Below are 57671 nucleotides of genomic sequence, written 5' to 3' on the forward strand. Positions count from 1 at the left end.
CCGGCGTTGATCGCGGCGGCGGGGCGCTATGCCGACCGCCTCAGCGTCAATATCGAGTTGCCGACGCAGGACAGCGTGCAAAAGCTGGCGCCCGAGAAGAACGTCCACACGATCAAGCTGGCGATGGGCTCCATCCGCCGCAAGCTCGATGAAAAAGCCGGGGAGCCGAAGGCGCCGCGCTTTGCGCCTGCGGGGCAGAGCACGCAGATGATCGTGGGCGCGGACGCGAGCGACGATCAGCAGATACTTTCTACCGCGCAGACGCTGTACGGCAGCTATAAGCTCAAGCGCGTGTATTACTCGGCTTTCAGCCCGATTCCGCAAAGCCCGAAAAGCGTGCCTTTGGCGCCGCCGCCGATGTTGCGCGAGCATCGGCTGTACCAGGCGGATTTCCTGATGCGCGGCTACGGCTTTCAGGCGCAGGAGCTGCTGCCCGACAGCGGCGGCAACCTGGCGCTGGATATCGACCCCAAGCTGGCGTGGGCATTGCAGCACCGCGAGCATTTTCCATTGGACCTGAATCGTGCGGAACCGCACATGATTGCGCGCGTGCCTGGCATAGGATTGCGTAATGCGCAGCGCATCGTCGAGCTGCGGCGTTTGCGGCAGGTGCGCTATGCGGACCTGTCGCGGCTGAGGTGCAGCATGAAAAAGATTTCGCCGTTCATCATCACCGCGGATTACTTCCCCGCGCGGGACGCCAGTCCGTCCGAGCATTTGCGCCGGGCGATGGCCGATGCGCCGCGCCAGATGAGCCTGTGGCCGGAGTTGCAGGCGGCATGATGCGCAAGGTGGTGCGCTCGTTCGACGAGTGGCGCGACGCGGCGCGCGCATTGATCGCGCAAGGCGTGGCGCCGGAATACGTGGAATGGGCCGCCAGCGAGGACGATGGCGATCTGTTTTCCGCCACCGGCACGTCAGCCGGCACATCAGCCGGCGCTCAGCCGGCGGTGCAGCCTGCGCATGATGGCGGCGCGGCCCCGGCGAAGGAACTGCGCCTGCCGCGTGAACTGATGGAGATGCTGGCCAGCGCCGCATGCTTCAGCGCCGCCGACCGCTGGGCTTTCCTGTACAAGGTAATCTGGCGCTGGCAACTGGGCGAGCGCGATGTGATATCGGCCGCCGATGCGGACGGCGCCCGGCTGTACGCCATGGTCAAAGCAGTCCGCCGCGAGGAGCACGACATGCATGCCTATGTACGATTCCGCGAACGCAAGGAGGAAGATGGCGCGCCGCGCTTCGTCGCCTGGTTCGAGCCTACGCATGAGGTGTTGCCGCAAGTGGCGCGCCATTTCGCCCGCCGCATGGGCAATGCCACCTGGATGATCGCCACGCCCGGCGCCGCCGTGCTGTGGGACGGCGAGCATCTGCACGACGCGCCGGCGCTGATGCGCAGCGCCGCCGATATCGAAGACGTCGGCGAGGCGCTGTGGCTCACCTATTACCGCAGCATCTTCAATCCGGCCCGCCTCAACGCGGACCTGTTGCGCAGCCATATTCCATCGCGCTTCTGGAAGAATCTGCCGGAAGGCGCCATCGTGCCGGCCATGATTAGCAGCGCCGCCAATGGCGAGCGCCGCACCGGCCAGACCGGCGCCGTGGGCCGGCGCGGCGGCGCCACCACCATCGCCGTCACGGCCGAACGCGCGCAACCGCGGCGCGAGCAGCCGGCCACGCTGGACCAGTGCCGCCGCTGCGAACTATGGCGCAACGCCACCCAGGCCGTGCCGGGCGTCGGGCCGGACAAGGCGCGCATCATGCTGGTCGGCGAGCAGCCGGGCGACCAGGAGGATTTGCAAGGGCTGCCGTTTGTCGGCCCGGCAGGCGCGGTGCTCGACCGCGCGCTGGCCGAGGCGGGCGTCGAACGCGATCAGGTGTACCTGACCAACGCTGTGAAGCACTTCAAATGGGAGCTGCGCGGCAAGCGCCGCCTGCACAAGACGCCGGCGCAGCGCGAGGTGGCGGCATGCCATGTATGGCTGGAGGAGGAACTGGCGCGGGTGCGGCCGGAGGTGGTGGTGGCGCTGGGCGCGACGGCGTTGAAATCGGTGCTGAGGGACGGCAGCGCGACGATGAGTTCTGTGATGGATGCGCCGTTCGTGCACGAAGGGCGCTGGGTGGTGGCCGTCTATCATCCGTCCTTTGTGTTGCGGGCGCGCGATGAAGACAGCCGGCAGCAAGCCTACGAGGTGATCGTCGCAGGCTTGCGCCATGCCCTTACACTGGGGCCGGTTCGTTCCGGTTGATGCGCGTGATGCCGATGATCAGGCGGTAGGCCTTCCACAGCCAGGCGCCGATCCAGATCAGCCAGGCGATCGGAATGCCGATGAAGGTCATGAAGAACACCGCGCCAACCACTACCCACACCACATACCACCAGAAGGAACGGATCATCCAGGTATGGTGGCTGTGAATGAAGCTGCCCTCGGTGCTGGGCCGTTGCAGATAGTTGAGTATCAGCGGAATGATCGAAAATGCGCCCAGCGAGAACACAAAGCTGACCGCATGAATCACATACAGCCACCACGCGGTGGTTTTGGCCGATTCCAGGCGGCCGTCCAGTACCAATTGTTGGGACATGATCTCTCCTTCAGTTGTTTGTAACAAGTATAGCTAGGCGGTGCCCGGCGTGGCGCACAGTGTCCGCTTGAGAAACCCGGTCACGTCGGCAAAGAATTCCGCCTGGATCGACTCGCGGTCGAAGCCTTCCGGGTCTTGCGACGGCTTGAAGTTCGGCCGCGTCATCTCGGGCGGGAACTTGCTCATGAAGGCGAAGTGGCCGGCGCCCGCAATGTCCTTGTGCTCGACCAGCGCCGGCCGGGCCACACCCTCGATGATCTTGTGCGCGTGTTCGATCGGCGTGATGTCGTCCTTTTCGCCGGTGCGCAGCAGTATCGGTAGGTCCACCGGCCGCAAGGAGCCGGCGATGAACCAGAACGTGGCGGGATTCAGCAGCACCAGCGATTTGATGCGCGGGTCGGGCGTGACCGTCACCGGCTCGGGCTGCGCGCTGGAGTTTTTGCGCTCGTACGGTCCGCTCCAGGCGATGCCGCCGGCCGCCGCCAGTGCCGTGTAGCCGCCGATGGAGTGGCCGATGACGGCGACGCCATCGCGCGCAATGTGCGGCGCCAGCGTTGCGTCGGCCAGCGCCGCGTCGATCACCAGCGTGAGGTGGCGCGGGCGGTTGGCCAGGTTGGCGGCGGTGCCGGCCAGTGTATTGTCCAGCCGCGTGTTGCCGGTATGGGCGGGCAGGGCGACCACGAAGCCCGACAGGGCAAGGTGTTTGGCCAGCTCGCGGTAGGCCCACGGCGTGCCGGAGTGGCCGTGCGAGACCACCACCAATGGATAGGCGCCGTCAGCCGGCGGCGCCTCCAGCGCCACGTCCAGCGAGTAGGGGCCGAAGTGTTCGGGCTTTTCCGCGCCGCTGGCGGGATAGAGGAAGGCCGTCGGCACCTGCGCGCCCTGTATTGCGTCGTCAATCTCCATCAGGCGGCAGCCGCAACTCGATGTCATTCCCACTCCTTCAACGGTAAAATGCAAGCGTGTTGATTATATAAGGAGTTTGGCCATGGCCAAGCCGGTATCGGTGCTGTTTGTCTGCATGGGGAATATCTGCCGTTCGCCGACGGCGGAGGGGGTGTTCCGGCATCGCGTTGCGGCGGCGGGCCTGGCGCAGCGCTTCCATGTCGATTCCGCCGGCACGCATGGCTATCACGTCGGCGAGCCGCCCGACGCGCGTTCGATGGAGTTTGCCGCCAGGCGGGGCTACGACCTGTCCGCGCAGCGCTCGCGCAAAGTCAGCGCGCAGGATTTCGAGGACTTCGACCACCTGCTGGCGATGGATCACGATAACCTGAAGTTGCTGCAAGCCGCCTGTCCGCCGCAGCATCGCCACAAGCTGAGGTTGATGATGGCGCACGCCACCCGCAGCGCCTCAGAGGTGGTGCCGGACCCATATTACGGCGGCGGCAAGGGCTTCGATCTGGTGCTCGACTATATCGAGGACGCGACAGATGGTTTAATCGCTACGCTCGGAGGCAAAAAGTTAGGGTAGTATTATGAAACGACTAAGCCCATGCGCATAGGAGACTACCTTGACAGAGCCCGGCATCCCCCGGAATGAGGCACTCCGGCTAGCAACGTTGAAGTCCCTGAATGTCCTCGATTCCCCCGCAGAGGAGCGCTTCGACCGCGTTACCCGCATGGCCAGGCGCATGTTCCGCGTGCCGATCGCGCTGGTCAGCATCGTGGATGAAGACCGCCAATGGTTCAAGTCCGCGCAGGGGCTGGACGCCTGCCAGACGCCGCGCAACGTCTCCTTCTGCGGTCACGCCATCCTGGGGGACGACATTTTCCTGATCCCCGACACGCTGCGGGATGGACGCTTCGCCGACAACCCGCTGGTAACCGGCCCCCGAATGTCCGTTTCTATGCCGGCTGTCCGCTGCGGGCGCCGAACGGCGTCAAGGTCGGCACGCTATGCATCATCGACAACGTTCCGCGCGAGTTCGACCAGGACGACGCCGCGGCCCTGCGCGACCTCGCCTCGATGGTGGAGGATGAACTGAGCGCCTTCCAGACCTCCACCACCGATGACCTGACGCGCATTTCCAACCGGCGCGGCTTCCTGCAACTGGCGCAATACGGGCTGAATTTCTGTATCCGTAACAACCAGCCGGCGGCGCTGGCGTTCATCGACCTCGATCGTTTCAAGCCGATCAACGACCAGTTCGGGCATGCGGAAGGCGATATCGCGCTGGCGGCGTTCGCGGAGGTGATGCAGGCCAGCTTCCGCAGCACGGATTTGTTTGCGCGGCTCGGCGGCGATGAGTTTGTGGTGCTGCTGACCGGCGCCGGCAAGAGCGACGCCGAGAGCGTGCTGCAAAAATTCGGCAAGCTGCTTGCCGACTACAACTCCCGCGCCGCGCGCGGCTATCACCTGGAGTTTTCCGCCGGCGTGGTGGAATTCAATCCGGCGGCGCCGCAGGGCGTCGATGAATTACTGGCCGCCGGCGATGCGCAAATGTACGCGATCAAGGCGGCCAAGAAGCAGCGGCATTAGGTCAGCAGCGGCAGGATGCCATCGAGGCCGACGAAGTTGAGCGCCACGTTGGCCTGCTCGCGCACTACCGGCTTGGCGCGGAAGGCCACCGACATGCCCGAGATGCTCATCATTTTCAGGTCGTTGGCGCCGTCGCCCATGACAATCGCCTGCGACGGCGAAATGCCCAGTTCTTCGCACACGCGTTCCACCGTGCGTTTCTTCTCTTCCGCGTCGACGATGCCGCCCACCACCTTGCCGGTCAGCTTGCCGCCGACGATTTCCAGCTCATTGGCGTTGGTGTAGTCCAGGCCCAGGCGCTTTTTCAGGCGCTCGGTGAAGAAGGTGAAGCCGCCCGACACCAGCAACGTTTTCAGGCCGGCCGCCTGCACCGCCTTCAGCATGGTTTCCGCGCCCGGCGACAGTTGCAGGCGCTCGTCGTACACGCGTTCCAGCGCCGACGCGTCCAGGCCTTCCAGCAGCGCCACGCGGCGCTTCAGGCTTTCGGCAAAATCCAGCTCGCCGCGCATGGCCGCCTCGGTGATTTCCGCCACCTGCGGCTTCAGGCCCTGCATATCGGCGATTTCGTCGATGCATTCGATGGTGATCAGCGTCGAATCCATGTCCATGGCCACCAGCTTGTAGTCGCTCATCTTGTGCAGGCCGATGGAGTAGGTGGTGTCCAGCTGCGCCGCCTGTGCCGCCACCTCGATGGTCTGGCTCAAGGCGGTCGAAAAGGCGATGCCCTCGCAGCGCACCGCGCTGTCGCCCAGCCAGGTCAGGTTGGCCGATGCGGTCAGCGCGGCGATGCGTTCAAGGCGCGCCTTGCAATTGCCGACGCCCTGCAGTACGAGGTTCATGGCGGTTTTTGCGTTAGTCATGTGCGTAGATAGTAGTTAAAGTATTGGTTCTGCCGTCTCAGGTCAGTTGCTTGATGGCGGCCTTGATCTGCGCTACGCGCGCGGTCAGGTCCGGCATGGCGGCGGTGATCTTCAGCTTGTCCTGCCCATTCAGCTTGATCTGGCGATTCTTCTGGATCAGCTCAATGATGCGCATCGGATCGATCGGCGGCTTCGGCATGAATTGCAGGTTGGCCGCTTCCGTGTGGGCGTCGATCTTGATGATGCCGACCGTCTTGGCGGCGATGCGCAGGCGGTGCGTTTCGATCAGCGCCTTGACGGCGTCCGGCAGCTTGCCGAAGCGGTCGATCAGCTCTTCCTGCATGTCGTCGATCTTGCCCTGCGTGTCGCAGTTGGCCATGCGCTTGTAGATCGACAGGCGTTCGTGCACATCGCCGCAGAAGTCGGCCGGCAGCAGCGCCGGCACGTGCAGGTTGATCTCGGTGGTGGTGGCCAGCGGCGCAGCCAGGTCCGGCTCCTTGCCGGCCTTGAGCGAGCGCACCGCCTCGTTCAGCATGTCCGAATACAGCTGGAAGCCGATTTCGGTCATCTCGCCGGACTGGCTGTCGCCCAGGACTTCGCCGGCGCCGCGGATTTCCAGGTCGTGCATGGCGAGGTAGAAGCCCGAACCCAGTTCCTCCATCTGCTGGATGGCGTCCAGGCGACGTTGCGCCTGCTTGGTCAGCGACTGCACGTCGTGCACCAGCAAGTAGGCATAGGCCTGGTGGTGCGAACGGCCGACGCGGCCGCGCAGCTGGTGCAGCTGCGCCAGGCCGAATTTGTCGGCACGGTGCATGATGATGGTGTTCGCGGTCGGCACGTCGATGCCGGTTTCGATGATCGTGGTGCACAGCAGGATGTTGTAGCGCTGCGAGACGAAGTCGCGCATCACTTTTTCCAGGTCGCGCTCGTGCATCTGGCCGTGGGCGACGGCGATGCGCGCTTCCGGCAGCAGTTCGGTCAGCATCGCCAGGCGGTTCTGGATGGTTTCCACTTCGTTGTGCAGGAAGTAGACCTGGCCGCCGCGCTTCAGCTCACGCAGGCACGCTTCGCGGATGATCGATTCGCCTTCACTGCGCACGAAGGTCTTGATGGCCAGGCGCTTTTGCGGCGCGGTGGCGATCACCGAGAAGTCGCGCAGGCCTTCCAGCGCCATGCCCAGCGTGCGCGGGATCGGCGTGGCGGTCAGCGTCAGCACGTCCACTTCGGCGCGCAGCGATTTCAGGGCTTCCTTCTGGCGCACGCCGAAACGGTGCTCCTCGTCGATGATGACCAGCCCAAGCCGCGTGAACTTGACGTCTTCCGACAGCAGCTTGTGGGTGCCGATGATGATGTCCAGCGTGCCGTCGGCCATGCCCTTGATCGCCTGGGCGATCTCTTTGCCGGTGCGGAAGCGCGACATTTCGGCGATGCGCACCGGCCAGTCGGCAAAGCGGTCGGCGAAGGTTTGCGCATGCTGTTCGGCCAGCAGCGTGGTCGGCGCGAGGATCGCCACCTGCTTGCCGCCCATGACGGCGATGAAGGCGGCGCGCAGCGCCACTTCGGTCTTGCCGAAGCCAACGTCGCCGCACACCAGCCGGTCCATCGGCTTACCGGAGGTCATGTCCTTGATGACGTTGTTGATGGCTTCCTGCTGGTCCGGCGTTTCATCGAAGCCGAAGCTGTCGGCGAAACGTTCATAGTCGTGCGCCGAGTATTCGAACGAGTGGCCCTGGCGCAGCGCGCGGCGGGCGTAGAGGTTGAGCAGTTCGGCGGCGGTGTCGCGCACCTGTTCGGCGGCCTTGCGCTTGGCTTTCTCCCATTGGCCCGAACCCAGCGTGTGCAACGGCGCGTCGTCCGGCGAGGCGCCTGAGTAGCGCGAGATCACGTGCAGCTGCGACACCGGCACATACAGCTTGGTCTCTTTCGCGTATTCCAGGTGCAGGAATTCGGCGTCGCCTTCGCCCAGATCCATCGTGGTCAGGCCCATGTAACGACCGATGCCGTGGTTGATGTGCACCACCGGATCGCCGATTTTCAGTTCCGACAGGTCGCGCACCATCGATTCGACCTGCGTGACGGCTTCCTGCTTCTTCTTGCCGACGCGGCGGCCGGAACCCGCATACAGCTCGGTTTCGGTGATGAAGATCAGCCGTTCCTTGCCGGCCGCCAGCTCGAAGCCGGCGTGCAGCGGCGCCACGCCCAGCGCCAGTTTGGCGTCCGAGTCGACGAAACCGTCGAAGCCTTCCACCGGCGCCAGCGCCAGGTCGTACTCGTTGAAGTACTGTTGCAGCGTTTCGCGGCGGCCGTTCGATTCGGCGCAGATCATCACGCGGCTGCCGGACTGCATCAGGTAGGCGCGCAGATTGGTCAGCGGATCGTCCAGGTGGCGATTGACGGCGATGTCCGGCACCGGCGCCGACAGCTCGGAAGCGCCGGCGTCCGGGTTGTGGCGGATGGCGACCTGCGGATAGGGCTTGGCCAGCACGAAGAACTGTTCGTCCGACAGGAACAGGTCTTCCGGCGCCATGATCGGGCGCTCGCGGTCGGCCTTGAGGAAACGGTAGCGCGAGTTGGTGTCGGTCCAGAAGCGCTTGATCGCCGCTTCGATGTCGCCGACGGTGGCCACCACCGCGCCCGCAGGCAGGTAGTTGAACAGCGTGGCCGTCTCGTCGAAGAACAGCGGCAGGTAGTATTCGATGCCGGCCGAGGCGATGCCGGAGCTCATGTCCTTGTAGATCACGGCGCGCGACGGGTCGCCCTCGAAATGTTCGCGCCAGCGGCTGCGGAAGGCGGTGCGCGCCGCTTCGTCCATCGGGAATTCGCGGCCCGGCAGCAAGCGCACCTGCTTGACCGGGTACAGCGAGCGCTGGGTGTCGGCGTCGAAGGTGCGGATGGTTTCGATGGTGTCGCCGAACAGGTCGAGACGGTAAGGCAGCGCGGAACCCATCGGGAACAGGTCGATCAAGCCGCCGCGCACCGAGTATTCGCCGGGCGACATCACCTGCGTCACGTGGGTATAGCCGGCCAGCGTCAGTTGCGACTTCAGCGCCGCCTCGTCCAGCGATTCGCCCTGCTGGAAGAAGAAGGTGTAGGCGGCCAGGAAGGACGGCGGCGCCATGCGTACCAGCGCGGTGGTGGCCGGCACCAGCATCACGTCGCACTGGCCGCTGGAGATTTCGTGCAGCGTTGCCAGGCGCTCGGACACCAGGTCCTGGTGCGGCGAGAAGGCGTCGTAGGGCAGCGTTTCCCAGTCCGGCAGCAGGTGGCAGCGCAGCTGCGCGCCGCCGAACCAGGGGATTTCGTCCAGCAGGCGCTGGGCGTCGCTGGCACTGGCGACGACCACCGCCAGCATCTGGCCGCGGGATTTAAGTTCAAGCGCGATTTGCGCCAGGGCGTAGGCGTCCGCAGAGCCGTGCAACGCGGGCAGGGCAAAGCGGTTACCGGGTTTTGGAATGGCTTTGGTTAAGGCTGACGACACAACATACATTCAACAGTTATCCAGACCCTTATTATACCAAGCGGTTGGCAATGCCGAAGGGGATGTGCACCATTGGAATGTTCCCCGCCGGCGAGCGCAAATGGCTGAGCTGGTCGTCGAAGAATAGATGCGGCTTGAAGATGCTGAGCACCCGCGCTTTTTCCATGCCGCCCAGGAAAAACGTCTCGTTGGCCGACACGCCCCAGCTTTTCAGCGTGGTCACCACGCGCTCGTGCGCCGGCGCGCTGCGGGCGGTAATGATGGCGATGCGCAGGATTTTCTTGTAGCCGGCGTCGGCGCGCTGGGCGTCTTCCTCCATCTGCTGCATCAGCGACAGCTTGCGGAACAGGTCGGCCAGCGGGCCGGGCTGGTGCGGGATGGCGACGCGCGCGGTTTCGTGGGCGTGGAATTCGTCGACGTTGTTGTTGCGCTTGAAGACCGTTTCGGATTCGTCGTCGGCGATCACGCCGTCAAAGTCGAAGGCGATGCGCAGTTCGCCGTCGGCCTCATCGTCCTCGGTGCGCGAGGGCAGCACCAGGCCGGCCGGGTGGTTGGCGTCCAGCGCGCGCCGCACGTCCTCTTCATTGGCTGATAAAAACAACGACGTGTTGAAGGCCGGCAAGTAGCGGTACGGCGATTCGCCGGTCAGGAAGCAGGCGCGCGAGATGTCCAGGCCGTAGTGGGCGATCGAGTTCATCACCCGCAGGCCGGTTTCCGGGGAGTTGCGCGAGAACAGCACCACTTCCACCGGCGCCGTGTCCGGGTGCCGCTTGTTGATGCTGAGGAAGCGGCGGATGAAGGGGAAGGCGACGCCCTTGTCGAGGATGGCGTCGATCTGCTGCTCCTGGTAGCTGCGATAGGCCTCCTGGCCGCCTTCCAGGTAGACCTGGTGCGAGGCGGTGAGGTCAAACAGGGCGCTGGAGGCGATGCCGATCACCAGCTTGTGTTCAATAGGATAGGGCATGAGCGTGTGCTTGGTCTGCGATGACCGTTACTGTAACCGATACCAGTCTTGATAATGTTGCTGTCTAGCCACTGTGCGCGGCGCGCCACACCCGGCGCAAATCTGATTGACGCAGCCGTTGCCGGGGCCGCATATTGGTTAAGAGGAACAATTTTCACCAATTCTAACCACTCGGCCACTTCGGGAGCAGGCGATGTTCAACAATCTTCTCATCAAGTGGAAGCTGGCGACCCTGGTTGCCATCATGATGCTGGCGCTGCTGGTGGTCGGCTCGGCCGGCTATCGCGGCATCGCCAAGGTGGGCGATTCGGTCAACGAAATCGGCGTAGTGCGGCTGCCGTCGATCCAGGGCTTGCTGGCGATGAGCGAAGGCCAGACCGCGGTGGCGGCGGCCAACCTGTTTGCCGGCACCTACGCCAACGACAGCAAGGCGCAGGCGCGTTTCAGCGAAGCGCTGGAGATGCGCAAGAAGGCCTGGGCCAATATCGAACGCGGCTGGAAGCGCTACGAGCCGCTGCCGCAAACGGCCGAAGAGGCGCTGCTGTGGAAGCAGTTCACCGGCGAGTGGGCCGAATGGAAGGCGGCCGACGAGAAGATCGGCGCCACCATCGGCGCGATGGCCGGCAATACCGACGAGCAGAAGCAAAAGGAGCTGCAGGCCGCCTTCCACCAGCAGTACAACCAGTCGCGCCCGCTGTTCCAGAAGGCCGAGGCGACGCTGATGAAGATCGAACGCCTGAACGAGGGCATTTCCGAGGAGAGCGTCAAGGCCGGCACGGCGGCGGTCAACAGCGCCGAGTGGGCGATGGTGACGGCGGCGGTGATCGCCGCGCTGGTGGCCATCGGCTGCGCGATGTATATCGCGGCGGCGATCACCAACCCGATCAACGAGGCGGTGCGGGTGGCGCAGACGGTGGCGTCGGGCGACCTGACCAGCCGCATCGAGGTGCAGACCCGCGAGGAGACCGGCCAGCTGCTGGGGGCGCTGAAGAATATGAACGATAGCCTGATCCGCATCGTCGGCCAGGTGCGCAGCGGGACTGACACCATCGCGACGGCGTCGTCGCAGATCGCCAGCGGCAATCTGGACCTGTCGCAGCGCACCGAGGAGCAGGCCAGCTCGCTGGAAGAGACGGCTTCGTCGATGGAAGAGCTGACCTCGACCGTGCGGCAGAACGCCGACAACGCGCGCCAGGCCAATACGCTGGCGGCCTCGGCCTCCGGCGTGGCGCAGCGCGGCGGCGATGTGGTGGCGCGCGTGGTGGAAACCATGGATTCGATCAACGCCTCCTCGGCCAAGATTGTCGATATTATCTCGGTGATCGACGGCATCGCGTTCCAGACCAATATCCTGGCGCTGAACGCGGCGGTGGAGGCGGCCCGCGCCGGCGAGCAGGGCCGCGGTTTCGCCGTGGTGGCCGGCGAGGTGCGCACGCTGGCGCAGCGCTCGGCGGCGGCGGCCAGGGAAATCAAGGGGCTGATCGGCGACTCGGTGGAGAAGGTCAGCGCCGGCAGCAAGCTGGTGGAGGAGGCCGGCACCACGATGGGCGAGATCGTCAACAGCGTGCAGCGCGTCACCGATATCATGGGCGAGATCAGCATGGCCACGCAGGAGCAGAGCAGCGGCATCGATCAGATCAATATGGCGGTCGGGCAGATGGATACGGTGACGCAGCAGAACGCGGCGCTGGTGGAGCAGGCCGCAGCGGCGGCCGCCTCGCTGCAGGAGCAGGCGGCGGGGCTGGCGGAAGTGGTCAGCGTGTTCCGCATCGACGAAGGCGCGGCGCCGCGCGCGCAGCCGGTCGCCGCGCGCAAGACGGCCAGCGCGCCGACGCCGGCACTGAAGGCCGCCGCGCCGCGTCCGGCCCTGAAGGCGGCGCCAGCCAGGGCGGCGCCGGCGCGCAAGATGGCTGCGGCCTCGTCCGACGACTGGGAAGAGTTCTGACCAACAATAAAGTAAGCCACTATCTGGCGCAGCAGCAAGCTGAAGGCAGCCCTCCGTGGCTGCCTTTTTTCGTTTGATGTAGATCAAAGGTGGCTTGCCGTGCGGTGGTAGGTTGGTAGCTCATCGATAGTAGTCTGAAAAGGAGAGCGATCATGCCGGGCACTAATGAAAGCCAACGCGTTGCCAGCGAATCCCGCAATGTCTACGATGTCCGCGGCGAGATGCGCCTGAACTCAATCGAAACGCGGGTCACCGCGGTGGAGGTGGATATGGCCGTTACCCAAGCTAACTGTTCTACCAAGGACGACATGCAATCGCTGCGCGCGGAAATGCACAGCGGCCATGATCGTATCATCCGCACGCTGTACGAGCACAAGCTGGAGTTTCAGGAAACGCTGGCCAGGCAGCGCGACGATCTGAACAAGGGCATGATGGCCCATATGTGGAAGCTGTACGGCTTCGCGTCCCTGATGCTGGGCGGCGTGTATTTCATCGCACGTTACGTCAACTGATTGCCAGCCCTGACCGCGCAGGTGGCCGGCAAGCGCCTGCGCTATAATCGTAATCAAAAACCAACTACAGGGACAACCTTGCCGGCACATTTCGATTTCCAACAATTTCAGGCGATGACGCCGCTCGATGGCGTCAACATCTGGGCCTATCTGCTCGACCGCTATGCCGACCGCATCACGGTCAAGCGCCGCAAGCCGGCGCTGGAGAACCTGGAGAAAATCTTCAACGCCACCTTCAAGCTGGCCAACGAGGTCGGCTTCCGCGCCATGAACCTGCGCGACCTGTGCGGCGAAACCGGGCTGTCGATGGGCGGGCTGTACGGCTACATCAGCAGCAAGGACCAGCTGGCCGAGATGATCGAGGACGTGGTGCGCCACGCCACGCACGAGGTGCCGACGATGTTCAGCGATGTCAGCGACCCGCTGGACCGGCTGGAGGCGCTGATACGCGCCTCGATCTATGTCTCGGAAATTCTGCAGCCGTGGTTCTATTTCGTCTTCATGGACTCGCGCGTCTTGCAGGCCGAGCAGCGTGGCACGGCCAAGGAATCGGAACTGCACGTGCAGTCGCTGTTTGCCGACGTGATCGCGCAAGTGCCGTCGCTGCGCGGCAGCCCGGACCTGATCGCCGCCCACATCCTCGCCACTTTCCAGGACTGGTACGTGAAGCGCTGGAAATACCGCGCCGCCGACATCGGCCCCGACCGCTTCGCCGACAGCGCCGTGCGCATGATGCGCGGCTACCTGGCCTAGCGCCCCGGCCCGGTCGGCACCGGCTTGATGTTTTCAGCGTTCGGCGTAATAGCCGGGGCCGGCGCCGGGCTGGCCGGCGCGGCCGGCGTCAGCGGCTGGCCGGGCGCCACGTTCTCGGCGCCCGCCGGTTCGGTGTCGAAGTCCAGCGGCGGATGCGCGGTATCGCCGGTGAATTCGTCGTACAGCCATTCGCCGTCCACCTGCGTCAGTCCGGCCGGCACCATGCGGTCGCGCGCCGGCCGTCCTTGCAGGGCCACCTTCATGTAGTCGATCCAGATTGGCAGCGCCACGCTGGAGCCGAACTCCTTGCCGCCCAGCGAGCGCGAATCGTCATAGCCCATCCACGATACCGCGACGATGCCGCCGCCGTAACCGGCGAACCAGCCGTCCACCGCGTCGCTGGAGGTGCCGGTCTTGCCGGCGATGTCCGAGCGGCCGAGGCGGGCGGCGGCGGCGCCGGTGCCGGTGCGGGTCACCTGGCGCATCATGCTGTCGGTGACGAAGGCGTTGCGCGGGTCGATCACGCGGGCCTCGTCCGGCAGCGTCTCGCGCGGCTTGACCTCGGAAATGATCTTGCCGTCGCCATCGACGATTTTGGCGATCAGGTAAGGCTCGACCGAGTAGCCGCCGTTGGCGAACACCGAGTAGGCGCCGGCCAGCTGCGCCGGCGTGACCGAGCCGGTGCCCAGCGCCATGGTCAGGTTCTTCGGATGCTTGGCCAGGTCGAAGCCGAACTTGCCCAGGTAGCCGTGCGCATACGGCACGCCGATGGCGCGCAGGATGCGCACCGAGGCCACGTTCTTCGATTCCGACAGCGCCGTGCGCATGGTGATCGGGCCGTCGAACTTGCCGTCGTCATTCTTCGGCGACCAGGCTTCGTTGCCGGTTTCGGCCCCGCTCAGGTTCAGCGGCACGTCGTTGATCAGCGTCAGCGGCGAGAAGCCGCGTTCCAGCGAGGCCGAGTACACGAAAGGCTTGATCGACGAACCCGGCTGGCGCCACGCCTGCGTCACGTGGTTGAACTTTTGCAGGTTGAAGTCGAAGCCGCCGACCATGGCGTGGTAGCCGCCGGTTACCGCGTCGATCGACACGAAGGCTGCCGCCACCTGCGGCACCTGGGTGATGCTCCATGCGCCCTTATCGTTCTGCATGATCCGGATCACCGCGCCGGGGCGCAGGCGCACGGCTTCCTTGGCCTTGTCGGTCAGCGCGCTGGCAGCCAGGCGCAGGCCGTCGCCGCTGATGGAAATCTCTTCGCCGGCCGGATTCTGCACTTTCACCGATTTCGGGCTGGCCGACAGCACCACGGCCGGAATCAGGCCGTCGCTGCTTGGGCGTTTCTGGATTGCGTCCTCGATGGCGTCGTCGCGCTCTTCCTCGCTGTCCGGCAGCGTGATAAACGCTTCCGGGCCGCGATAGCCGTGGCGCTGGTCATAATTGAGCACATTGCGGCGCGTCGATTCGTAGGCGGCCTTTTGGTCGGCCTTCAGTATCGTGGTGTAGACGCTGATGCCGCGCGTGTACGATTCTTCCTTGAACTGCGCGTAAACCGTCTGGCGCGCCAGCTCGGCCACGTATTCGGCGTGGACGTCGAAATCCTGGCCCTTGCGGCTGATGTGCAGGGTTTCGTGCGAGGCTTTCTGGAACTGTTCTTCGGTGATGATGGCCTGGTCGCGCATCATGCGCAGCACGATTTGCTGGCGCTGCTTGGCGCGCTTCGGATTGGATATCGGGTTGTGGCGCGCCGGATTCTGCGGCAGGCCGGCCAGCATGGCCATCTCGGCCACATCCAGCTCCTTGATCGATTTGCCGAAATAAGTCTGCGCGGCGCTGCCGAAGCCGAACGAGCGCTGGCCCAGGTAGATCTGGTTCATGTACAGCTCAAGAATCTGCTCCTTGTTGAGCGCAGCCTCGATTTTCAGGGCCAGCATCAGCTCCTGCAGCTTGCGGCCGATGACTTTCTCGCGCGTCAGGTAGAAATTGCGCGCGACCTGCATGGTGATGGTCGAGCCGCCCTGGCGGAACGAGCCGCCGAGGTTGGAGCGCACCGCGCCCAGCATGCGCAGCCAGTCGATGCCGTTGTGTTCATAGAAACGCTTGTCCTCGATCGACAGCAGCGCCTTCTTCATCATTTCCGGCATGTCCTTCACCGCGATGAAGTCGCGGTGCTCCTCGCCGAATTCACCGATCAGGGCGTTATCGGCGGTGTAGACGCGCAGCGGGATTTTCGGGCGGTAGTCGGTGACCGCCTCCAGCGACGGCAGGTTCGGCGCCACATATAGCAGCATGTAGGCGAGCAGCAGGCCGCCGGCGACGAGGCCGGCCAGGCCGGCGCCCATGGCGGCACGGATCATGTTGCGACGGTTCAGCCACGCGGGCAGTTGGGTGTTGGAAGTTGCCAAAGCATCATCTCTAGGTAGCGGGAGTATGGGCGATTATAGATCATGGCTATTGTTACTTAGCGTCACTTGTCGTAACGTACAGGTATACAGCTCCAAAGGGACCACATGGCGGAACCGCAGCACATACTCGATTGCGACGTACTGATCATCGGCGGCGGCATCAATGGCGCCGGCATCGCTCGCGACGCGGCCGGCCGCGGCCTGTCGGTGGTGCTGTGCGAAAAGGACGACCTGGCGTCGCACACCTCGTCCGCCTCCACCAAGCTGATCCACGGCGGCCTGCGCTATCTGGAGTATTACGAATTCAACCTGGTGCGCAAGGCGCTGATCGAGCGCGAGGTGCTGCTGCGCGCCGCGCCGCACATCATGTGGCCGCTGCGCTTTGTGATGCCGCACGCGTCCGGCCAGCGTCCGGCGCTGCTGATCCGCGCCGGGCTGTTCCTGTATGACATGCTGGCGCGGCGCGAGCTGTTGCCGGCCTCGTCCGGAGTCAACCTGCGCTGCCACGCGGCGGGGCGGCCGCTGAAGCCGGAATTTACGCGCGGTTTCGTGTATTCCGACGGCTGGGTCGATGACGCGCGGCTGGTGGTGCTGAACGCCATCGACGCCGGCGAGAAGGGCGCCACCATCCTGACGCAGGCGGTGTGCCAGAAGCTGGAGCGCAAGGCCGCCGATTGGGAGGCCACGCTGTTCAAGCCGAGCTGCGGCCAGATCCGCGTCAACGCCCGCTATGTGGTCAATGCTGCCGGGCCATGGACGGCGGATTTGCTGCACGCGGCGCTGCCGAAGGAGGGCGGCGGCCATCTGCGGCTGATCAAGGGCAGCCATATCGTGGTCAGGCGCATTTTCGAGCACGACCATGCGTATATCTTCCAGCACCGCGATGGGCGGATTGTGTTTGCCATTCCGTATGAACATGAGTTCACGCTGATCGGCACCACCGACCTCGATTACCACGGCGACGCCAACCAGGTTGCCATCAGCGAAGACGAGATCGCTTACCTGTGCCAGTTGGCCAGCCAGTACTTCACCCAGCCGATAGTACCGGCCGATGTGGTGTGGACGTATTCCGGCGTGCGGCCGCTGGTGGAGGATGGCGCCGCCGCCAAGGCGGTCACGCGCGATTACCGTTTGGAAGTGGATAGCGAGGGGCCGCCGATGCTGAGCGTTTTCGGCGGCAAGATCACCACGTTCCGCAAGCTGGCGGAAGAGGCGGTCGATCATATCGCCAGGGCGCTGGACAATCGCCACGGCGCCTGGACGCATAACGCCTGCCTGCCCGGCGGCGACCTGTTCGGCGCCGAGCCGCAGAATCGCTCGGTGAAGGAATTCGATGCCTGGGTGCGCGCGCAGCAGAACCGCTACCCGTGGCTGCCGGCGCCGCTGGCGGCGCGCTACTGCCGCGCCTACGGCACGCGCATCCACACGCTGCTCAGCGGCAGCAGCGGCCTGGACGATCTGGGCGTGGAAATCCTGCCCGGCCTGTACGCGGCGGAAGTCGAATATCAGCGGCGCTACGAGTGGGCGCGTACCGCGCAAGACATCCTCTGGCGCCGCACCAAGCTGGGCCTGCACCTGCCGGCCGGCGCCGCCGCGCACCTGCAAGCCTGGCTTGACGCTCATCCGCTGAGTAAATGAAAACGGCGCCCGCAGGCGCCGTTTCTCCGTCGTTCCCGCGCAGGCGGGAACCTATGCTGTGGGTGTAATTACGCGTCCTATGGACCGCAGCGGCGGACCGTCCCGCCTGCGCGGGAATGACGTGGCGTTACTTCACACCGTGCATCAGTTTCTGAATCAGCGGCGCAACCAGGAACAGCAGCGCGCCGGCGCCGATCAGCGACCAGAAGCCGAAGGTGTAGCCATGCAGCGCCGACGACAGCGACATGCCGCTCTCACCCGACACCCACGACGCAAAGATACCCGACAGGTTGTTGCCGATACCGGTCGACAGGAACCAGCCGCCCATGCCCAGGCCGACCAGGCGGGTCGGCGCCAGCTTGGTCACCATCGACAGGCCGATCGGCGACAGGCACAGCTCACCGATCGATTGCAGCACGTAGACCATGAACAGGGTCCAGAACGGGATCTTGTTGTTGGCGTCAACCAGGCTCGACAGTGCGAACATCAGCAGCAGGAAGGCGCTGCCGTTGAAGATCAGGCCCAGGCCGAACTTGCGTGGAATCGACGGGTTGAAACGGCCCATGGCCACCCAGACAAACGCGATGATCGGCGCGAAGGTGATGATGGCCAGCGAGTTAACGGTCTGGAACCACGCAACCGGGAAGATCCAGTTGAACATTTCGCGGTCAACGATTTTCTCGGCCAGGAACGTAAACGAGCTGCCCGCCTGTTCGAAGAAGCACCAGAAAGTAATGTTAAAGAAGAAGATCACCAGCATGGCGATGGTCTTGTCGCGCGCCACCTTGCCGTTCTTGATGCCTTCGACCAGCAGCATGACCGCCAGCACGATGAACAGGATGGTCAGCAGCACTTGCAGGTTCTTGGCGCCGGTGGCCAGCAGCAGGTACACCACCGGAATCACGCACAGCGAACCCAGCACCACGTACAGCAGGCGTTTCGGATCGGCCGTTTGCGCATCGGGCGCGCCGATGCCTTTCAGCTGGGCGCGGCCGATGAAGAACCATACCAGGCTGATCAGCATGCCGATGCCCGACGAGATGAACACCACTTTATAGGCCGGCATGCCGCCGGTGCCGAAGATGGCGCTCGCCAGCCACTCGGTCAGGACCGGCGCCAGCATCGCGCCCGAGTTGATGCCCATGTAGAAAATGGTGAAGCCGGAATCGCGGCGCGGGTCGAGCGTGGTGTACAGCTTGCCGACCATGGTCGAGATGTTGGGCTTGAACATGCCGTTGCCGACGATGATCGTCGCCAGGCCGAACTTGAAGATGGTTTCGTTCGGCAGCGCGATCATGAACAGGCCGGCCGCCATGAAGGCGGCGCCAACCAGGATGGAGCGCTGGTAGCCCAGCACGCGGTCGGCCACATAACCGCCGAACAGCGCCGCCGCGTACACCAGCGCCAGGTAGGAACCGTACACCAGGTTGGCGGACGACTCGCCGGCCGCGTCGCCATTGTAGAACTGTGCCACCACGTAGAGCACCAGCGCCCAACGTATGCCGTAGAACGCGAAGCGCTCCCAGAACTCGGTCATGAACAACATCCACAGCGGGGCGGGGTGCCCCATGATCTGCTTGAACTCCGGAATAGCGGCTTCCGTGTGGGTGGTGTGGGTCGCACCGCTCATGCGGCTCCTCCTGTTTTAATGGTCTAAAGGACTGGCTTCCCTTGTGGGGCCGCCAAATTGGGCGCCATTTTAATCTACAAATCGCCGCTGACGGACATTTTGATAGCTGCACTGCACAAATGTGTTATTTGTGATAATGCCTGGCGGCACCACGGCACGCCATGTTGTCGTGTATATTGGTGGCGCAACACCCACAGAAACTGAATAGGATTTACGCATCATGGAATATGACGTTGTCGATACCCAGATTTCCCCGGAAGGCCAGCTGGAGATTTTGTCGAAGGCCGAAGTCAGCAAACTGCTCGATTCCGGCAAAGGCGGCCTGTATAACGTCTTCCGCAAGTGCGCCCTGGCGGTGCTCAACTGCGGCAGCACCATCGACGATGGCAAGGAGCTGCTGGAACGCTATGAATCGTTCGATATCAGCATCGTCCAGCGCGAGCGCGGCATCAAGCTCGATATCAAGGGCGCGCCGGCCATCGCCTTCGTCGACGGCAAAATGATCAAGGGCATACACGAACACCTGTTCTCGGTGCTGCGCGATATTATCTTCGTCAGCAACGAGATCACCGGCAACCCAAAGTTCGACCTGGATAAAACCGAAGGCATCACCGATGCCGTGTTCCACATCCTGCGCAACGCCGGCGTATTGAAGCCGATGCTGAACCCGAACCTGGTGGTGTGCTGGGGCGGCCATTCGATCAACCGCGCGGAATACAACTACTCGAAGGAAGTGGGCTACGCCATGGGCCTGCGCGACCTCGATATCTGCACCGGCTGCGGCCCGGGCGCGATGAAGGGCCCGATGAAGGGCGCCACCATCGGCCACGCCAAGCAGCGCCTGCATCGCGGCCGCTACCTCGGCATCACCGAGCCGGGCATCATCGCCGCCGAATCGCCGAACCCGATCGTCAATGAACTGGTGATCATGCCGGACATCGAGAAGCGCCTGGAGGCGTTTGTGCGCACCGGCCACGGTATCGTGGTGTTCCCGGGCGGCGCCGGCACGGCTGAAGAGATCCTGTACATCCTGGGCATCCTGCTGCACCCGGATAACGCCGAGATTCCGTTCCCGCTGATCTTCACCGGCCCGGAAACCTCGCGCGACTACTTCGTGCAGATCAACCAGTTCATCCACGATACGCTGGGCCCGGAGGCGCAGCAGCGCTACAAGATCATCATCGACGACCCGGAAACGGTGGCGCGCGAGATGCAGGCCGGCATCAAGGCGGTGCGCGAGTTCCGCAAGGCCCGCAGCGATGCCTACTACTACAACTGGAGCCTGAAGATTGACGCCGAGTTCCAGCGCCCGTTCCCGCCGACGCACGAGAACATGCGCAATCTGAGCCTGCACAAGAACCAGCCGGTGCACCTGCTGGCCGCCAACCTGCGCCGCGCGTTTTCGGGCGTGGTGGCCGGCAACGTCAAGGAAGAGGGCATGCGCGCGATCGAAAAGCATGGCCACTTCGAGATCCACGGCGACAAGGAGATCATGGGGCCGATGGACGCGCTGCTGGCGTCCTTCGTCGCGCAGTCGCGCATGAAGCTGGCCGGCAAGCCGTACACGCCGTGCTACCGCGTGATTCAATAAAAACGCAACAGGGCGCGCACGATTAAACTAGTTGAAGACAGTGTGAGTTGATTTTGCTATCGTGAGCAGGTTCCACTGCTTGCGGGGTCAACATCATGAATACCGGGCTTGCTTCTTCTGTTATGGCGTGTGCGCTGTTGCCATGCTTCATGGTGGCGCCGTCCGCGCAAGCGTATTCCTATTCGGCGGAATGGTCGGTTTACAAGCCGCGTACCAACACTGTCGAGTTCACCATCAAGTTTCGCGAGCCGCCGGATTTTTTCACCACCGATGCGGCCGGTCGCGCGGTCAATGAATTCCAATACCACGTATGGGGCGACAAGAGCCTGCCGTACCCGGATTATTGGGATTCCGTCATCCGTGTCGAGCAATCTTACCTGGCTCAAGGCATGCTGGTGATACGCGGCACCGAGGGCTTCCATGTTCCGGACTCACCGGTATGGGGGGCGGTGCGCGGTGTGGTGCCCTACACGCTGACCGGGACGGTGCTGACGTTCAGCGTGCCGGTGCCGGTGGTCAGCGACCACGGTCCGCTGTTCGATTACAATCTGCTCCTGGTCAGCTACGGAGATTTCGTCTCTCAGCGCGCGGGGCAGGTATCCGCCGTGCCGGAGCCGGGCATCGCCGCGCTGATGCTGGGTGGACTGGCGCTGCTCGGCTGGCGAAAAAAGGCTCTTCACGGATTTCCGGGAAACGCGGCTTTGATCTTCAGGAAGAAGAAGTCAGAGTCGCGGTAGCCATAGGCCATCCGCTTCATTACCTTAATCCGATTGTTGATTGCCTCCAACTGCCCGGTGTGCATTGGCCAGTGCATACGGGCCAAAATACCTCGCCAGTACAAAGCAAGGCGTTTTGGCAAAGCGGATTAACGGCTCAATAGTGCTGCTGCGTGCCATCGCTTGCCAAGTGCGCCAGGCCACGCGCCATCTCCGGGGATCGGTTGGCTGCCCAAGCTCGTTCAAGCTCGCTTTCATCACATAGACCGTCATCAGCGCGTGGTTTGCCGCGAGTAGCTCGTCCAGCTTGGGCGCTTGATCTGGTGGCACGTTGCCCGGATTACGCAGCAGCAGCCAGCGCGCCCGCTTTACGTACTGCCGGGCAGCTTTGTCATCGCGCAGTCGATTGGCCTCGTCGACCCGCACCCGATCGATCACGTCACGGCCGTATTTGGCAATGACGTGAAACAGATCGTAGACGACTTTGGCCCGCCGACAATGCTGCTTCACTTCCAGGTCGAAGGCGGTGTTCATATCCATTGCGACAGCACGAATACGCCGGCAACACTCCGGGCCTGGCCAAACAAAGAACGGGCGGATAGCCTCCCGGCTGCGCCCTTCGCAGACCCAGATCACCCGTCGGGTATCTGCATCGAGTACGAGCGTGGCATAGCGATGCCCCTTGAACAGGGCCAATTCGTCCATCACCAGCCGGATAGGCCGGGGTGACGGGAGTGCCGCCACCTTGCGCTCTAAGTCTTGGCGATGAATTTGATGAACCGTACTCCGGTGAAGCCCGGTAAGTTCGCAGACATGAGAGACCGGCAGCTTCTCACTCCAGCGTGATACAAACTCGGCCGGGCGACGCGAGACACGGGCATGGCGCTCCAGCCAGCTAATCCGCTGGGTGCAGCAACGGCAGCACGCCGGGCAGCGCAACCTGTTCACGGCGATACTCAAAAATACCGGCGATCCTGCGATTGGCAGATCACGTACATTGCGCCAGGTCGTTTCGTGGACACCTGGGGCGTGAGTGCCACAATGGGAGCGGATCAGCGGGTGAGCCGGATCAGCCATCAGGCGCACGTGCAGGCGATCACCCACGATTTCGGCGGAGGACACGAGAAAGCCTTCCCAGAACGGGAGGCTGAGAATATGATTTGTCATGAGAGCGGTAGGTTGAGAAATTGGTTTGGTCGCACAAACACAATAACTCTTCTTTACTGCTCTCTTGCGTTCTACAGCAGGCTCATCCCGGTAATACGCGATGAACCACAGAAAGCCGCTCAGGCGAGCGGCTTTCTGTCGACTGCTGACGATTACTCTTCGCGCCGCAGGTGCGGGAACAGCAGCACGTCGCGGATGTTCGGCGAGTCGGTGATGATCATCATCAGGCGGTCGATGCCGATGCCGCAACCGCCGGCCGGCGGCATGCCGTATTCCAGCGCGCGGATGTAGTCGGCGTCGTAGTACATCGCCTCTTCATCGCCGGCGTCCTTGGCGGCCACCTGGGCCAGGAAGCGGGCCGACTGGTCTTCCGCATCGTTCAGCTCCGAGAAGCCGTTGGCGATCTCGCGGCCGACCATGAACAGCTCGAAGCGCTCGGTGATGCCTTCGCGCGTGTCCGAAGCGCGCGCCAGCGGCGACACTTCGACCGGGTAGTCGATGATATAGGTCGGTTCCCACAGCTGCGCTTCGGCGGTTTCCTCGAACAGCGCCAGTTGCAGCGCGCCCAGGCCGGCGGTGGCGAACGGCTTGACGCCGAACTTCAGCAGTTCCTTCTTGATGAATTCGGCATCGTTCAACTGTTCGGCGGTATAGGACGGCGCGTACTTGTTGATCGCTTCAACGATGGTCAGGCGATGGAACGGCTTCGACAGATCCAGCTCGCGGCCGCCGTAGGTCAGCTTGGCGGTGCCGTGCGCGTCGATCGCGGCCTGGCGGATCACGGCTTCGGTGAAGTCCATCAGCCACTTGTAGTCGGTATAGGCCGCGTAGAATTCCATCATCGTGAATTCCGGATTGTGACGGATCGACACGCCTTCGTTGCGGAAGTTGCGGTTGATCTCGAACACGCGGTCAAAGCCGCCCACCACCAGGCGCTTCAGGTACAGCTCCGGCGCGATACGCAGGAACATCTGCATGTCCAGCGCGTTGTGGTGGGTGATGAACGGCTTCGCCGCGGCGCCGCCCGGGATGGTGTGCAGCATCGGCGTTTCGACTTCCATGAAGTCGTTCTTTTCCATGAAGCGGCGGATCGACGAAATGGCGGCGGTGCGCGCCTTGAAGGTGCGGCGCGTCTCTTCGTTCATGATCAGGTCCACGTAACGCTGGCGGTACTTGGTTTCCTGGTCGGCCAGGCCGTGGAACTTGTCCGGCAGCGGGCGCAGCGACTTGGTAATCAGGCGCAGTTCGGTGACCTTGATGGTCAGTTCATCGGTCTTGGTCTTGAACAGCGTGCCGACCACGCCCAGGATGTCGCCCAGGTCATAGTGGTGCAGCGCGGCCATGGCGGCTTCGCCGGTCAGGTCCAGCGTGGCGTAGATCTGGATGCGGCCGTCGGCCTTCTGGCCCGACGAGTCCTGCAGCGTGGCGAAAGCGGCCTTCTTGCCGGCTTCGCGCTTCAGCATCATGCGGCCCGCCAGCTTGACGGTGACCGGAGCAGCTTCCAGCTCTTCGCGGGTCTTCTCGCCGTATTGCGCGTGCAGGTCGGCGGCCTTGTGTTCCGGCTTGAAGTCGTTCGGGAAGGCGACGCCTTGTTCGCGGATGGCGGCCAGCTTGGCGCGGCGCTCCGCAATGATTTTATTCTCGTCGGGTGCTGCTGCCTGGTCTTGAAGATCCGTAGTCATGGTCTTTACTTTTGTTGAGGTGATGATTTAGTTGGTGGCGGTGGCGAACAGTTCGTCCACATCCAGCTCGCTGAAGTCGCGCACGACGGCGATGACGTTGTCGAACTCCTTGAACGCTTCAGCCGGCAAAGTGGTTGTCAGCACCACTGCGCGCATGCCGGCGCGGCGCGCCGCTTCCACGCCCAGCGGCGCGTCTTCGAACACGATGCTGTTTTCCGGCAGCGTGCCGGCGCGTTCGGCCGCCAGCAGGAACACGTCCGGATTCGGCTTGCCGCGAGCTACGTCGGCGGCGCCGGCGATGGCGTCGAATTCCTTGCGCAGATCGAGGCCGTCCAGCGTGAAGTCGATGTTCTCGGTCGGCGCGGCGGTGGCCACGGCCAGCTTGACGCCGGCCGCCCTGGCGCGCGCGATGAAGTCGACGAAGCCGGTCGTCGGCGCCAGGTGCGGCGCATACATCTCGCGGTACAGCGCTTCCTTCTCGAAGTCGAGCACCGCGCTTTCTTCCTTGGTCAGCGACTTGCCGAAGTAGGTGCTCATGATTTCATGGCCCTGGCGGCCGGCCGTGTTGCGGAAGAAGTCATCCGCATCGAGCACATGGCCGCGACGCTGGAAGAACTCCAGCCACGATTTCACGTGGAAGGACATATTGTCGACGATGGTTCCATCCATGTCGAAGATGAATGCGCGCTGGGTCATGAATTAAACGCCTTGTTTGAGCGAAGCCGAGATGAAGTCGTCCAGATCGCCGTCCAGCACACCCTTGGTGTTGCCGGTTTCGAAGTTGGTGCGCAGGTCCTTGATGCGCGACTGGTCCAGCACATAGGAGCGAATCTGGTGGCCCCAGCCGACGTCGGTCTTGGAGTCTTCCAGTTTCTGCTGCTCGCTCATGCGCTTGCGCAGTTCCAGTTCGTACAGCTTCGCCTTCAGCATTTCCATCGCCTCGGCCTTGTTGCGGTGCTGCGAACGGTCGTTCTGGCACTGGACCACGATGCCCGACGGGCCGTGGGTCAGACGCACCGCGGAGTCGGTTTTGTTAATGTGCTGACCACCGGCGCCCGAAGCGCGGTAGGTGTCGATACGCAGGTCGGCGGGATTGATCTCGATATCGATCGAATCATCCACTTCCGGATACACGAACAGCGACACGAACGAAGTGTGGCGGCCGCCGGCCGAGTCGAACGGCGACTTGCGCACCAGGCGGTGCACGCCGGTTTCGGTGCGCAGGAAGCCGTAGGCGTATTCGCCTTCCACCTTCAGCGTGGCGGTCTTGATGCCGGCCACCTCGCCCTCGGATTCTTCCATCACCTCGACCTTGAAGCCCTTGCGTTCGCAATAGCGCAGGTACTGGCGCAGCAGCATGGACGCCCAGTCCTGGGCCTCGGTGCCGCCGGCGCCGGCCTGGATGTCGATGAAGCAGTTGTTCGGGTCCATCGGGTTGTTGAACATCCGGCGGAATTCCATGCCCTCGATGACCTTGCGGACTTCTTCGGCGTCGAGGATCAGCGCTTCGAGCGTGTCGTCGTCGCCTTCTTCCTTGGCCATTTCAATCAGGTCGGCCATGTCTTTCAGGTCGGCGTCGGCCTTGGTCAGCGCGTCGACGACGGCTTCCAGCGATTTTTTTCCTTGCCCAGGTCCTGGGCTTTCTTCGGATCGTTCCAGACGGCCGGATCTTCCAGCTCGCCGTTTACCTGTTCGAGCTTGTCGACTTTGCGATCGAAGTCAAAGATACCTCCGAAGTTCGGCTTCGCGCGTGGTCAGATCGGCGAGCAGGGAGGTGAGGGCGTTGATGCGTTCGGCTTCCATGGTTTTCTTCTTTTCTCAGGCTGAAATCAAACCTTGGATTATACCCTAGCCAGGCGCGCTCTCCCAGCGCTGTGCCGCCAGCGGTGTCGCCGCCGTGAAATCCTGCCGTTTATGCCACAAAGCGGCTAAAATGTCGCGGCCTGTAACTATAGAATGCCCTTCATGCGTCTTGTCTATCTTGCATTGCCGTCGCTGCTGATCGGCTGTTCCAGCCTGCCCCATGGCGGCGCCACGCCGGCCGGCGCCGAAGCCACCTTCGCGCTGCTGGAGACTACCGACCTGCATGCGAATGTGCTCAGTTATGATTACTACAAGCTGCAGGCCGATCCCGCCATCGGCCTGGAACGCACGGCGACGCTGATCAGGCAGGCGCGCGCCCAATACCCGAACAATCTGCTGCTCGATAATGGCGACGCGCTGCAAGGCACGGCGCTGGCGGACTATCAGGCGCTGGTCAAGCCGGTGGCTTGCGGCGAAACGCTGGCCATCTACAAGGCCATGAACCACCTGGGCGTCGATGGCGCGGGCATTGGCAACCATGAATTCAACTACGGGCTGGCGTATCTGAACCAGGTCACCGGCAACCACTTCGAGGTGGACGGCGTGCCGGCCGACGCGCCGCGCTGCGCCGGGCCGAAGTTCCCGATCGTGCTGTCGAATATCTACAGCATCAAGTCGAAAAAACCGCTGTTCGAGCCATACCGCATCCTCTCGCGCCAGATCCAGGCCACCGGCCCGGATGGCAAGCCGCTGACGGCGACCATCAAGGTCGGCATCATCGGCTTCGCGCCGCCCGGCGTGCTGTCGTGGGACAAGGCCTGGCTGGAAGGGAAGGTCTACGCCGAAGGCGTGCGCGAGTCGGCGCAGAAGTACATACCGCAAATGCGCGCCGAAGGCGCCGACCTGGTGGTGGCCATCTCGCACGGCGGCGTCGATGGCGCGCCGTACACGCCGCAAATGGAAAACGCCAACTACTATCTGGCGCAGGTGCCGGGCGTGGACGCGCTGCTGATCGGCCACGCGCACCTGCCGTTCCCGGACGCCGCCAGCAAGGCGGCGGGCTTCAACCTGCCGGGCGTCGACAAGACCAGGGGCACGATCTACGGCGTGCCGGCGGTGATGGCCAACTTGTGGGGCAAGCACCTTGGCGTGATCGGCCTGCACCTGAAATACGACGGCAAGCGCTGGGTGATCGACCAATCGCGCACCACGGTCGAAGCGCGCGCCACCCGCCAGGCCGACGGCAGCTACGTCGCCGCCGATCCGGGCATCGCCGAGTTGATCGCGGACGAACATGCGGCCACCATCCGCTACGTTAAAACGCCGGTCGGCAACAGCGATTTCCGCATGAGCAGCTACTTCGCCGATGTCGGCGACATCAGCGCGATCGAACTGGTGAACCAGGCGCAAACCGCCTACGTGCAGGAGTATGTAAAGGCCAACCTGCCGCAGTACGCGGCGCTGCCCGTGTTGTCGATGGCGTCGCCGTTCAAGACCGGCGCCGCCGGCGTGGCCGACTACACCGACGTCAAGCCGGGCGCGGTAGCGCTGAACAACGCCGCCGACCTGTATCTGTACCCGAACGCGCTGCACGCCGTCAAAGTGAACGGTGCGCAGCTGAAGGCCTGGCTGGAGAAATCCGCCGAGCGCTTCAACCGCATCGATCCAGACAGCAGCGCGCAGCAGGAGCTGGTCAACACCGGCTTCGCGGGCTTTAACTTCGACATGCTGACCAGCGCGGACGTCAGCTACCAGATCGACGTGACGCAGCCGGTCGACCAGCGCATCGTCAAGCTGCACTATAAAGGTGCGCCGCTGTCGCCGGCGCAGGAGTTCCTGGTGGCGACCAATAACTACCGCGCAAGCGGCGGCGGCGGTTTCCCCGGCCTCGATGGCGGCAAGACCGTCATCGCCGCGCCGGATTCCAGCCGCGACGTGCTGATCGCCTATATCCAGAAAACCAAAGAGCTGACCCGCGCGCGCAATGGCGCCACGCGCAGCTGGCGTTTCGCGCCGGTCGCCGTCAAAGGCCCGGTGGTGTTCCGCTCCGCGCCTGGCCTGCTGGAGCTGGCGCGCGACGCCGGACTGACCGGGGTCACGCAGCTCAAGGCCGACGATGGCGGCGGCAAAGGCTACGCGCTGTACGCCATCGACCTGAGTAAAGGAGGATAAGCTAGCACCATGCCAGTGCTTGCTGCGATGCGGCACATCTATCTGTTGCTGATGACGTTCTACTAACCTACAATGGTTTTCCGATGGGGCGACTTTCCAGCGTACGACTGCTAAAAAACGTTGTATAACAGGAGATGACAGATGAATTTCAAGTTGAAATTGCTCGTTGCAGGTCTGGTACTCGGTTTTGCGGCTTCCTCTCAGGCGGCTGACCCCATCAAGATCGGCGTCGCCGGTCCGTTCACCGGCGGCTCGGCGCCGATGGGGGTATCGATGCGCGATGGCGTCAAGCTGGCGGCGGCGGAGATCAACGCCAAGGGCGGCGTGCTCGGTCGCCAGATCCAGCTGATCGAGCGCGACGACGAAGCCAAGAACGAACGCGGTGTGCAGATCGCGCAAGAGCTGATCAACAAGGAACGCGTGGTCGCAACGGTCGGCTACATCAACACCGGCGTTGCGCTGGCCTCGCAGCGCTTCTATCAGGACGCGAAAATCCCGGTGATGAACAACGTCGCCACCGGCTCGGTCATCACCCAGCAGTTTGCCAAGGAGCCGGAGAACTACGTCTTCCGCAATTCGGCCAATGACCAGATCCAGTCGCAGATGATCATCAAGGAAGCGGTCGACAATCGCAAGTTCAAGAAGGTCGCCATCCTTGCCGACTCCACCAACTACGGCCAGCTGGGACGCGAGGACCTGGAAAAAGTGCTGGCCTCGCGCAGCATGAAGGCGGTGGCGGTCGAGAAGTACAACATCAAGGACGTCGACATGACGGCCCAGCTGCTCAAGGCCAAGCAGGCCGGCGCCGAGGTGGTGCTGACTTACGGCATTGGCCCCGAGCTGGCGCAGATCGCCAACGGCATGGAAAAACTGGGCTGGAAAGTGCCGCTGATCGGCAGCTGGACGCTGTCGATGGCCAACTTCATCGACAACGCCGGCAAGAACGGTAACGGCACCCGCATGCCGCAGACCTTCATCCAGGACCCGAACACGCCGAAGCGCAAGGCCTTCATCGACGCCTATATCAAGGCCTACAACCCGCCGCAGGGGCGCATGCCGTCGCCGGTGTCGGCGGCGCAGGGCTACGACTCCATTTACCTGCTGGCCGCCGCCATCAAGCAGGCCGGCAGCACGGACGGGCCGAAGGTCAAGGCCGCGCTGGAGAACCTCAATGAAAAAGTGGAAGGCGTTGTCACCACTTACGATAAGCCATACAGCAAAACCGACCACGAGGCGATTACTGCTGACATTACTGTTTTTGGTGAGGTCAGGGACGGCAAGGTCGTGCATGCCAAGTAGGGCATAACTCCGTCGTTCCCGCGCAGGCGGGAACCCATGCGCCGTTTCGGTACCTGTTCCATGGATTCCCGCCTGCGCGGGAATGACGGGTCTGGGCTTGCCATTTTCTTGTCGTCTGCAGGGGAATCGTATGGAAATCCTGTTGCAACTGGTGTTCAGCGGCATTGCGCTGGGCATGATCTACGCGGTGATCGCCTTCGGCTACCAGCTGACGTTTGCCACCTCCGGCACACTCAATTTCGGCCAGGGCGAATCGCTGATGCTCGGCGCGCTGGTCGGTCTTAGCCTGGTCGGCACCATCCACGGCGGCCCTTACATGAGCTATCTGCTGATGATCCCCTGGTGATCGCCTTCGGCGCGCTGCAAGGCATGCTGGTCGAATGGATAGGCGTACGCCCGGCGATCAAGATCAAGTCCGAATTCGGCTGGATCATGTCCACCATCGCGCTGGCCATCATCTTCAAGAACGTGGCCGAGAATATCTGGGGCAAGGACGACCTGACGTTCCCGTCGCCGCTGTCGTCGGCGCCGATTGAAATCCTCGGCGCCAATGTGCAGCCGATGCAGATTGCCGTGGTGGCCGGCGCGCTGGCCATCATGGCGGTGGTGGAGATATTCAACCGCAAATCGATCTACGGCAAGGCGGTCGTCGCCACCGCCAATGACCGCGACGCGGCGGGGCTGATGGGCATTAACACCGGCGCCGTCATCACCTTCTCGTATGCGCTGTCGTCCGCGGTCGCCGCCTTCGCCGGCGTGCTGGTGGCGCCGCTGACGCTGACCGGCGCCACCATGGGCGCCTCGCTCGGCCTGAAAGCGTTCGCGGTGGCGATCATCGGCGGTCTCACTTCGGGTGTCGGCGCCATCGTCGGCGGACTGATACTGGGGATCACCGAAACCACGGCCGGCTACTACATCTCCACCGGGTACAAGGACGTGCCGGGCCTGCTGCTGCTGTTGCTGGTGCTGGCGGTGAAGCCGTCCGGCCTGTTCGGCAAAGCCGCCATCAAAAAGGTCTGACCGATGAAGAAGACGATAGTCGCGGCAAGCGTGGTGGGGCTGGTGGTGCTGGCCTTGTATCCGGTGCTGATTCCTAACCCGTACTATATCCATCTGTTCGAGACGATACTGATCTACGCGATACTCCTGTTCGGCCTCGATATCGTGGTCGGCTACACCGGGCAGGTGTCGCTGGGCCATGCCGGCCTGTTCGGGATCGGTTCCTACGTCACAGGCGTGGTCGTATTCAAACTCGGCGCGCCGTTCTGGATCGCCATCCCGGCCAGCGTGATCGGCGCGGCGATATTCGGCGCCATCCTCGCGCTGCCTGCGCTGCGCGTCACCGGGCCATACCTGGCGATGGTGACGCTGGCCTTCGGCACCATCATCCAGATCCTGATTAACGAGATGACCTTCCTCACCGAGGGGCCGATGGGCGTCAAGATCTCCAAGCCGGTGGTGTTCGGCGAAAAACTCAGCGAAGTGCAGTACTACTACATGGTCGCCGTGCTGATGGTGATTTCGCTGGTGGTGGTGCACCGGATACTGAAATCCAACCTGGGGCGCGCCTTCGAAGCGCTGCGCGACAGCCCGATCGCCTCCGACTGCATGGGCGTCTCGGTGTATCGCTACAAGGTGTATGCCTTCATCATCAGCGCCGGTTTCGCCGGGCTGGCGGGCAGCCTGTATGCGTATTCGGAAGAGTACATCTCGCCGAACACCTACAACTTCGAGCTGACCATCCTGTTCCTGCTGGCGGTGATCATGGGCGGGCGCAAGACGCGATCCGGCGCGCTGATCGGCGCGCTGATCGTGGTCATGCTCCCAAGCCTGCTGGCGGACATAGAACTGTTCCGCAAAATTGCCACCGCCGCCGCGATACTGGGCGTGATCGGCTCGGCGGTGGCGATCGCCCGCAAGCGCTCGACGCCGCGCGGCGTCGCCGTACCGCTGATCGCCACCATCGGCATGGCGGCGTTCTCGTACAAGCTTGAGAATATCGTCGACTGGCGGTTGACCATCTTCGGCCTGATGACGCTATTCGTCGTCTACTACCTGCAGGACGGCATCGTCGGCTTCCTGCAAAACCTGATGGGCCGCGCACGCGCGCACGCCAGTGCCGCTGGCCTCGGGCGGCGGGGCAGAGCCGTTCCCGCGCGCGCAGGGCGGCCAGGCCGGCGACACGCTGCTCGACGTCGAGCAAATCCTGATGCAGTTCGGCGGCCTGAAAGCGCTCAATCAGGTCAACCTGCATGTGCTGCAAGGTTCGGTGCACGGGCTGATTGGCCCCAACGGCTCCGGCAAGAGTACGATGATGAACGTCCTCACCGGCATCTACAAGCCGACGGCAGGGAAGGTGGCTTTTGCCGGCGCGGTGATTTCCGGCCGCACGCCGTCGGAGATCGCCCTCGGCGGCGTCGCCCGCACCTTCCAGAACGTGCAACTGTTCGGCGAAATGACGGCCACGGAGAATGTGCTGGTGGGCCTGCACAACACCTTCAAGTCGAATGTGCTCGACGTGATGCTGCAAACGCCGCGCTACCGGCGCGAGGAGCAGGCCGCGCGCGAGCGCGCCGCCAGCATCCTGGAATTCGTCGGCCTGTCGGACATGGCCAACGAAGAGGCGCGCAATCTCCCGTATGGCAAACAGCGGCTGCTGGAAATCGGCCGCGCGCTGGGCCTCAGTCCGCGCCTGCTGCTGCTCGACGAACCGGCCGCCGGCCTGACCGCGCCCGACATCAAGGAGCTGATGGCTATCATCCGCAAAATCCGCGACCACGGCATCACCATCATTCTGATCGAACACCACATGGACGTGGTGATGGCCTTGTCGGATACGGTGACGGTGCTGGACTTCGGCCAGAAAATCGCCGAAGGCAAGCCGGCCGCCGTGCAAAGCGATCCGAAAGTGATCGAAGCTTACCTGGGCGGCAGCGGCGAAACCGCGCCCGCACACTGAGAAGGATACCCCATGCTCTCGATCTCCAATCTGCACGCGGCCTACGGCAAAGTCGAAGTCCTGCACGGCATTTCGCTGGATGTGCCGAAAGGGAAGCTGGTGACGCTGATCGGCTCCAATGGCGCCGGCAAAACCACCACCATGCGCGCCATCTCCGGCATGATCAAGCCCAAAGGCGGCAAGGTCACGCTGGACGGCAAAGACATCACCGGCAGCGACTCGCACAAGATCGCCCGCGCCGGGCTGGCGCACTCGCCGGAAGGACGGCGCGTATTCGCCTCGATGAGCGTCACCGACAACCTGCTGCTGGGCGCCTTCCCGCGCTTCACCCGTGCGCGTCCCAAGGGCGACATCAAGCACGATCTGGAAAAAGCGCTGGAACTGTTCCCGCGCCTGAAGGAGCGCCAGCACCAGCTGGCCGGCACGCTTTCCGGCGGCGAGCAGCAGATGCTGGCGATGGCGCGCGCGGTGATGCTCAATCCGGAAGTAGTGCTGCTGGACGAGCCTTCAATGGGGCTGGCGCCCATCCTGGTGGAAGAAGTGTTCCGCATCATCCAGCGCCTGAAGTCCGAAGGCGTGACGATGCTGTTGGTGGAGCAGTTTGCCGCCGCCGCGCTGAACGTGGCCGACTACGGCTATGTGCTGGAAAACGGCAGCATCTCCGTCCACGGCCCGGCGCAAAGCCTGAAAACCGACCCGAAAGTTATCGCCGCCTATCTGGGCGGCGGCCACTAGCCGCAGCGGCGTGCCTGCCCACAAACGGAAGAGCCTGTCAACATGCAATGCACGTAATCTGCGATTTTGCCACAAAATAAATATTCCTAAATAACATTTAATTTTCGTTGTGGTTCAGTATAGAATTTGTTTGCATAACTGACATTATTTCCAGTGTGATGCATACTTATTCTAGGACTAACGATGATTAAACCGCTTCACTTCAAGCAATCGTTGCGTGCGCTGGCTGGCGCCGCCCTCATGACGCTCGCAACCGGCGCCGCGCACGCCGGCCCGGTGACCGAACTCGGTGACGCCGGGCCGTTGCTGGGTTCGGCCCAGTCCTTCACTGGCAGCAGCGCCATTTACACCATCACCGGATCGCTGCTGGGCGCTGCCGCCGGGGATTACGCCGATCTGTTCCGCGTTTACCTGTACGCCGGCAGCACCTTCAGCGCCACGACCACCGCGTCGGCCTGGAATACCAATAACTTCGACAGCGCGCTATTCCTGTTCGACAGCACCGGTCACGGCGTGGTGGCCAATGACGACGATCCAAACGTCGGCCCGCAATCCACCATCTTCAAATCGGTGGCTGCCAGCGGCTATTACTACCTCGCCGTGGCCGGCACCGGCTATACCCCGGTCAGCGCCGGCGGCGCGATCTTCGGCGATCTGTTCGGCGCCGCAGCGCAAGTGCCGGCGGTCGGGGCTGGCGGCGCCGGCGCGCTGAGCGGCTGGCAGAGCGTCAGCAGCGAAAGCGGCGACTATGAACTGGTGCTGCAGGGCGCCTACGCCAACGTCAGCGCCGTGCCGGAGCCAACCAACGTCTCGATGCTGCTGGCCGGCTTGGGGCTGGCGGGCGCGGTGGCGCGCCGCCGCCGCGCGCAGGTCTGATCCGTTCAACGTCAATCTAGAAAAAATCCATGAAAATCACGCGTATCGCTCCATTAATGGCGCTGTTATTGGCAGGCGCCACAGGTCTGGCGCAAGCCCAGCATGCCAAACTCGATGCCGGCTTGTCCGACCTGGTCGACAAGCTGAAAGCTCCCGCAGCCGCCCGTCAGGCCGTCGCCGGCGGCCTGAAATCCACCCATGAAGGCCTGACCGACAGCAGCGGCCGGGTGCTGGTGGACATCTATCTGGACGGCAGCAGCTCGCTGGACACGGTGGTCGGCAACCTGAAGGCGGTCGGCGCCAATGTCACCGGCGTCAACGCCGCGTTCCGCCACGGCGCGGTATCGGCCTACGTGCCGCCGAACCAGATCGAAGGCCTGGCCGGCACCACCGGCCTGCGCGTGATGAAGCTGTCGCTGCGGCCGAAGCGCAACGTCGGCGTCACCACCTCGCAGGGCACCAAGGTGCTGCGCTCGGACGTCGCCAACGCCGCCGGCGTCACCGGCTATGGCATCACCGTTGGCGTGCTGTCCGATTCGTATAACGGCTCGCCGGCCAGCTTCACCACCATCCGCGCGGCCAACGACATCGCCAGCGGCGACCTGCGCCCGCCCAAATTCGTGATCGACCTGGTCGATTCCGGCAACACCGACGAGGGCCGCGCGATGATGCAGATCGTGCAGGACGTTGCCCCGCAAGCCGATCAGTGCTTCGCCACCGCCTTCGCCGGCGAGGCGGCTTTCGCCGACAACATCCGCACGCTGCGGACCCACGCCAACTGCCGCGCCGATATCATCGTTGACGACGTCTTCTACTTCGACGAACCGTTCTTTTCAGACGGGCAGGTAGCGCAAGCGGTCAACGACGTCGTCACCAGCACCACGTTGCCGGGCAAGCAGGTCAGCTACTTCTCGTCGGCCGGCAACCAGGGCGCGGCCGGCGGCGGTGGCGCCATCGACATACCGCAAGCCAGTTTCTCCACCGCGCCGGCGGGCATCGGCAATATCAACCTGCAGTCGACCCGCACTTGCAGCAGCTCGCCGGCCAGCGGCTCCAGCAAGGCCAATGTCGGTGGCGGCTGGCTGGACTTCGGCGGCGCCAACTACGTCAAACGCGTCAACTACACGCCATCCGGCTCGCGCATGCTGCTGCAATGGGACGATCCATTCTATGCCGGCGCCGTCAGCACCGACCTCAATCTGTATTTCTTTGACGACGCGGGCAATTGCGTGTTCACCTTTGCCAGCAACAACATCGCCACCGACAACGGCATGGAATACATCAGCCTGTCCGGCGGCGACAGCTTGAGTTCACTGCGCATCATGATCGGCCGTACCAGCGTCGGCGCGCACAGCGCCACCCGCGTGCGACTGGCCAACTTCGGCGGCTTTGATGGCGGACCGTTCGCCGTCAACACCAGCCCGACCACGTTCGGCCACAGCGCCGCGGCCAACGCCAACAGCGTGGCGGCGTATCGCTACACCTATCCGGCCACGCAGGTATCGCCGTACAAGCCGGTGCTGGAACCGTTCAGCAGCCCAGGCCCGGTGGTCATCGCGCTGGACGCCGACGGCAAGCGCCTGCCGGTGGCGGAAGTGCGCAAAAAGCCGGACCTGGCCGCACCGGATGGCGGCGACACCACCTTCTTCTTCCCCGGCCAGGACTTCGAAGGCAACGGACGGCCGAACTTCTTCGGCACCAGCGCGGCCGCACCGCACGCCGCCGGCGTAGCGGCGCTGCTGCTGCAAAAGGCCGGCGGTCCGGGCAAGCTGACGCCGAAGCAAATCAAGAGCCTGCTGCAAACTTCCGCGCCAGCCCGCGTGCCGCCATATTCGCCGGCCGGCACGCCAGCGTCCAAAGTGTGGAGCGTGTACGACGGCTTCGGCCTGATCGACGCCACCGCCACGCTGAACAAGCTGCCCTGATCGTCCGCCAAATCCAGCAAAGCCGGCGCCCAGTGGCGCCGGTTTTTTTGCAGCGTCGAAAAGTCCTCGACCGAGAAGGCGGGGTTGCCAATTGCTTTGCCGAGTTGGGCTTGCGCCTCAGGATGTAGCCTTGGTAGCGGCCAATGATATTGTGCTCAAGAGTGCCGAATCGGTCAGCGACACCGTTAGCGACAACAAGAGTGGCGGTTGGACTGCCGGCATTGGCATCACCGTGGGCGCAAACACGGGCCTTAACGGCGCCGTCATCGCCAGCGCCGCGCCGGCAGCGAATAACTTGCTTACGACGCAGACGCTCACTACCAGCGACATCGAGAACAAAGCGGAATACAAGGCCGTGACGGTTGGCTTGTCCGCCTCGACCAGCGGAGGCATGCGGCCGCCGTCGGTGGGGGCATCCAGCGGCAGCGCCAGCGGCACCACCAAGTCGGCGATTGGCGAAGGTACGATTATTGTCAAGGCTGATGCTGTCACAGGCAGTGACAGTGTCGCCGGATTGAATCGCGACACCAGCGGCGCCAATGGCAGCATCGAAAAAATCTTCGATCAGAAGAAAGTGGAAGAGCAGCAGGAACTGGGCAAGGTCTTCGGCGAACAAGCCTTCCGTGCGGTGGGCGACATCGCCCAGCAGTACACCAAGGCCTACGACAACGCATCGTTGCAGTTGTCCAATGCGCAGGCTTATCAGGAACTCAAAGACAAGGAAAGCGACGGCACCCTGAGCCAGAGCGAGCGCGCAACTCTCAGTGCGATGGAATCGAGCGGTTTCACCCGGGCTATTGCCAGCGAATTGGCCGCTACGGCAAATGCCACGTTATCTGATCCGCAGGTTCAGGCAGACTACGAAAACTGGAAAGAGGGCAGCGTCAACAAAACCCTGCTGCATGCACTGGCAGGCGGTATGCAGGCTGGCCTCTCGGGCGGCAACATCAGCGCTGCCGCGCTCGGTGCTGGTAGCAGCGAGGCGCTGAAGGACCTGAGCAAAGATTTGCCGCCTGATTTGCAGCAGTGGGTGAGCACGATTGCAGGCGCCGGGCCGGGAGCGCTGGCCGGTGGTGGCGAGGGCGCAGTTAGCGGCGCATCCTCGGCGCAGGATGGCGAGGTCAACAACAGGCAACTGCACACCATTGAAGAGAAGTTAATCTCCGATAACGCGGCGGAGTATGCGAAGCAGAATGGTATTAAAATAGAAGCAGCGATCGCTCAGTTGAGGGCGCAAGCATTGAGGCAGGTTGACCGCGGGTCAGCGGATATCCCCAATAATCCTAGTGCGGCCGCGTTCTTAACAAAAATTGCGCTGGCTGCTGGCAACCAGAATGTTGGTGGTGGAGGATTGTTCGATGCGAGAAATAGCGTCTCGTATTACGATGCGAGAATAAGTTCTGTATCGGCAAACAATACTAATAACGTTACCGTTGCTCAAACGGTTGCTGCTGCGAGTCGTTCGAACATTCCAGGAGCAAAAGACGCCATCCCTAAAGAGGGGGAGGCGATTACCATCGGCGTCAATGTAATTCTGGCGGCGGAGGGCGGTGTAGGTATCGTACGGGCTGCACCATCTCTGTGGGCACGGATTACGGCATTCTTCACAAAAGATGCGGCGTCAGGTGCTGAGAGCGCGCTCGCAGCCAATGAAGCGGCGGCGGCTGGACACGAGATTGGAACGATCACTACTCGGACAACAAAGAACACGACTCGGCTTGGCGGAGAAGCCGGAGAGCCAGGTGTGAACATCAAATATAGAGACGGCACTGAATTTGACATGACAGCAACGCGGGTGAAACAGACGGAGTTGAACCCGTATGTGCCCGGTGGAACTCGTCCTATTAAGTTTGAGGATGCTCTGAATAAGCAAGGCACAAAGCGTGCTCCGACCAAAGAAGAGCTTGATTGGTTCAACAGCATTAGCCATTAGGCGGTAAGGATTAAATATGATCGACTCAAAAACCGGCGATAGGGTTATCGTTCATGTCCACGAAAAATACGGGCCGTATATTCGTATCTCTAACTATGACGATGCAGGGGCACTAGAAGATGTGTTTGATGACCATTATTACGTCCTGTACTGGAAAGCCTCGGCGAAAGAGTTTGAAATGGATGGAGGCAGCGAATACTATTTTGGCGGAGCTGCTGATCCAATAAAACTGCAGGCTATTCTCGATGAAATAATCTTCGAATAGATTCGGCAATCAGTGGAAGTGGACTTGATCCACAGGGAGCACCGAGCGCGTCCTTGGATACTGGGAAGGCTGTTTGGAATACCGGGGTCAACGTTGTTGAAGGAAGTGTGAACCTTTTGAGTGGAGCCCTACCTGGCGGCTCAGATTACTACGCATTGAATCGCCCCGGGTTTGAAGGAGGCTCCAACATTTGAGAAAATGGAGCCACCATGAAAAAATCAGTCCGATATTCCCCCGAAGTGATGGAGCGCGCCGTGCGCATGGTCCAAGAGGCCGGCAGCGAGTACGAGTCGCAGTGGGCGGCCATCACGTCCATCGCAGCCAAGATAGGCTGTACCTCCGAAACTCTGCGCCGTTGGGTGCGCCAGCGTGAGCGTGACACGGGCCAGCGTGAAGGCACCACAACGGCCGAAAGCGAGCGCCTCAAGGCGCTGGAGCGCGAGAACAAGGAGCTACGCAAGGCGAATGAAATCCTGCGTCTGGCGAGCGCGTTTTTCGCCCAGGCGGAGCTCGACCGTCGCTTCAAATCGTGAGACAGTTCATCGACCAGCACCGCCAAGCGTATGGGGTCGAGTCGATTTGCAAAGTCCTGCAAGTCGCCCCGTCCGGCTACTGGCGTTACGCCGCGCAGCGGTGCAATCCCGCTTTGCGCAGCAATCGTGCGAAGAGTGACGAGGTGCTGGCCTCTCAAATTGAACGCGTCTGGCAAGCCAACATGCAGGTCTATGGTGCCGAAAAGGTCTGGCGCCAACTGCGGCGCGAAGGCACCGAAGTTGCCCGCTGCACCGTTGAGCGCTTGATGCGCCGCGCCGGCCTGCGCGGCGTGATGCGGGGCAAGGTCGTGAAGACCACGATCGGCAATGCGGCCGCACCTTGCCCGCTGGACCGGGTCAACCGCCAGTTCAAGGCACAACGACCCAATCAACTGTGGGTGTCCGACTTCACCTACGTCTCGACTTGGCAAGGCTTTGTCTATGTGGCCTTTGTGATTGATGTCTTTGCCCGGCGTATCGTGGGCTGGCGCGTCAGCAGCTCCATGCGCACCGACTTCGTTCTGGATGCCTTGGAACAGGCGCTGTACGCACGCCAACCAGAACGTGATGACGCCTTGATTCATCATAGCGACAGGGGCTCGCAATACGTCTCCATTCGCTACAGTGAGCGCCTGGCAGAAGCTGGAGTTGAGCCTTCTGTGGGAAGTCAGGGCGACAGTTATGATAATGCGTTGGCCGAGACCATTAACGGGCTGTACAAGGCAGAACTGATACATCGCCGTGCTCCCTGGAAGACGCGCGCGGCCGTCGAGCTGGCGACGCTAGAGTGGGTGACCTGGTTCAATCATCATCGGTTGCTCAAACCGCTTGGCTATATACCGCCGGCCGAAGCTGAGGCAAACTACTACCGACAACTTTCCGAGCAGGTTATTTCGCCTGACTCACACCAATCGGCCTCCTAAATTTCCGGGGTGATTCAGAGTTTGAATCGGTGCTGGCGTTGGCAAAGGATGTGCTTCTTGAGGGCACGACATAGCAATTGCTGGATTCTGTTGGCTGTCGTTGTTGCAGCTTAGTCGGGGCTCGGAATCCGTATATAATCGCCAGCTGATAGTATTCTAGGGGCGCGGGAGTGGGGTCGCGATACTTGTTGGTTGGCTGTGTGCTTGGCTTGGGATGCCTGTCCTCCGTGCTCGCATCGGCGCAGTCCATCACCCAGCTCACGGGCCAGCAGTTGCGGCGTCAGCAGCAGCGCGAGCAGGTTCAGGCCCAGCAAATCGAGGAACATCTTCCCGATGTCCGTCTGCCGCGCGCGCCTGGCGTCACGTCCACCGATTATCCGGACAATGAGTCGCCCTGCATTCCCATCAACCACATCACGCTGACCGGCGCCGATGCCGCCGATTTTTCCTGGGCGCTGAATGCCGCCGATGATGCGAAAGGCCGCTGTCTCGGCGCCATCGGCATCGAGGCGATTGTCGACCGGATACACGCTGCGCTGGCCGAGGCGGGCTATGTGACCACCCGCGTGCATATCGGCCAGCACGCCATCTCGGGTGACAGCTTGCAGCTGACGCTCGTTACGGGACGCATTCGCGCGGTGCGCTTTCTGGCGGCGTCTGGGCCGGAAAGCCAGGCATGGCGCAACGCTGTGCCGTCGCGGCCGGGCGATATTTTGAATTTGACCGATATCGAGCAGGCGCTGGAAAATCTGCGCCGCATCCCCGGCGCCGATGCCCTGATCGATATTGTCCCAGCCGACCAGCCGGAGGAGAGCGACCTGCTGATCCACTGGCGCCAGTCTGCTCCCGTGCATGTGAGTCTTTCCGCCGACGACGGCGGCTTCAAGGCGACCGGCAAGTACCAGGGCGGCGCGACGGTGTTCCTGGATAATGTGCTGGGGTGGAATGAACTCATGTATTTCAGCGCCAACCGCGAGTTCGCCGACGGCGGCACGCGCGCCGAGCGTGGCACCCGTCACTACGCCTTCCATTACTCGGTGCCGGCCGGTTACTGGCTGTTGTCGTTCAACGCCAGCCGCTACCGCTATTTCCAGACGGTCGCGGGGGCGTTCCAGTCCTTCGTTTACAGCGGCACGGGGCGCAAGCTCGATGCCAAGGCGGCACGCGTGATTTACCGCGATGGCGTACGCAAAACCACGGCGGCGCTGCGCCTGTTTCAGCGCAGCGCCAACACGTTTGTCGATGACAGCGAGATGGAATTCGAACGTCGCCGCATGGGCGGCTTCGAGTTGAGCCTGGCGCACAAGGAGTTTATCGGCGCTAGCACGCTCGATGGCAGCATCGCCTACAAGCGCGGCAACCGGCTGTTCGGTACGCGGCCGGCGCCGGAAGAGGAATATGGCGAAGGCTCGTCGCGGCCCACTATCGTCAACGCGGAGATTTCGCTGAATGTGCCGTTGCAGCTCGGTCGCGCCGACCTGGGCTATCAGGGCGACTGGCGCCGGCAGTGGAGCCCGTCGCCTTTGCTGTTTCAGGACCGCTTCTTCGTTGGCGGACGCTATACCGTGCGTGGCTTCGATGGCGAGTCGAGCCTGTCCGGCGATAACGGCTGGCTGCTGCGCAACGAATTGAATTGGAACCTCAGCGACAGGCATCAGCTTTACCTTGCGCTCGACTATGCCAGGGTCGACAGCGACCAGCTGCAACTGGCGGGCGACACGCTGGCCGGCACTGCGCTAGGCTGGCGGGGAAGGCTGGGCCGCGCCTATGTCGATCTGTTTGTTGGCCGGCCGGTCCACAAGCCCAGGACCTTCAAGACCGCGCGCAGCACTGCCGGTTTCAGTGTCAATTACGAATATTAGGTGGCGTTGATGAAAACAGTAAGCTTCCCCGGTGGCCCGCAAGTGCCAGCGCTTGGACAGGGAACCTGGAATATGGGTGAGCATGCGGCGCGCAGGCAGGACGAGGTGCGGGCGTTGCGGCTGGGCCTCGATTTGGGCATGACGCTGATCGATACCGCCGAGATGTACGGCGAGGGCGGGGCGGAGGAGGTGGTTGGCGAGGCAATCGCCGGCCGGCGCGACGAGGCGTTCATCGTCAGCAAAGTCTATCCGCATAACGCCAGCTTCGAGGGCGCGCAGCAGGCGTGCGAGCGCAGTTTGCGCCGCTTGAAAATCGATTCCATCGATCTGTACCTGCTGCACTGGCAAGGCCACCATCCGCTGGCCGAAACCTTCGACGCTTTCGAAGCGCTCAAGCAGGCAGGCAAGATCAAGGCTTACGGCGTTAGCAACTTCGATCTGGAGAATATGGATGAGGCGCTGGCCTACGGCGCGCCCGCCACCAATCAAGTCTTGTACAACCTGATGAAACGCGGCATCGAGTTCGATCTGCTGCCGTGGGCAAGGCAGCGGCAGATGCCGGTCATGGCCTACTCGCCGCTGGAAACCGCCGGCCGCGAACAGGCGGCGCTGCTGGAGCATCCCGGCCTGAGGGCCGTCGCCGAGGCGCACGAGGCCACGCCGGCGCAGATCGCGCTGGCCTGGGTGCTGCACCAGGATGGCGTGATTGCTATCCCCAAGGCGGTCGATCCTGTACACTTGCGCGCCAACCGCGCCGCGGCCGGCATCGTGCTTTCAGCCGACGACCTGGCCGCACTGGACCGTGCATTCCCGCCGCCGCGCCGCCGCCGCCCGCTGGATATGCGTTAAAACAATGAAGAGACTATGTTAAATCGACTCAAGCAGCTGTTTTCCCCGAAAGACATCAGTAACCACATTCTGCTCAACGCCTACAGCACCGTAGCCGACGCGCCCAAGCCGTCCTTTCCGCATGTGCTGAACGGCCGGCGCGACCTGTCCGATCCGGAAATGGGGCCGCACCTGAATGGCTTCATGCACTATCTGGCCGAGCAAAATGATGGCCAGATGACGCGCACCCGCTATCACGTGATCCGCCACCTGCAGCGCACGCAGCAGCACCTGAGCTTTGCCGTGGATGCGGCCGACCTGGACGCTTTCCGCGCGTGGGCCGCCGCCGCCAATGCGCTGATCTTCATGCAGGATGGCAGCGTGCGCGATCCGCAAGGCCGCGTGCTGCTGGCGGTGTCCGGCGAAGACGGCGATCCGGAGGCGGTGATTCCGTATCCGCCGCAAGCGTGGGAGCGCAAGGCGCGCACCGATGCCTTGCTGGCCGAACGCCAGATCGACGTGCCGGCCAGCCTGCCGCCACTGGTGTCCGAGCCTGAGCTGCGCCTGCGCGCGCCGGAAGATATCCTGCGCCGCATGCTGGCGCTGTTTGTGGTTGCGATCCGCGCCGAGTCGCTCACTGGCGAGAAGCCGATTCCGGTGGCCGATCTGCAGCAGCGCTTCCCGCCGGCCTTCGCCAACCTGAGCGACGCCGAACGCGCCTTCCTGGCGCAGGAAACGCCGACCCGGCAGGAGATCACCCAGTTCCTGTGGCGCTACGAGGCGATTCTGGTGCTGCAATGGGCGCTGGGCCTGCAAGCGGAACTGCCGTTCCCGGATGCGATCTGCGACGTGTCGTCGATTTCCGGCAAGGTGATCGAGCGCGGCACCGAAGGCCTGCGCAAGCAGCTGACCGCGCGCACGCCGGGCGAGATTCTGGATGCGCTGGACCTGCACTACCGCCTGCACTGGGCCAGCCGTCAGGCTATCCTGAAGAAAACGCCGGTGCCCGTGGGCCTGAACGACGGCGTGCTGCAGGAGCGTCATTACGCGCTGAACTGGTTGGTGCGCTTCGAGGATCGGGAATGGGATGATGTCGATACGCCAACCTGAGTAATGTTCGTTGGCGTACAGAACCATATCCGGTATGGAGGTATTCTGTAGCCATCGAAGCACTTTACAAAGGAGTTCGATATGAACCGCAAACTGATTACCGCTGCCGTGCTGGCAGCCATGGTTGGCGTGACTGGCGCGGCTTCGGCGCAACGTCACGATAATGACCGCCGCGATGGCCCCGATTTCAGCCGCCACGACGAGCGCCGCAACGACCGTAACGACTATCGCCATGACGACCGTCGCGACGGCCGCCGTGACCACCGCGGCGCCGGCCCGCGCCACGATCTGTACAAGGGCGGCCGCCTGCCGCCCGAATACCGCCACCGCCAGTATGTGGTGAACGACTGGCGCGCGCACCGTCTGAGCGCGCCGCCGCGCGGTTACCACTGGGTGCAAACCGGCAGCGATTACGTGCTGGTAGCCATCACCACCGGCGTCATCGCAAGCCTGCTGCTTGCCAACTAAGCCTCGCAAGCCTGCTGCTTGCCAACTAAGCCGCTTTGCTAATATGCTGGATAGTCCACACTGTCCAGCATATTTTCCATGAGCCTGCAATCGGTCCGCGCCTTCTTCCAGTCCCGCGACATCCAGATCCCCATCATTGAAACAGAAGCCAGCACCGCGACGGTGGCACTGGCCGCGCAAGCGCATGGCGTCGAGCCAGGGCGCATCGCCAAGACGCTGGCGTTCCGCGTTGGCGACCAACGCGTGATCCTGGTCGTGGCCAGCGGCACCGCGCGTGTCGACAACCGCAAATTCAAGGAAGCCTTCGGCAAGGGCAAGATGCTGTCCGCCGACGAGGTGGTGGCGCTGACCAGCCATCCGGTCGGTGGCGTTTGTCCTTTCGGCCTGCCGCAGCCGCTGCCGGTTTATCTCGACCGCACACTCAACGACTATGACGAAGTGCTGCCTGCCGCCGGCTCGGTGAACAGCGCGATGCGCATTACGCCAGCGCTGATGGCGACGCTGACCGGGGGACAGTGGGTCGATGTCTGCGGGAGCGCGGCATGAAGCGCACCCTGATGGCGTTGGCCGTTGCCGCCATGGCCGCCGGCGCGCAAGCGGCCGTCGAACGCGTCGAGGTGACGGAGCGCGTGCCGTTCGCGCCCGGCGTCACCTTTGGCGAATACGGCGCGTATGAAAAGATACGCGGCGTCGCCTACTACGCGCTTGACCCGAAGGCCGCCGCCAACGCGTCCATCGTCGACCTGAAGCGCGCGCAGCGCGACAGGAAGGGCCGCGTGCTGTTCTCCAGCGAATTCGTGCTGCTGCGGCCTGCGGGCGCCCAGCCGACCACGTTGCTGTATGACGTGAACAATCGCGGCAACATCGCCATCCTCGGCCAGGTCAACGGCCGTGGCCCGGCGCGCAACGATCCGGCCACCGCCGCCGACGCGGGCGACGGATTCCTGATGCGGCACGGCTTCTCGCTGCTGTTCTCGGCCTGGACCTGGGACGTGGCGCCAACTGTGGCCGCCGCCGGCGCGCCGCCGGCGCGCCCGCTGGTGTTCGCGCCGCCGGTGGCCAAGGGCGTCAAGGGCAGGGTGTACAACGAGTTCACCGTCAACGCGCCGATCGATACGGTCAGCTACGCCGGCATGCGCGGCCTCACCTACGAACCGGCCACGCCCAACGATCCGCGCGCGCAGCTGACGCAGCGCGCACGGCCGGGCGATCGACGCAGGCCGATTGCGCGCAGCGCCTGGAAGTTCGTGGCGCCGGAGCTGAAGGGCGGCCCTGGCCGCGTGTGGCTGGAAGGCGGCTTCCAGCCGGATACGATCTACGAAATTAGCTATGTCGCCCAAGACCCATACGTCACCGGGGCCGGCCTGGCCGGCATCCGCGACCTGCTGTCCTACTTCCGCGACCATCCGTTCGAAGGCGCACCGGCGCCGCGCAATGTACTGATGTTTGGCATCAGCCAGTCCGGCCGTTTGATCGGCCGCATGATGCACGATGGCCTGAACGTCGACGAAGGCGGCAAGCTGGTTTTCAACGGCGCGTATTTGCAGGTGCCGGGCGCCGGCGGTTCGGCGGGCTTCAACAGCCGCTTCGCGCAACCGACGCGCCATCCGTCGATGATGGAGGAGCATGAGTATCCGGCCGACACCTTCCCGTTTACCAGCACCGCGACACGCGATCCGGTCAGCGGCAGGACCGCGTCCACGCTGGACAAAGCGCGCGACAAGCAGGGCAAGCTGCCCAAGCTGATTTACGCGAACACCTCCACCGAATTCTGGAACCGTGGCGCCTCGCTGATCGCCACCACGCCGGATGGCGAGCGCGATGTGGCGCCGGCCGACAATGTGCGCCTCTATGGCTTCATGGGCGCGCAGCACTACGTCGGCCGCTCGAACAAGCGCGCGCCGTTCACCGCCTGCGTCTCGACCAGCGACCATTACCTGCCGATGCGGGCGCTGATCGTGGCGCTGGATGAGTGGACCGTCAACGGCAGGCAGCCGCCCGCCAGCGCCTATCCGAGCCTGGCCGATGGCACGCTGACGACGGTGGCGGACTACCGCGCGATCTTCCCGAAAGGGCTGGGTATCACGCCGCCGGAGCAGAATCTGCGCGAGCCGCGCCTGGACTTCGGCCGCCGCTTCGCCGCCCAAGGCATCGCCGACACGGCGCCGCCCCGGCGCGGCGACGATTACGAAACGCGCGTGCCGACGCCGGACGCCGATGGCAACGACAGGGGAGGCGTGCGCCTGGTGGAGTTGCAGGCGCCGCTCGGCACCCACACCGGCTGGAACCTGCGCGCGCCGGAAACCGGCTTTGCCTGGGCGACCTCGCGTTTCGATGGCAGCTTCGTGCCATTCGCGCGCACGGAAGCCGAGCGCATGGCGGCGGGCGATCCGCGCCCGAGCCTGGAGTCGCGCTATCCGACGCGCGACGCGTATGCGGCGGCAGTGCGGGCAGCGGCGCAACGCCGGGTCGCCGCCGGCCTGCTGCTGCCGGAAGATGTGGAGCGTGCGATGAACAAGAATCTCGGCCTGTACGACCGCATCCTGGCGCGCGACCCGGCGGACCCGGGCTGCGGCTATCTGTTCCCTAGTTCAGGGCCTTCTGCTCCTGTACCAGGATAAACGGGCTGACCACGCTGGCCCACAGCTCGGCGTTGGTTTCCAGCCAGGCCTGCGCCTGGGCGTCGCTGACCTTGGCGATCAGGCCCGACGCCATCCACTGGCTGATATTGGCCTTGTCGTCATGCGAGATGCGCACGGCCACATCGACCAGGTCGAGCGAGCTGGCGACCCATACCACGTTCCCCTGGGCGAAATGCTTGAGCAGCTCGGTCCACGGCAGGCGCGCCGTTTCACGATTCACTTTGTCGCGGAGTTCGAGGTCTTTTTCTGGTTTGGTTTGCATATTAAATAATTTCTATCTTCGGTACGGGACTACCTTGCCATGTTAACCGATAGGCCGGGCCTTTGCGAACATTGGCCACCACGGCGGGGCGGAAGCAGGCCAGGTTGATGCCGCCATCGCGCCGCACGCTCGGGTAGATTACGCCCAGCGAGCCGCCTTCGAGCAGGCGTTCCGCCAGCGTTTGCGATTCGATATAGCTGTCCGGCGCCAGGCAGGCGGCATAGCGCGGCTGGTTGCGGATGTCGTGGAAGGTGGCGGTGAAATCGGCCAGCATGCACTGATACTGCACGCTGTCGTCGAAGCGGTTGATCTCCGCGTACTCGACGGCCTTGTGGAAGCTGACTTCGGCCAGCGCCGTCTCGGCGTCAAAGGCGCAGTACCACGCGCCACGGCGGCCGTCGTTGAAGCGGCTGCCCTGCGGATGGGCGTAGGTGAAGGCGGCGTTGACGATGCGGAAGTTCGGCACGCCGAACACCAGTTCATCGACATTGATGCCGGCCGCGCCGCCGTTCTGCGTGCGCAGGCGGGCGTTGGTGGCGTTATCGAGCTCGAACAGATCGCGCAGGTGGTCGTCGTTCTCGGCCAGCGGCGCGAGTACGGAATCCTCCACGTCCGCAAAGCGGGAGGGCAGCAAACGGCAGGTGTCGAACTGGCGCAGCGCGGTTAAGGGCGGAACGAGGCTGACCGGCACTTACAGCCCTCCGCGGCGGGCGTCGAGCAACTGGCGCACGGTTTGCATGGCGAGCAGGCCGCCGCCCAGCATGTACGCAAGCGGCGTGCGGCCCTCGAAGATCTGGTTGTTGTTGGGCAGGCTGATCCATTCGTCGGCGAGCTTGTCGCCGTAGATGATGTGCAGCGCCTTGTAGATGCCCAGCAGGTAGGAGATGCGGGTGATGCAATCGACTTCCAGCGTGCGTTCGGGGTTTTTCTTCCAGTCGTAGTAGGCGCTGTTGGACAGGCCGCCAAGCAGCTGGCGCGCGTCCTCGTCGCGCACCTTCCAGGTGGCGACCAGTTTGAAAAAGCCCTTCAGGGCGGACTTCGACAGCCGTTCGCGCTCGGTCTTGGCGTTCAGGTCCACCAAGACGGTCGGCTCGAAACGGCTGCGGGGGTAGGCGTAATTGAGCATAAATCCTCCGGTAATGAACTTGTTATACTCCTTTTTCGGATGGAATGCAATCCGTTTCCGGATTGCGTGTTGCTTATGCCGCTTCGGCGTGCTCCACCAGTAGTTGCACTTTTGTTACGCCGTTGTACTCGTTGGCGTCCAGCCGGAACGCCACGCGGGCGCGCTCGCCGAGGGCGTCGGTGTGGCCGAACCAGATGGCGTCGTAGCGGGCGCCGTTCTTTTCCAGCAGCAGCTTCAGGTGGCGCTCTTTCAGAATCCGCTGGCTGACCACGCGGAAATCGTCGCAGAACACCGGCGGCGCGAAGCCCTGGCCCCACACCTGGCCGGCCATCAGCTCGATGAACGAGGTGGTGTAATAAGCGTCTTCCAGCGGGCCGTCGGTTTCGATCACCCGTTCCAGCTGCTGCTTGCTGAGCCACGAGCGGCCGACCTCCTCGAACGCCTCGGCGAAGGCGTCAAACGCCTCGGCGCGCAGCGTCAGGCCGGCCGCCATGGCGTGGCCGCCGAACTTGTCGATCAGCGACGGCGCTTTTTTATACACCAGATCGAGCGCGTCGCGTAGGTGGAACCCCGGAATCGAACGGCCGGAACCCTTGATCCAGCCATCGGCGCCGGGCGCGAAGGTGATGGTCGGGCGGTAAAATTTTTCCTTCAGGCGCGAGGCGACGATGCCGATCACGCCCTGGTGCCAGGTGTCGTCAAACACGCAGATGGTGCTGCGCTCGGCCGGATCGAAGCTTTCCAGCTGCACCATGGCCGTGCCCTGCATATCGGCCTCGATCTCGCGGCGGGCGAGGTTGATGTCGTTCAGCTGCTGCGCCAGTTCCCAGGCGCGGCCCTCGTCGTCGGTGATCAGGCATTCGATGCCCAGCGACATGTCCTCCAGCCGGCCGGCGGCGTTCAGGCGCGGGCCGACGGCGAAACCGAGGTCGAACGGATTGGCGCTGCGCACCTCGCGGCCGGCCACGCGGAACAGCGCGGCCACGCCGGCGTGCATGCGGCCGGCGCGCATGCGCTTCAGGCCTTGCGCCACCAGGATGCGGTTGTTGGCGTCCAGCTTGACCACGTCGGCCACGGTGCCCAGCGCCACCAGGTCCAGCAGGTTGTCCAGCTTCGGTTGCGTCTGGGCGTCGAACACGCCGCGTTTGCGCAGCTCGGCGCGCAGGGCCAGCAGCACGTAGAACATCACGCCGACGCCGGCGATATGCTTGCTCGGGAAGCCGCATTGCGGCTGGTTCGGGTTGACAATGACGCGGGCGGCGGGCAGGGTCTCGGCCGGCAAGTGGTGGTCGGTCACCACCACCTCGATGCCGCGCCGGTTGGCCTCGGCCACGCCGTCGATGCTGGCGATGCCGTTGTCGACAGTGATAATGATGTCCGGCTGCTTTTCACGCGCCGTCAGCGCGACGATTTCGGGCGTCAGGCCGTAACCGTACTCGAAGCGGTTGGGGACGATGAAGTCGATCTCCGCGCCCATGGCGCGCAGGCCGCGCAGCGCCACCGCGCAGGCGGTGGCGCCGTCGCAGTCGTAGTCGGCGACGATGACCATGCGCTTGCGGGCGGCGATCGCATCGGCCAGGAACACGGCGGCGGCATCGATGTGCAGCAGGCCGGACGGCGGAATCATCGCCGCCAGCTCGCTCGACAGTTCCTTGACGTCGGTGAGGCCGCGCGCCGCGTACAGCCGCGCCAGCACGGGGTGGACGCCGTTCTGGCGCAGCATTTCGGATTCGCGGAACGGGATGGTGCGGGTACTGATGCGTGTCATGGTTGCTTCAACAGGGAATTCAGGGTCGGCTTGCGCCAGAATTGGTATTGCGCCAGCTTGCTGCTGGCGACGGTGGTGCTGCCATAGCGGTGGCTCAGCACCAGCCTGACGCCGCCGATGCGGCCGTCCTTGAGCGCCGCCAGCAGCGGCGCGAACCACTGCTGCTCCAGCTGCTGCATGCGCGCCAGCCAGTCGGCCCAGTCGCCGGCCTGGGCGGGGGCGATCAGCCCGGCCAGCATCAGCGTGCCCGGCTGGGCGATCAGTTGCTGCGCCGTCGGCTGGGTCGATGCCGCCAGCGCGTTCATCCATGGCGTGCCGTCGCCGATCGCCACGCTGGCGGCCGGTGCGGCCGGCCCGGCGCCGCCCCACAGCCAGCAGGAGTTGATCGGCTGCAGGCCGCGAGCCTGGCGGGCCTGGTTGACCGGATGTTCATGCCACAGCATCTGCACCTCGTTTTGCAGGCGGCGGAAATCGCGCGCGTGCTCGCCCTCGGGCAGCCAGTCCGTCATGCTCTGGGTGGTGGTGACGTCCGGCGAGGCGGTGTTCAGGCCGCCCCAGTCGTCGGCGCGCATGAACCACAGCCCGGGCGCGCCGTGCAGCAGCGTCTTGCCGGCGTCCTCGAAATACGGCCGGGCGATCTCGTACAGGCCGCGCGAATCGGCCTCGCTAACCTGGAGCGAGCGCAACTCCGTCAGCAGCATGTGGGTGCGCGAGATTTGCACGTGCGCCGGTTGCAGCAGGAACCAGTGGCCTTGCGCGGCTTGCGCGCCCAGGCCGCAGCCGCGCATGCAGGCGGTGGCCAGCGGCGCGCCGGTGGCCGCGCCGTCCGGGGCGCCGGACAGGCCAAGCTGGTGCGCCAGCCATGCTTCATGCGGCAGTACCCGGCTGTCGTTGTCGAAAACGTCATAGCGGGAGTTGCTGTTACGGGCCAGCAGGGCGGCCAGCGCGGGCGCCTGCAGGGCGCGGACCAGGTCCGGGGCCAGCTCCGGTGGCGGCAGCGCAAAGGGGAGTGCGAGGGTAATTTCAGTCATCCCGAGATTGTAGGGCATTCAGCGTTTGCCAGCCACCGGCCGCCAGGCGCGGCATTTTTATAGGGCAAGGTTGGGTGTTTCACCCATGAAAGGCGGTTTATATGGCACACTTCGGGCTTACCAAGTTTGATCTCTTCCGGAGCCCATGAGTATTATCAAGAATCTGCCGTTCGAGTGGCTGGTCGGCCTGCGCTATACGCGGGCGGGCAAGCGCAGCGGGCGCAATAGCTTTATCTCGTTTATCTCGTTGATTTCCATGGCCGGTATCGGCCTGGGCGTGGCGGCGCTGATTGTCGTGCTGTCGGTGATGAATGGCTTCCAGAAGGAAGTGACGGACCGCATGCTGTCGGTGCTGGCCCACGTCGAAATCTTCGACGGCCGCGGCGTGATGCCGAACTGGCAGCAGGAAGCGCTGGAAGCGCGCAAGAATCCGGAAGTGATCGGCACCGCGCCGTTCGCCGAAACCCAGGGCATGCTGGTGCGCGACGACGTGCTGCGCCCGGCCATCATCCGTGGCGTGCTGCCGGAAGAAGAGCCGCAGGTATCCGACGTTGCCAGGCAGACCAAGCGCGGCAGCTTCAACGCGCTGCAACCGGGCGCCTACAATATCGTGCTGGGCATCGAACTGGCGCGCACGCTGCGCGTCAACCTCGGCGAGAAGGTAACGCTGGCGCTGGCCCAGGGCCAGCCGACGCCGGCCGGCGTGCTGCCGCGCCTGCGCTCGTTCACCGTGGTGGGCATCTTCGAGGCCGGCCATAACGAATTCGACTCGGCGCTGGCCTTCGTCCACCTGACCGACGCGGAAAAACTGCTGCGCATCGACGCGCCGGCCGGCCTGCGCCTGCGCCTGAAAGACATGCACCGGGCGCCGCAAGTGGCGCAGGACCTGAAGAATTCCATGTCCGGCGACCTGTTCGTGCGCGACTGGTCCAAGCTCAACGCCAACTGGTTCGCCGCCGTGCAGACCGAAAAGCGCATGATGTTCATCATCCTGACCTTGATTATTGCCGTGGCCGCCTTCAACCTGGTGTCGACGCTGGTGATGACCGTGACCGACAAGCAGGCCGACATCGCCATTCTGCGCACGCTGGGCGCCTCGCCGCGTTCGATCATGAAGATCTTCATGATCCAGGGCGCGCTGGTCGGCATCCTCGGCACCGCGCTCGGCGTGGGCGGCGGCGTGCTGGTGGCCTTGAACATCGACGTCATCGTGCCGTTTATCGAACATTTATTGGGAGTGCAGTTCTTGTCGAAGGATATTTACTACATCAGCAGCGTGCCGTCCGACCTGCGCTGGCCGGACGTGTTCAAGATTGGCGGCGTGGCCGTGGTGCTGGCCTTTGTCGCCACCATCTACCCGAGCTGGTGGGCTGCCCGCGTGAAACCGGCGGAGGCGCTGCGCTATGAGTAATGTAGACAACAAGCTGGAACCCGTGGTCCTGTCCTGCCGCAACCTCGGCAAGACCTTCACTCAGGGCGCGTACTCGGTCAACGTATTGTCCGGCATCGACATCGACGTGCGGCGCGGCGAGCGGGTGGCGATTGTCGGCGCCTCCGGCTCCGGCAAATCGACCTTGCTGCACCTGCTGGGCGGACTGGACACGCCAAGCAAGGGCAGCGTGACGCTGCAAGGCAAGGACTTCGCCAGCCTGAGCGAGACGGCGCGCGGCGATCTGCGCAACAAGTCGCTGGGCTTCGTCTACCAGTTCCACCACCTGCTGCCGGAATTCACGGCACTGGACAATGTGGCGATGCCGCTGATGATACGCCGCGTCAGGCGCGATGAGGCGACCTCGGCCGCGCAGCAAATCCTGCAACGCGTCAACCTCGGCAAGCGCGTGTCGCACGTGCCGGGCGAGCTGTCGGGCGGCGAGCGCCAGCGTGTGGCGCTGGCGCGCGCGCTGGTCACGCAGCCGGCCTGCGTGCTGGCCGACGAGCCGACCGGCAATCTGGACACCGCCACCGCGCAGCAGATTTTCGACCTGATGCTGGAGCTGTCGCGCACGCTGGGCACGGCCTTCGTCATTGTCACCCACGACATCGAACTGGCGCGCCGCTGCGGCCGCGTGCTGCGCATGACCGAGCAGGGATTGCAGCCGGACGAGGGCTGAGGCCATGTGGATCGACACCCACTGCCACCTGGATGCCCACGAATTCGGCAACGAGTCGGCGGCCCAGGCGGCGCTGGCCGCGGGGCAGGGCGTCGGCATGATCGTCATCCCGGCGGTGGAGACGGCCAATTTCGCCATCGTCGCCGGCCTGGCGGCCAGCATCGGCAACGGTTGCTATGCGCTGGGCATCCATCCGATATATGTGCCCAACGCGCAAGAGGACGACCTGCGCGTGCTGCGCGAGCGGGTGGCGGCCGCCATGGCCGATGCGCGCTTCGTGGCGCTGGGCGAGATCGGCCTCGACTTCTTCATCCCCATGCTGACCGAGCCGGCCATGCGCGAGAAACAGATTTACTTCTTCCGCGAGCAGCTGAAAATCGCCCGCGATTTCGGGCTGCCGGTGCTGATGCACGTGCGCCGCTCGCAGGACGTGGTGCTCAAGCATGTGCGCCAGATTGCGCCGGCCGGCGGCATCGCCCATGCGTTCAACGGTAGTGCGCAGCAGGCGCAGGCTTATATCGATCTCGGTTTCAAGCTCGGCTTCGGCGGCGCGATGACATTCACGCGCGCCTTGCAAATCCGCCGGCTGGCGGCCGAGCTGCCGCTGGAATCCATCGTGCTGGAAACCGACGCGCCTGACATCTCGCCGGCCTGGGTGCACCCGGGCCGTAACAGCCCCGACCAGATTCCCCGCATCGGCGCCGTGCTGGCCGAGCTGCGCGGCGTGACGGCGCAGCAGGTCGCGGCCGTCACCAGCGGCAACGCGCGCGCCGTGCTGCCGCGCATGCCCGGCATCGCCGGCGTCCGGCAAGAAAACGATTAACGTTGCAAATACGCCGCAGGGCCGCTAAGCACAGGCGGCTTGCCGCGGCGTTTGTTTATCGGTGCTACAGCTAGCGCGATACTTAAAACAATATCGAACAGCGAATAAAAATGATTGGATTGCGTGTTGCGATCTCCATAAGATGATTTTCGAGCGGTACTAAAAACTGCATCAAAAAAATTACACAAGGGAGACAAAATGCACCACCAATCCACCCGCATTGCGGCGGCGTCCGTTCGTCCACTCCACCTGAAACTGTCCGTCGTCGCGCTGCTCGGCACAGGCTTGCTCAGCAGCGCTTCGGTGTGGGCGCAAGCGGCCGATGAAAAGACCGAACCGCCTGAAACCACCGTAGTCGTCACCGGCGTCAAGGCTTCGCTGATCAAGAGCCTGGCAACCAAGCGCACCAGCGACCAGGTGGTGGAGTCCGTCGTTGCCGAAGACATCGGCAAACTGCCCGATAACAATGTCGTCGAAGCGCTGCAGCGCGTGACCGGTATCCAGGTCACCAACCGCGCCGGCGGCGAGGTCGGCACCTTGTCCATCCGTGGCCTGCCGGACGTGCAGACCACCTGGAACGGCCGCAATATCTTCACCGCCTCCGGCACCCAGGTCGCGCTGCAGGACATTCCCTCGACGCTGGTGCGCCAGATCGATGTCTACAAGACGCGCGACGCCAGCCAGCTCGATACCGGTATCGCCGGCCAGGTTGACGTCAAGTCGCTGCGCCCGTTCGATTTCAAGGGATCGAAAGTGTCGGTGTCGGCGCGCGGCACGTATCTCGAACCTGCTGAAAAGACCAACCCGCAGCTCAGCGCCATGTTGAGCAACCGCTGGGAAACCGGCATCGGCGAAGTGGGCGCCCTGATCAACCTGTCGGCCACGCAGACGAAATACCGCAATGAAAGCGTGACGCCCGGCGCCATGGTGCCGTTCACCAGCCCGAACGCCTCCGAGGTGCCGCCGGGTTACACGCCGCTGCAGCGCATCACCGACACCAGCATCTGGACGCCCGGCACCCATACCGGCCTGCCGACGGCAGCCGGCTCGACGCTGGACTTCAACGGCAAAGCGTATCCATATTACCTGGCGCGCGACGCCGTGTTCCAGAGCGACGTCCAGGGCAAGCGCGAGCGTCCCGCCGCCAATCTCGCGTTGCAATGGAAACCGAACAGCGATGCGGTCTACACCTTCGAATCGATGTACAACGGTTACCGCGACAAGTCCTTCAACCAGTTGCTGTTCAGCTTTGTCGACTGGTGGGGCGATCTTGGCAGCAACCCTGCAAGCACGATCAGCACCTTCCCCGGAACCAACATCATCAAGAGCCGTACCGTCAACAACGTGTATGGCTTCAACAGCGGCGACTACACCACCTCGGCCACCGATTCGCGCATTTACGCCCTGAACGGCAAGTGGAACGTGGGCGACCGCCTGAAGCTGGAGGGCGATGTCTCGTACCAAAGCAGCACTTATCACTCGGAATTCACCGCCACCCGGATCGATCGCGTCGCACCATCGATCAACGTCGACTTCAACGCCGGCGGCGGCAACACGGCGTTCAGCTTCAACAACAACGCCGACCTGACCGACCCGACCAAGTGGAATGTCGCGCAGTTCTACGATAACGCCAACCGCAACAAGGGCAGCGCGGCGACTGCCAACCTGTCGGGCGTGTACGAGGCCGACTGGGGGCCGTTGCAGACCATTCAGTTTGGCGCGCGCGTCGACGACCGCAAGGCCTCGGAAGCCAACCGTACGCAATCGGGCAACCTGAACCGCAACCTCGCCTCGCTGGGGCCGGAGTACGCCTCCACCAACTCGGGCTTCGGCACGGACATCTCGAACGTTCCGCGTGCGTGGCTGGAACCGAACGCCTATTACATCCGCAGCCACATCGACGATTGGCGCAAGCTGTACAACTCGGTCGATCCGAACTTCCTGACCACGGACAAGCTGAGCCTGCAGAAGACCTTCGAGGTCGAGGAAAAGACGTCCAACCTGTTCCTGATGGGGAATACCCAGACCGAGCTGTTCGGCCATCGCCTGCGCGGCAATTTCGGCGTGCGCTACGTCAAGGTCGACACCGACATGACCTTCTACAAGGTAGACGCCACCACCAAGGCGGTGACGCCGTCCAGTGCCAGCAAGTCGACCAACAAGGTCTTGCCGAGCATGACGCTGATTTACGACCCGAGCAAGGACGTGGTGCTGCGCTTGAATTATGGCGAAACCCTGCGCCGCCCGAACTTCGGCGACCTGAATCCAGTCCTGCAGCTCGCTGACGACGTGTCCAAGGTGGGTTACGGCTCGGGCAGCGGCGGCAATCCGGACCTGCAACCGACGCGCTCCAAGAACCTCGACCTGACGGCAGAATGGTATTTCCAGAAGGACAGCGCGATCTACGGCACGGCGTTCAAGCGCAAGATCGACGGCCTGGTGGTCGGCTTGCGTCGCAAGGTGCATGTCGATCCGGCCAACGACCCGTTCCGCAATTCGACTTCAGGCGGCGACCACACCAACGGCTACGACTACGTCATCAACTCGCCGGTCAACGCCTCCAACGGCGACATCAGCGGCGCCGAACTGGGCTTGATCTACTTCCCGAAAGGGTTGCCGAGCCTGCTCGACGGCCTGGGCTTCCAGGGCAGCTTCACGCGACTCAGCTCGTCGCAGAACGTGCCCGAGGCCAATGATGCCGGCGACATCGTCGCCCAGCTCAAGACACCGTTCTTCGGCGTCTCCAACCGCTCGTACAACGCCACGCTGGCGTATGAAAAGGGCCCGGTCAGCGCGCGCCTGTCCTATGTCTGGCGCTCGGGCTTCCTGGCCGCCAACGAGGCTGCCCTGTTTGCCAACCCGATCGGCATCTGGCGCCGTCCGGAAAAGAGCGTGGACATGCAGGTGTCCTACAAAATCAACGACAACATGTCGGTCGATATCAGCGGTGTCAACCTGACCAACGAAATGCAGCAGCAGTACTACCACTTCGGCGATGCCGGCAACCCGACGCTGACCAATTTCGGCACGCTCCAGATCGGACGTTCGGTCTCGTTCGGCTTGCGCTGGAGGATGTAAGTCCCGCCCGAAGGCCGCCGCTGCCTGATCCATATCAAGCGGCGGCCTTGCCAGCGCGCGTTGCCCGCGTGCCGCATGCGTAGTATGGCGGCAGGGAGGCGGTGCTATGCGTGTGGCGGTGATCGGCTTTGCTGTTGGCGCGGCTGGTCTGCAGATGCAGGCCAGCCTGCCGTCGCTTGCCGCCAGCAGCATGCTGATCCCCATCCTGCTGCTGCCAGCGCTGGTGCGGGGACCGTGCCGGCGCCTGCTGCCTCAGCGTGCCCGCTGCGCTGTGCGCACATTCGCCGCGCTGCTTGCTGGGGCTGCGCTTGGCTTTTTGTGGGCCGCCTGGCTGGCCTGCCGGGCCTTGGCTCCCCAGTTGGCTGTCGGCGACGAGGGCCGCGATATCAAGGTCGTTGGCACCATCGATAACCTGCCGCATCGGTTTTCACAAGGTGTACGCTTTAACTTCGCTGTGGAGCGGCCGGATGACGTGGTGCCGCCACGGATTTCACTGTCGTGGTACTCCGGTTACCGGGATCAGCTTGTGGACGTGCCCGACGTGCAGCCGGGCCAGCGCTGGCAGCTTACGGTGCGCTTGCAGCGGCCGCATGGCAACGCCAATCCTTACGGCTTCGACTATGAGGCCTGGTTGCTGGAGCAGGGCGTGCGCGCGACCGGGTATGTGCGCGTGGCGCGCGACAATCGCCGGCTCGACGGCTTTGTCGTCGGCGGCAAGAATCTGGTCGAGCGCGGCAGG

The 57671-nt window shown here is 63.6% G+C and carries 43 protein-coding genes, 5 pseudogenes and 1 other annotated feature (2 of these 49 only partly in view); of the genes and pseudogenes, 32 read left to right on the forward strand and 16 right to left on the reverse strand.

Translation table 11 applies throughout. From position 1 onward, the window contains the following. Together ACRQ5J_RS13710 and ACRQ5J_RS13715 are read left to right on the forward strand one after the other, a co-directional pair. Nucleotides 1-783, forward strand: the 3' portion of a protein-coding gene (locus ACRQ5J_RS13710) for a putative DNA modification/repair radical SAM protein (RefSeq protein ID WP_432377471.1). It extends 450 nt beyond the left edge of the window; 783 of the gene's 1233 nt are visible here — the last part of the coding sequence; the start codon falls outside the window, past its left edge; the stop codon is at nt 781-783. Next, complete coding sequence (locus ACRQ5J_RS13715) at nt 780-2246, forward strand: UdgX family uracil-DNA binding protein (RefSeq protein WP_432383650.1); 1467 nt, start codon at nt 780-782, stop codon at nt 2244-2246. Before ACRQ5J_RS13710 ends, ACRQ5J_RS13715 begins: the two co-directional genes overlap by 4 nt. Here the strand turns inward: ACRQ5J_RS13715 and ACRQ5J_RS13720 are convergent. Then, the gene (locus ACRQ5J_RS13720; RefSeq protein WP_432377472.1) at nt 2218-2580 is read right to left on the reverse strand and encodes a DUF4870 family protein; all 363 of its coding nucleotides are present in this window, start codon (nt 2578-2580) and stop codon (nt 2218-2220) included. The two genes, ACRQ5J_RS13715 and ACRQ5J_RS13720, sit on opposite strands and share 29 nt — an antisense overlap. A 33-nt stretch (nt 2581-2613) precedes the next feature. Further along, nucleotides 2614-3513: an alpha/beta hydrolase family protein gene (locus ACRQ5J_RS13725; protein WP_432377473.1), complete on the reverse strand. Its 900-nt coding sequence runs from the start codon at nt 3511-3513 to the stop codon at nt 2614-2616. A 55-nt stretch (nt 3514-3568) separates the two neighbouring features. Between ACRQ5J_RS13725 and ACRQ5J_RS13730 the strand changes: the two genes are divergently transcribed. From ACRQ5J_RS13730 to ACRQ5J_RS13740, 3 genes and pseudogenes are all read left to right on the forward strand, one after another. Then, the gene (locus ACRQ5J_RS13730; RefSeq protein ID WP_432377474.1) at nt 3569-4054 is read left to right on the forward strand and encodes a low molecular weight protein-tyrosine-phosphatase; all 486 of its coding nucleotides are present in this window, start codon (nt 3569-3571) and stop codon (nt 4052-4054) included. Nucleotides 4055-4214: 160 nt separating this feature from the next. Further along, nucleotides 4215-4498, forward strand: a pseudogene (locus ACRQ5J_RS13735) (GAF domain-containing protein); the annotation flags it as partial. 51 nt (nt 4499-4549) lie between these two features. Beyond that, entirely contained in the window at nt 4550-5062 is a 513-nt protein-coding gene (locus tag ACRQ5J_RS13740; RefSeq protein ID WP_432383651.1) for a GGDEF domain-containing protein, read from the forward strand. On the opposite strand, the gene serB is transcribed toward ACRQ5J_RS13740, so the two are convergent. From serB to ACRQ5J_RS13755, 3 genes are read right to left on the reverse strand one after another with little or no spacing between them, the layout of a single operon-like run. After that, nucleotides 5059-5901, reverse strand: a complete 843-nt coding sequence (serB, locus tag ACRQ5J_RS13745) for a phosphoserine phosphatase SerB (RefSeq protein WP_432377475.1) — start codon at nt 5899-5901, stop codon at nt 5059-5061. The genes ACRQ5J_RS13740 and serB overlap by 4 nt on opposite strands. Before the next feature lie 58 nt (nt 5902-5959). Next, entirely contained in the window at nt 5960-9409 is a 3450-nt protein-coding gene (gene mfd, locus ACRQ5J_RS13750; RefSeq protein ID WP_432377476.1) for a transcription-repair coupling factor, read from the reverse strand. A 22-nt stretch (nt 9410-9431) separates the two neighbouring features. Further along, entirely contained in the window at nt 9432-10364 is a 933-nt protein-coding gene (locus ACRQ5J_RS13755; RefSeq protein WP_432377477.1) for a 5'-nucleotidase, read from the reverse strand. Between the two features lie 193 nt (nt 10365-10557). Between ACRQ5J_RS13755 and ACRQ5J_RS13760 the strand changes: the two genes are divergently transcribed. From ACRQ5J_RS13760 to ACRQ5J_RS13770, 3 genes are all read left to right on the forward strand, one after another. Further along, a complete protein-coding gene (locus ACRQ5J_RS13760; RefSeq protein ID WP_432377478.1) occupies nt 10558-12309 on the forward strand; it encodes a methyl-accepting chemotaxis protein in 1752 nt (583 codons plus the stop codon). Nucleotides 12310-12461: 152 nt separating this feature from the next. Next, nucleotides 12462-12821 carry a hypothetical protein gene (locus ACRQ5J_RS13765; RefSeq protein ID WP_432377479.1) on the forward strand — a complete coding sequence of 120 codons (360 nt, stop codon included), beginning with the start codon at nt 12462-12464 and terminating at the stop codon, nt 12819-12821. A 78-nt stretch (nt 12822-12899) separates the two neighbouring features. Next, nucleotides 12900-13574: a TetR/AcrR family transcriptional regulator gene (locus ACRQ5J_RS13770; protein ID WP_432377480.1), complete on the forward strand. Its 675-nt coding sequence runs from the start codon at nt 12900-12902 to the stop codon at nt 13572-13574. On the opposite strand, the gene ACRQ5J_RS13775 is transcribed toward ACRQ5J_RS13770, so the two are convergent. Next, entirely contained in the window at nt 13571-15928 is a 2358-nt protein-coding gene (locus ACRQ5J_RS13775) for a penicillin-binding protein 1A (protein ID WP_432383652.1), read from the reverse strand. The two genes, ACRQ5J_RS13770 and ACRQ5J_RS13775, sit on opposite strands and share 4 nt — an antisense overlap. 153 nt (nt 15929-16081) lie before the next feature. On the opposite strand from ACRQ5J_RS13775, the gene glpD reads away from it, so the two are divergent. Further along, a complete protein-coding gene (gene glpD, locus ACRQ5J_RS13780; protein WP_432377481.1) occupies nt 16082-17614 on the forward strand; it encodes a glycerol-3-phosphate dehydrogenase in 1533 nt (510 codons plus the stop codon). 127 nt (nt 17615-17741) lie between these two features. Here the strand turns inward: glpD and ACRQ5J_RS13785 are convergent, their stop codons facing one another. Further along, nucleotides 17742-19244: a peptide MFS transporter gene (locus tag ACRQ5J_RS13785; RefSeq protein WP_432377482.1), complete on the reverse strand. Its 1503-nt coding sequence runs from the start codon at nt 19242-19244 to the stop codon at nt 17742-17744. 220 nt (nt 19245-19464) lie between these two features. On the opposite strand from ACRQ5J_RS13785, the gene ppnN reads away from it, so the two are divergent. Next, a complete protein-coding gene (gene ppnN, locus ACRQ5J_RS13790) occupies nt 19465-20835 on the forward strand; it encodes a nucleotide 5'-monophosphate nucleosidase PpnN (RefSeq protein WP_432377483.1) in 1371 nt (456 codons plus the stop codon). Nucleotides 20836-20930: 95 nt separating this feature from the next. After that, nucleotides 20931-21572 carry a PEP-CTERM sorting domain-containing protein gene (locus ACRQ5J_RS13795; protein WP_432377484.1) on the forward strand — a complete coding sequence of 214 codons (642 nt, stop codon included), beginning with the start codon at nt 20931-20933 and terminating at the stop codon, nt 21570-21572. On the opposite strand, the pseudogene ACRQ5J_RS13800 reads toward ACRQ5J_RS13795, so the two are convergent. From ACRQ5J_RS13800 to prfB, 4 genes and pseudogenes are all read right to left on the reverse strand, one after another. Then, nucleotides 21512-22718 (reverse strand): annotated as a pseudogene (locus ACRQ5J_RS13800) (ISL3 family transposase). The gene ACRQ5J_RS13795 and the pseudogene ACRQ5J_RS13800 overlap by 61 nt on opposite strands. Before the next feature lie 152 nt (nt 22719-22870). Next, nucleotides 22871-24400 (reverse strand): lysine--tRNA ligase, encoded by a 1530-nt coding sequence (lysS, locus tag ACRQ5J_RS13805; protein WP_432377485.1) that lies wholly within the window; start codon nt 24398-24400, stop codon nt 22871-22873. Between the two features lie 27 nt (nt 24401-24427). After that, nucleotides 24428-25096, reverse strand: coding sequence for an HAD family hydrolase (locus ACRQ5J_RS13810; protein WP_432377486.1), 669 nt, complete (start codon nt 25094-25096; stop codon nt 24428-24430). Nucleotides 25097-25099: 3 nt separating this feature from the next. After that, nucleotides 25100-26203: pseudogene (gene prfB, locus ACRQ5J_RS13815) on the reverse strand (peptide chain release factor 2). 162 nt (nt 26204-26365) lie between these two features. Here prfB and ACRQ5J_RS13820 point away from each other — a divergent pair. From ACRQ5J_RS13820 to ACRQ5J_RS13895, 16 genes and pseudogenes are all read left to right on the forward strand, one after another. Further along, complete coding sequence (locus ACRQ5J_RS13820; protein WP_432377487.1) at nt 26366-28375, forward strand: bifunctional 2',3'-cyclic-nucleotide 2'-phosphodiesterase/3'-nucleotidase; 2010 nt, start codon at nt 26366-26368, stop codon at nt 28373-28375. A 141-nt stretch (nt 28376-28516) separates the two neighbouring features. After that, nucleotides 28517-29674: an ABC transporter substrate-binding protein gene (locus ACRQ5J_RS13825; protein WP_432377488.1), complete on the forward strand. Its 1158-nt coding sequence runs from the start codon at nt 28517-28519 to the stop codon at nt 29672-29674. 130 nt (nt 29675-29804) lie between these two features. Continuing rightward, nucleotides 29805-30694: pseudogene (locus tag ACRQ5J_RS13830) on the forward strand (branched-chain amino acid ABC transporter permease). A 3-nt stretch (nt 30695-30697) separates the two neighbouring features. Continuing rightward, nucleotides 30698-32633: pseudogene (locus ACRQ5J_RS13835) on the forward strand (branched-chain amino acid ABC transporter ATP-binding protein/permease). Nucleotides 32634-32645: 12 nt separating this feature from the next. Next, the gene (locus ACRQ5J_RS13840; RefSeq protein WP_432377489.1) at nt 32646-33368 is read left to right on the forward strand and encodes an ABC transporter ATP-binding protein; all 723 of its coding nucleotides are present in this window, start codon (nt 32646-32648) and stop codon (nt 33366-33368) included. Nucleotides 33369-33551: 183 nt separating this feature from the next. Continuing rightward, nucleotides 33552-34244 carry a PEP-CTERM sorting domain-containing protein gene (locus ACRQ5J_RS13845; protein WP_432377490.1) on the forward strand — a complete coding sequence of 231 codons (693 nt, stop codon included), beginning with the start codon at nt 33552-33554 and terminating at the stop codon, nt 34242-34244. Between the two features lie 29 nt (nt 34245-34273). Continuing rightward, nucleotides 34274-36169: a S8 family serine peptidase gene (locus ACRQ5J_RS13850; protein WP_432377491.1), complete on the forward strand. Its 1896-nt coding sequence runs from the start codon at nt 34274-34276 to the stop codon at nt 36167-36169. Nucleotides 36170-36299: 130 nt separating this feature from the next. Continuing rightward, the gene (locus ACRQ5J_RS13855; RefSeq protein WP_432377492.1) at nt 36300-38102 is read left to right on the forward strand and encodes a hypothetical protein; all 1803 of its coding nucleotides are present in this window, start codon (nt 36300-36302) and stop codon (nt 38100-38102) included. Nucleotides 38103-38118: 16 nt separating this feature from the next. Continuing rightward, nucleotides 38119-38367 (forward strand): hypothetical protein, encoded by a 249-nt coding sequence (locus ACRQ5J_RS13860; RefSeq protein ID WP_432377493.1) that lies wholly within the window; start codon nt 38119-38121, stop codon nt 38365-38367. A 209-nt stretch (nt 38368-38576) separates the two neighbouring features. Then, nucleotides 38577-39823 (forward strand): IS3 family transposase gene (locus ACRQ5J_RS13865; RefSeq protein WP_432377494.1). Its coding sequence is split into 2 segments (ribosomal slippage): nt 38577-38865 and nt 38865-39823, totalling 1248 coding nucleotides; the frame shifts between segments, so codons are not numbered across the junction. Continuing rightward, nucleotides 38855-38971 (forward strand) — a sequence feature (AL1L pseudoknot). Its footprint overlaps the gene before it by 117 nt. Before the next feature lie 185 nt (nt 39824-40008). Then, nucleotides 40009-41685: a ShlB/FhaC/HecB family hemolysin secretion/activation protein gene (locus tag ACRQ5J_RS13870; protein WP_432377495.1), complete on the forward strand. Its 1677-nt coding sequence runs from the start codon at nt 40009-40011 to the stop codon at nt 41683-41685. Between the two features lie 9 nt (nt 41686-41694). After that, nucleotides 41695-42534: an aldo/keto reductase gene (locus ACRQ5J_RS13875; protein WP_432377496.1), complete on the forward strand. Its 840-nt coding sequence runs from the start codon at nt 41695-41697 to the stop codon at nt 42532-42534. Nucleotides 42535-42549: 15 nt separating this feature from the next. After that, on the forward strand, nt 42550-43623 hold the full coding sequence (locus ACRQ5J_RS13880) for a DUF4272 domain-containing protein (protein ID WP_432377497.1): 1074 nt from the start codon (nt 42550-42552) through the stop codon (nt 43621-43623). 81 nt (nt 43624-43704) lie between these two features. Then, complete coding sequence (locus ACRQ5J_RS13885) at nt 43705-44091, forward strand: RcnB family protein (protein ID WP_432377498.1); 387 nt, start codon at nt 43705-43707, stop codon at nt 44089-44091. A 78-nt stretch (nt 44092-44169) separates the two neighbouring features. Next, the gene (locus ACRQ5J_RS13890) at nt 44170-44637 is read left to right on the forward strand and encodes a YbaK/EbsC family protein (protein WP_432377499.1); all 468 of its coding nucleotides are present in this window, start codon (nt 44170-44172) and stop codon (nt 44635-44637) included. After that, nucleotides 44634-46712 carry an alpha/beta hydrolase domain-containing protein gene (locus tag ACRQ5J_RS13895; RefSeq protein ID WP_432377500.1) on the forward strand — a complete coding sequence of 693 codons (2079 nt, stop codon included), beginning with the start codon at nt 44634-44636 and terminating at the stop codon, nt 46710-46712. Before ACRQ5J_RS13890 ends, ACRQ5J_RS13895 begins: the two co-directional genes overlap by 4 nt. Here ACRQ5J_RS13895 and ACRQ5J_RS13900 read toward each other — a convergent pair. From ACRQ5J_RS13900 to ACRQ5J_RS13920, 5 genes are all read right to left on the reverse strand, one after another. Further along, on the reverse strand, nt 46678-46995 hold the full coding sequence (locus ACRQ5J_RS13900; protein WP_432377501.1) for a DUF2288 domain-containing protein: 318 nt from the start codon (nt 46993-46995) through the stop codon (nt 46678-46680). The two genes, ACRQ5J_RS13895 and ACRQ5J_RS13900, sit on opposite strands and share 35 nt — an antisense overlap. A 1-nt stretch (nt 46996) precedes the next feature. Continuing rightward, nucleotides 46997-47686, reverse strand: coding sequence for an RES family NAD+ phosphorylase (locus ACRQ5J_RS13905; protein ID WP_432377502.1), 690 nt, complete (start codon nt 47684-47686; stop codon nt 46997-46999). Beyond that, on the reverse strand, nt 47687-48121 hold the full coding sequence (locus tag ACRQ5J_RS13910; protein ID WP_432377503.1) for an antitoxin Xre/MbcA/ParS toxin-binding domain-containing protein: 435 nt from the start codon (nt 48119-48121) through the stop codon (nt 47687-47689). 73 nt (nt 48122-48194) lie between these two features. Then, nucleotides 48195-49889, reverse strand: coding sequence for a single-stranded-DNA-specific exonuclease RecJ (gene recJ / locus ACRQ5J_RS13915; RefSeq protein WP_432377504.1), 1695 nt, complete (start codon nt 49887-49889; stop codon nt 48195-48197). Continuing rightward, entirely contained in the window at nt 49886-50920 is a 1035-nt protein-coding gene (locus ACRQ5J_RS13920) for a hypothetical protein (protein WP_432377505.1), read from the reverse strand. The genes recJ and ACRQ5J_RS13920 overlap by 4 nt, the downstream gene beginning before the upstream one ends. 145 nt (nt 50921-51065) lie before the next feature. Between ACRQ5J_RS13920 and ACRQ5J_RS13925 the strand changes: the two genes are divergently transcribed. The 5 genes from ACRQ5J_RS13925 to ACRQ5J_RS13945 form a co-directional block, all read left to right on the forward strand. Next, nucleotides 51066-52331: a lipoprotein-releasing ABC transporter permease subunit gene (locus ACRQ5J_RS13925; protein ID WP_432377506.1), complete on the forward strand. Its 1266-nt coding sequence runs from the start codon at nt 51066-51068 to the stop codon at nt 52329-52331. Beyond that, nucleotides 52324-53031, forward strand: a complete 708-nt coding sequence (lolD, locus tag ACRQ5J_RS13930) for a lipoprotein-releasing ABC transporter ATP-binding protein LolD (RefSeq protein ID WP_432377507.1) — start codon at nt 52324-52326, stop codon at nt 53029-53031. The genes ACRQ5J_RS13925 and lolD overlap by 8 nt, the downstream gene beginning before the upstream one ends. Before the next feature lie 4 nt (nt 53032-53035). Next, complete coding sequence (locus tag ACRQ5J_RS13935; protein ID WP_432377508.1) at nt 53036-53854, forward strand: TatD family hydrolase; 819 nt, start codon at nt 53036-53038, stop codon at nt 53852-53854. Nucleotides 53855-54052: 198 nt separating this feature from the next. Then, the gene (locus ACRQ5J_RS13940; protein ID WP_432377509.1) at nt 54053-56932 is read left to right on the forward strand and encodes a TonB-dependent receptor; all 2880 of its coding nucleotides are present in this window, start codon (nt 54053-54055) and stop codon (nt 56930-56932) included. A gap of 106 nt (nt 56933-57038) precedes the next feature. Then, nucleotides 57039-57671: the start of a DNA internalization-related competence protein ComEC/Rec2 gene (locus ACRQ5J_RS13945; protein ID WP_432377510.1), read on the forward strand. It continues 1800 nt past the right edge of the window; 633 of the gene's 2433 nt are visible here — the first part of the coding sequence; the start codon lies at nt 57039-57041; its stop codon lies beyond the right edge, outside the window.

The organism is Duganella sp. P38 (assembly GCF_050859475.1).
In the GTDB taxonomy this organism is placed as follows: domain Bacteria; phylum Pseudomonadota; class Gammaproteobacteria; order Burkholderiales; family Burkholderiaceae_D; genus Rugamonas.

Bases quoted from the DNA above. Each gene is read 5' to 3' on its own strand.
- ACRQ5J_RS13925 (WP_432377506.1), top strand. From the start codon at position 51,066: ATGAGTATTATCAAGAATCTGCCGTTCGAGTGGCTGGTCGGCCTGCGC.
- recJ (WP_432377504.1), bottom strand. From the start codon at position 49,889: ATGACACGCATCAGTACCCGCACCATCCCGTTCCGCGAATCCGAAATG.
- ACRQ5J_RS13795 (WP_432377484.1), top strand. From the start codon at position 20,931: ATGAATACCGGGCTTGCTTCTTCTGTTATGGCGTGTGCGCTGTTGCCA.
- ACRQ5J_RS13845 (WP_432377490.1), top strand. From the start codon at position 33,552: ATGATTAAACCGCTTCACTTCAAGCAATCGTTGCGTGCGCTGGCTGGC.
- ACRQ5J_RS13885 (WP_432377498.1), top strand. From the start codon at position 43,705: ATGAACCGCAAACTGATTACCGCTGCCGTGCTGGCAGCCATGGTTGGC.
- ACRQ5J_RS13840 (WP_432377489.1), top strand. From the start codon at position 32,646: ATGCTCTCGATCTCCAATCTGCACGCGGCCTACGGCAAAGTCGAAGTC.
- ACRQ5J_RS13920 (WP_432377505.1), bottom strand. From the start codon at position 50,920: ATGACTGAAATTACCCTCGCACTCCCCTTTGCGCTGCCGCCACCGGAG.
- ACRQ5J_RS13890 (WP_432377499.1), top strand. From the start codon at position 44,170: ATGAGCCTGCAATCGGTCCGCGCCTTCTTCCAGTCCCGCGACATCCAG.
- ACRQ5J_RS13900 (WP_432377501.1), bottom strand. From the start codon at position 46,995: ATGCAAACCAAACCAGAAAAAGACCTCGAACTCCGCGACAAAGTGAAT.
- ACRQ5J_RS13875 (WP_432377496.1), top strand. From the start codon at position 41,695: ATGAAAACAGTAAGCTTCCCCGGTGGCCCGCAAGTGCCAGCGCTTGGA.
- ACRQ5J_RS13860 (WP_432377493.1), top strand. From the start codon at position 38,119: ATGATCGACTCAAAAACCGGCGATAGGGTTATCGTTCATGTCCACGAA.
- ACRQ5J_RS13810 (WP_432377486.1), bottom strand. From the start codon at position 25,096: ATGACCCAGCGCGCATTCATCTTCGACATGGATGGAACCATCGTCGAC.
- ACRQ5J_RS13715 (WP_432383650.1), top strand. From the start codon at position 780: ATGATGCGCAAGGTGGTGCGCTCGTTCGACGAGTGGCGCGACGCGGCG.
- ACRQ5J_RS13785 (WP_432377482.1), bottom strand. From the start codon at position 19,244: ATGAGCGGTGCGACCCACACCACCCACACGGAAGCCGCTATTCCGGAG.
- ACRQ5J_RS13825 (WP_432377488.1), top strand. From the start codon at position 28,517: ATGAATTTCAAGTTGAAATTGCTCGTTGCAGGTCTGGTACTCGGTTTT.
- lysS (WP_432377485.1), bottom strand. From the start codon at position 24,400: ATGACTACGGATCTTCAAGACCAGGCAGCAGCACCCGACGAGAATAAA.
- ACRQ5J_RS13775 (WP_432383652.1), bottom strand. From the start codon at position 15,928: ATGATCCGTGCCGCCATGGGCGCCGGCCTGGCCGGCCTCGTCGCCGGC.
- ACRQ5J_RS13725 (WP_432377473.1), bottom strand. From the start codon at position 3,513: ATGACATCGAGTTGCGGCTGCCGCCTGATGGAGATTGACGACGCAATA.
- ACRQ5J_RS13935 (WP_432377508.1), top strand. From the start codon at position 53,036: ATGTGGATCGACACCCACTGCCACCTGGATGCCCACGAATTCGGCAAC.
- ACRQ5J_RS13895 (WP_432377500.1), top strand. From the start codon at position 44,634: ATGAAGCGCACCCTGATGGCGTTGGCCGTTGCCGCCATGGCCGCCGGC.
- ppnN (WP_432377483.1), top strand. From the start codon at position 19,465: ATGGAATATGACGTTGTCGATACCCAGATTTCCCCGGAAGGCCAGCTG.
- ACRQ5J_RS13760 (WP_432377478.1), top strand. From the start codon at position 10,558: ATGTTCAACAATCTTCTCATCAAGTGGAAGCTGGCGACCCTGGTTGCC.
- ACRQ5J_RS13820 (WP_432377487.1), top strand. From the start codon at position 26,366: ATGCGTCTTGTCTATCTTGCATTGCCGTCGCTGCTGATCGGCTGTTCC.
- ACRQ5J_RS13880 (WP_432377497.1), top strand. From the start codon at position 42,550: ATGTTAAATCGACTCAAGCAGCTGTTTTCCCCGAAAGACATCAGTAAC.
- mfd (WP_432377476.1), bottom strand. From the start codon at position 9,409: ATGTATGTTGTGTCGTCAGCCTTAACCAAAGCCATTCCAAAACCCGGT.
- serB (WP_432377475.1), bottom strand. From the start codon at position 5,901: ATGAACCTCGTACTGCAGGGCGTCGGCAATTGCAAGGCGCGCCTTGAA.
- ACRQ5J_RS13940 (WP_432377509.1), top strand. From the start codon at position 54,053: ATGCACCACCAATCCACCCGCATTGCGGCGGCGTCCGTTCGTCCACTC.
- ACRQ5J_RS13910 (WP_432377503.1), bottom strand. From the start codon at position 48,121: ATGCTCAATTACGCCTACCCCCGCAGCCGTTTCGAGCCGACCGTCTTG.
- ACRQ5J_RS13740 (WP_432383651.1), top strand. From the start codon at position 4,550: ATGGTGGAGGATGAACTGAGCGCCTTCCAGACCTCCACCACCGATGAC.
- ACRQ5J_RS13850 (WP_432377491.1), top strand. From the start codon at position 34,274: ATGAAAATCACGCGTATCGCTCCATTAATGGCGCTGTTATTGGCAGGC.
- ACRQ5J_RS13720 (WP_432377472.1), bottom strand. From the start codon at position 2,580: ATGTCCCAACAATTGGTACTGGACGGCCGCCTGGAATCGGCCAAAACC.
- ACRQ5J_RS13765 (WP_432377479.1), top strand. From the start codon at position 12,462: ATGCCGGGCACTAATGAAAGCCAACGCGTTGCCAGCGAATCCCGCAAT.
- ACRQ5J_RS13730 (WP_432377474.1), top strand. From the start codon at position 3,569: ATGGCCAAGCCGGTATCGGTGCTGTTTGTCTGCATGGGGAATATCTGC.
- glpD (WP_432377481.1), top strand. From the start codon at position 16,082: ATGGCGGAACCGCAGCACATACTCGATTGCGACGTACTGATCATCGGC.
- ACRQ5J_RS13755 (WP_432377477.1), bottom strand. From the start codon at position 10,364: ATGCCCTATCCTATTGAACACAAGCTGGTGATCGGCATCGCCTCCAGC.
- lolD (WP_432377507.1), top strand. From the start codon at position 52,324: ATGAGTAATGTAGACAACAAGCTGGAACCCGTGGTCCTGTCCTGCCGC.